Here is a 56,987-nt window from a genome sequence, read left to right as displayed (position 1 = left end):
CCCAGGCTGTCCGGGTCGGCCAGGGTCCGCGACGCGGCGGCGATGCAGAACGCCGGGTAGTCGTCGTCGGCGTCGTAGTGAAACGCCCCGCAGTCCACCGGGTCGTGGCCGGCCTTGGTCAGGTGGTCGACGACCTGCTGCTTGAGTTCGTAACCGGCGTGGTCGGCCCCGAGATAGACGCGCATGGCCGACATTGTGTCAGAGCAGCACCGGGCGGCGCCGAGGGTGAACGGCGCGACGGGCGCTCGGCGTGTCGCGTCGCCGGATTCACGCTCGCGGCGTCAGTCGAATTGCGGCGGCTCGGTGCGGGTGCGCTTGAGTTCGAAGAAGTGCGGGTAGGACGCGAACGTCACCGAGGCGTCCCACAGCTGGCCGGCCTGCTCGCCGCGCGGGATCTTCGAGAGCACCGGGCCGAAGAACGCCACCCCGTTGACGTGGATGGTGGGGGTGCCGACGTCGTCGCCGACCGCGTCCATCCCGGCGTGGTGGCTGGCGCGCAGCGCCTCATCGTAGGTGTCGGTGTCGGCGGCCTGCGCCAACTCGGCGGGCAGTCCGACCTCGGCCAACGACTGCTTGATGACGTCGGGCAGGTCCTTGTTGCCCTCGTTGTGGATGCGGGTGCCCATCGCGGTGTACAGCGGGGCCAGCACCTCGGGTCCTTTGGCCTGCTCGGCGGCGATCGCCACCCGCACCGGGCCGAACGCGTGCTTGAGCCGCTCGCGGTATTCCTCGGAGATGTCCCGGCCCTCGTTGAGCACCGCCAGGCTCATCACGTGGAAGTTGACCTCGATGTCGCGGACCGTTTCGACCTCCAGGATCCAGCGTGAGGTGATCCAGCACCACGGGCACAGCGGGTCGAACCAGAAATCGGCTCGGGATTTCTCAGGCATGCACGGTCCTCTCGTCGACGGCGATCGTCCTGCACAACCGTAGCCGCGGCGCAGCTGTTCCCGCCGACTGAAATCGGCGTCCAGATCGGCCTCTGGGCCCAAAGGCGGGTTTGGACAATTTTGGCGTCGATTTCAGCGGCCGAGTCACGCGACGGTGCCGGCGCGCCCGCCGCGCCCACTAAGTTGGACGCGTGGCACTTCCCAACCTCACAAGAGACCAAGCCGTCGAGCGCGCCGCGCTGGTGACCGTGGACAACTATCGGATCGCCCTGGACCTCACCGCCGGCGAGAGCACCTTCCGCTCCACCACCACGGTGACGTTCGACGCGCTGCCCGGCGCCGACACCGTCATCGACCTCGCCGCCGACACCGTGCGCAGCGCCACCCTCAACGGGCGGCCCCTCGACGTCTCCGGCTACGAGGAGTCGACCGGCCTCGCGTTGACCGGGCTGGCCGAACACAACGTCGTGCAGATCGACGCCGATCACCGCTACTCCAACACCGGGGAGGGCCTGCACCGCTTCGTCGATCCGGTCGACGACGAGGTGTACCTGTACTCCCAGTTCGAAACCGCCGACGCCAAGCGGATGTTCGCCTGCTTCGACCAGCCCGACCTCAAGGCCACCTTCGACATCAGTGTCACCGCGCCGGCGCACTGGCAGGTGGTGTCCAACGGCGCCACCCTCAGCGCCGAGGACGGCGTGCACACCTTTGCCACCACCCCGAAGATGAGCACCTATCTGGTGGCGCTGATCGCCGGGCCGTACGCGCGCTGGGACGACGTGTATGCCGACGAGCACGGCGAGATCGCGCTGGGCCTGTTCTGCCGGGCGTCGCTGGCCCAGCACATGGACGCCGAGCGGCTGTTCACCGAGACCAAGCAGGGATTCGGCTTCTACCACAAGCACTTCGGCACCCCGTACGTGTTCGGCAAGTACGACCAGCTGTTCGTGCCGGAGTTCAACGCCGGCGCGATGGAGAACGCCGGCGCGGTGACGTTCTTGGAGGACTACGTCTTTCGCAGCAAGGTCACCCGGGCGTCCTATGAGCGCCGGGCCGAGACGGTGCTGCACGAGATGGCGCACATGTGGTTCGGCGACCTGGTCACCATGCGGTGGTGGGATGACCTGTGGCTCAACGAATCGTTCGCGACCTTCGCTTCGGTGCTGTGCCAAAGCGAGGCCACCGAATACACCACGGCGTGGACGACGTTCGCCAACGCCGAGAAATCCTGGGCCTACCGCCAAGACCAGCTGCCCTCGACGCATCCGATCGCCGCCGACATCCCCGACCTGGCCGCCGTCGAGGTCAACTTCGACGGCATCACCTACGCCAAGGGCGCCAGCGTGCTCAAACAACTGGTCGCCTACGTGGGGCTGGAGCATTTCCTCGCCGGGCTGCGGGACTATTTCGCCGCGCACGCCTTCGACAACGCCACCTTCGACGATCTGCTGGCCGCGCTGGAGCAGGCGTCGGGCCGCGATCTGTCGCACTGGGGTCAGCAGTGGCTCAAGACCACCGGGCTGAACACGCTGCGCGCCGACTTCGACACTTCCGACGGCCGCTTCACCCGGTTCGCGATCGCCCAGAGCGGGGCCGCGCCGGGCGCCGGGGAAACCCGGGTGCACCGGCTGGCCGTGGGCATCTACGACGACGACGGCTCCGGCCGGCTGGTGCGGGTGCACCGCGAGGAACTCGACGTCGACGGCCCGAGCACCGAAGTGCCTGCGCTGGTGGGGGTTTCGCGCGGCAAGCTGATCCTGGTCAACGACGACGACCTGACCTACTGCGCGCTGCGGCTCGACCCTGCCTCGCTGGCCACCGCACTGGAGCGCATCGCCGACATCGCCGAGCCGCTGCCCCGCACCCTGGTGTGGTCGGCGGCCTGGGAGATGACCCGGGAGGCCGAGCTGCGCGCCCGCGACTTCGTGGCGCTGGTCTCCGCGGGGGTGCCGGCCGAAACCGAGGTCGGGGTGGCGCAGCGGCTGCTGCTGCAGGCCCAGACCGCGTTGAGCTCCTACGCCGAGCCGGGCTGGGCGGCCACCCAGGGCTGGCCGGCGTTCGCCGACCGGCTGCTGGAGTTGGCCCGCGGCGCGCAGGCCGGCTCGGATCACCAGCTGGCCTTCGTCAACGCGCTGTGCACCTCGGTGCTGTCCGCGCCGCACACCACCGTGTTGGCGGCGCTGCTCGACGCCGGCCCGGCCGACCAGGGGCTGGCCGGGTTGACGGTGGACACCGACCTGCGGTGGCGCATCGTCACCGCGCTGGCCCGCTCCGGCGCCGTCGACGCCGAGTTCATCGACGCCGAAGCCCAGCGCGACCCCACCGCCGCCGGTCGCCGCAACGCCGCGCAGGCCGCCGCGGCCCGGCCGCAGGCCGCGGTCAAGCAGGCGGCCTGGCAGCAGGTGATCGAGGACGACACGCTGCCCAACATCACCGGGCGATCGATCATCGCCGGCATCGTGCAGCCCGGCCAGGGTGCGCTGCTGCAGCCGTTCACCGCCCGCTACTTCTCGGCGATCGGCGGGGTGTGGCAACGCCGGTCCAGTGAGGTCGCGCAGACCGTGGTCGTCGGCCTGTACCCGGGCTGGGACATCAGCGACGACGGGATCGCCGCCGCCGACGCCTTTATGGCCGACCCCGAGGTGCCGCCGGCGCTGCGCCGGCTGGTGTCCGAGGGCCGCGCCGGGGTGGAGCGCTCCCTGCGCGCCCGCGCCTTCGACGCGAGCCAGCCTTAGTCGCGAGCGTGCGTGTCTCCGGTCGACACACCGAGCACATCACCGGGTTTACGCACGCTCGCGCCCGACGGAGCCCGCCCGTCACTCCCCCTTGACGTTGAGCACCTGGCGCAGCACCGCGACGATCTCGACTAGATCCGCGGCGTCGGCGATGACCTGCTCCACATCCTTGTAGGCATCCGGGATCTCGTCGACGAGCTTGTCGGCGCGGCCGCGACTGTATTCGATCCCGGCCATCCGGTCGGCGAGGTCGTCCACGGTGAACAGCTGCCGGGCCTTGTGGCGGCTGTACCGCCGCCCGGCGCCGTGCGGCGCCGAACACAGTCCCGACCGGTTGCCCTTGCCGCGCACGACGTAGGACCGGGTGCCCATGCTGCCGGGGATCAAGCCCATCACCCCGTCGTGGGCGTCGATCGCGCCCTTGCGGGTCAACCACACCTGGCGGCCGAAATGCTCCTCGCGGCGGGTGTAGTTGTGGTGGCACAGCACCCGCTCGACTTCGATGCCCTCGGCGTCGTCGTGCGGGTCCAGGCCCATCCAATGGGTGAACGCCCGACGGAACCGGTCCATCATCTCCGACCGGTTCTGAAGCGCGAACGCCTGCGCCCACGCCAAATCCCGCAGGTACTGCGTGAACTCGGGGGTGCCCTGCGGCAGGTAGGCGAGGTCCTCGTTGGGCAGCTCGATCCACCACCGCTTCATCAACTTCTGCGCAATCTTGATGTGGCGGTTGGCGATCCGGTTCCCGACGCCGCGGCTGCCGGAGTGCAAGAACAGCCACACCCGGTCACGGTCGTCGAGGCACAGCTCGATGAAGTGGTTGCCGCCACCGAGCGACCCCAGTTGCAGCCGCCAGTTCTTCGCGTGCGCGTCGGGGTCGACGTTGCTGGAGTCGGCCAGCGCCTCCAGGGCCTCGACCCGCGGCCGGGTGAACGGGAACCGGTCGTCGCTGCGGTTGTACCCGCCCTTGGACATCGGGATCGCGGAGTCGAGCGACGCGTGCAGCGCCGCCAGGTCGCGCCCGGCGATGTCGGCAGCGGTGAACCGGGTGCGGACAGCGCCCATGCCGCAACCGATGTCGACGCCGACCGCGGCGGGGATCACCGCGTCGACGGTGGGGATGACGGTGCCGACCGAGGAGCCCTTGCCGAAGTGCGCGTCGGGCATCAGCGCGATGTGCGGATGCACAAACGGCATCGAGGCGGTCGCCTTGGCTTGCTCCAGGGTCAGCTCGTCGACTTCGGTGGCGAAGCTCAGCAGCTTGCCGCCGATCTTGGCGGGCACGCCGGGCGGCGCGCCCTCCGGCCTGGTGCTCACGGTCGTCTCTTTCTCGGGTGGGTTGCGGGCCTGGTCGGTTGACCAGTTGCTATCAGCTAAGCAGGCTTTCAGCACCCCACCAACCGAATTTTCAGCGACCCCGACCCATCACCGGTATCCCCCATCGCCGAGACCGGCGTCGCACTCAAAACGGTTCATTCCACCGAACATTCGCGCCCGCGCCTCGGCGGCCAGGTAGGCGGCGCTCATCCGCAGCGGGCCCAGCGCGGCCCACTGCCGGCAGTGCCGCTCCTCGTGGTGCAGCAGCCGATCCAGGTCGAGGCGCCCGGGGTGGGGCTGGCCGTCGCCGCCGTGGTACCAGACCACCCCGGATTCGACGACGTCGCGCAGCAGCCGGGCGGGATCGGCGCCGGGGCCGATGTTGAGCAGGAAGACGTCGCCCCAGGTGGTGCCGCCCTGTCGACTGAACAGACCCTGAACCCGGGTGCCGCCGATGCCCATCAGGATGCCGGCGGGGGTGGCCACCAGGCTGGCCCCGGTGCGGGCGATGACCCGGTAGCTCCAACGGTTGGCCCGCTGCCGGTCGCTGATCCGCCGCGCCTCAGCAACCGCGTACGGCGTCTCGGGGAAGTCACGCACGGCCGCCTTGGCGTAGCCGGTGCCGGCGTTGAGCAGGTAGGTCAACCACACCGCGCGCCGCGCGTCGTCGCCGTCGGTGCCCGGCGGGATCACGAAGTACGACTTGCTGTCGGGGTCGGTGACGACGGCCATGCCCGCAAGGACGGCGAAGCTGTCCGGGCCGATGCGGTGCCGTCGGGCGATGTCCACGACGACGTCGGGGGCCACGCCGCGCCGCTCGGCATTGGCCAACCAGGTGCCGTAGTGGCCGCGCGGGCTCGGACCGCTGAGCAGCCGCGCCCCGCGCAGCGCCCGTTCACATGCGCTCATCGCGCTCCCCCGCGCCGGGTCGACGCCCTAGCCGGTGCGAGCGTGCGCAAACCCGGGAATCATCCCGGCGTGCCGACCGGGGACACGCACGCTCGCGGCAAGCAGAACAACAAGCTACGCCGGGGAGATGCCGGCGGACAGCACCCGCACGGCGCTGACCAACCCGTCGATCAGGTTGCCCTGGGCCAGCGCCGACGCGGCGGCGGCCACCCCCAGCGGGGCGGCCGACTCGGCGCCGCGCCCGCGGACCTCTGCGCCGTACACCACCTCGATCGCGTGCTGGTCGGGCGACACGGCGACCAACACCGCATTGTTGGGTGTCGGCACGTCAGCCAGGATCTCCCGGGCCCGGGCGGCGGTGTCCTCGCCGAGGTCACCGATGTACACCGCGAACCGCGCCTTGGCCGCCCGCGTCCCGTAGGTCAGCGCATCGTCGAGGGTGACCAGGTCCTTGATCGGGAACGGGTAGTGCACCGAAACCGTGCCGGGCTCGGTGACCCCAGAAATCCGTCCGCTGGTAGTGATCACCGACCCGAGCGGCAGCTCGGCCGGCGCCACCGTCGCGACGTCACCACTTGCCACTTGCGCCACCCCCCACGGTCAGCTCCGACGCGCCGTGACCGTGATGGGCGCCGACGACCTCATCGGTCGCCGCCCACAGGATCGGCGCATGTGTCCACGGCTCGGACATCGTGTAGGTCGCCGGGTGGGCGCCCTTACCCGACCAGATCAGCACCGCCAGCACGGCGACGATCAGCAGCGGGATGCCCAGGAAGTACAGGTGGATCTCCATCAGGCTCACGACGCAAACGGTATCCCACCGGCCAACCCGGCCAGAACTTAGGCCGCGCCTTCGCCCAGGTACCGCGCCCAGCTGGGATCGAGTTCCTTCACCGACGACAGCAGCCGCCAATGCTGCCCGGTCGGCGACGTCGGCACCCGGTGCAGCGTCCAGCCCAGTTCGCCCAGCAGCCGGTCGGCCTTGCGGTGGTTGCAGGTCGAGCAGCAGGCCACGCAGTTCTCCCAGGAGTGGTCGCCGCCGCGGCTGCGCGGCACCACATGGTCGACGGTGTCGGCCCGGCCGCCGCAGTAGGCGCAGCAGAACCGGTCGCGGTGCATCAGCGCCGACCGGGTCAGCGGGACCCGGGCCCGGTAGGGCACCCGGACGTAGCAGCGCAGCCGGATCACCGACGGCACCGCGACCGCGCGGGTGGCCGAGTGGATGACCGAGCCGGACGGATCCTCGTGCACAACGTCGGCCTTACCGCAGATCAGCATGATGATCGCCCGACGCAGAGGCAGCGCGGTCAACGGCTCGTAGGTGGAGTTCAGCAGCAGCACCCGCCGCCGGGTCCACACCGACCCGGCGTCCTGTGCTGGGCGGGTGTCGACGGCGTGCAGGCAGGCACCGGTTACGGGCCCGGTTAGGCCTGCCGCGGCACCGGAACTGTGGTGGCCGCGGCGGTGTCTGCGCTGCGCCATTGGTCCTCCGCGGACCAGTCCACCATGATTCGGGGGCGACCGCACCCCAATTTGCTGTGCGTTCGCTGGTCAATCCGGTGAACACCGGGTGGCCCACCGCCGCGTGCCGGCCGGCGCCGGCATGGCCCACAATGGAGGAGATGGAGCCGGTACAACAGCAATCCTTCTATGACGCCATCGGCGGCGCCGAGACGTTCCATGCGATCGTGTCGCGCTTCTATCAGCTGGTCGCCGAGGACGAGGTCCTGCGCCCGCTGTACCCCGAGGAGGATCTGCACGGCGCCGAGGAGCGGCTGCGGATGTTTTTGGAGCAGTACTGGGGCGGCCCGCGGACCTACTCGGAACGCCGCGGCCATCCCCGGCTGCGGATGCGTCACGTGCCGTTCCGGATCACCCCGATCGAGCGGGACGCCTGGTTGCGCAACATGGAGATCGCGATCGGCGAGATCGACGCGGACACCCTGGGCGACGAGCATCGCCGGGAACTGCTCGACTACCTGCAGAACGCCGCCAACTTCCTGGTCAACACCCCGTTTTGATGGGCCGCGCCGCTAACCGTCCCTGGTGGCGCGACGCCGTGTTCTACCAGGTGTATCCCCGCTCGTTCGCCGACAGCGACGGCGACGGGATCGGTGACCTGGACGGGGTAACCGCGCGGCTAGACCACCTGAACGCCCTGGGCGTCGACGCGCTGTGGCTCAACCCGGTCACCGTCTCGCCGATGGTCGACCACGGCTACGACGTGGCCGACCCGCGCGACGTCGACCCGCTGTTCGGCGGGCTGGACGCGCTGGACCGGCTCATCGACGCCGCCCACCGGCGCGGCATCAAGGTCACCATGGACCTGGTGCCCAACCACACCAGTTCGGCGCACCCGTGGTTTCGCGCGGCGCTGGCCGACGGGCCGGGCAGCGCCGCACGGGACTGCTACCTGTTCCGCGACGGCCGCGGCCCCGGCGGGGACCGACCGCCCAACAACTGGCCGTCGGTGTTCGGCGGGCCGGCCTGGACCCGGGTCGTCGAACCCGACGGGCAGCCCGGCCAGTGGTATCTGCACCTGTTCGACGCCGAGCAGCCGGACCTGAACTGGGACAACCCGGAGGTGTTCGCCGATTTCGAGAAGACGCTGCGGTTCTGGCTGGACCGCGGCGTCGACGGGTTCCGCCTCGACGTCGCGCACGGCATGGCCAAACCGGCGGGCCTGCCGGATATGCCGGGCACCGACATCGGCCTGCTCGCGCACCGCGACGACGACCCCCGGTTCAACCAGCCCGGGGTGCACGCCATTCACCGGGCCATCCGCGCCGTCGTCGACGACTACCCCGACGCGGTGACCATCGGGGAGATCTGGGTGCGCGACAACGACCGGTTCGCGCAGTACCTGCGACCCGACGAGCTGCATCTCGGGTTCAATTTCCGGCTGGTGCAGGCCGGCTTCGACGCGGCCGAGCTGCGCGACGCCATCGACAACTCGCTGGCCGCCGCCGCGCTGGCCGGCACCGGATCCGAGGGGCCCCTCCCGCCCTCGTCGACCGGCGCCAACCCGACGTGGACGCTGGCCAACCACGACGTCGACCGGGAGGTCAGCCGCTACGGCGGCGGCGCGGTGGGCCAAGCCCGGGCGCGGGCCATGGCGCTGGTGCTGCTGGCGTTGCCGGGGGTGGCGTTTATCTATAACGGGCAGGAGTTGGGGCTGCCCAATGTGGAACTGCCCGACGAAGCGCTGCAGGACCCGACGTGGCGGCGCTCCGGGCACACCGAACGCGGCCGCGACGGCTGCCGGGTGCCGCTGCCGTGGCGCGGCGACGCGCCCCCGTTCGGGTTCTCCAGCACCGCCGACACCTGGCTGCCGATGCCGCCGGACTGGGCGAATTTGACCGTCGACGCCCAGCTCGACGACCCCGAGTCGACGCTGTCGTTGTTCCGCCGCGCGCTGCAGCTGCGCCGGGAGCGGCCGGAATTCGCCGGTGCCGGGCTGCGCTGGCGGCGCGCGCCGGCGGGGACGCTGGTGTTCGAACGCGGCGCGCTGGTCTGCGCGCTCAACGCCGGGACGCAGCCCATGGGGCTGCCCGACGGTCGGCTGCTGCTGGCCAGCGGACCGCTGCCCGACGGCCGGCTGCCGCCCGACACCGCGGCCTGGCTGGTTTAGCGCGTCAAAACTGCACCTGCGGCGGCGCTTGCTGGCCGTCGGGGGCCTGGTAGAACGGCCGCTTGGCCACCCCGGCCGGGCCGGCGAAAAACATCCACGGGATGGTGACGACCCGCTGGTTGAGCGTGGCGGTCGCGTCGTTGTAGTACTGGCGGGCGAACGCCAACTGGTTCTCGGTGTCGGCGAGTTGGTCTTGCAGTTGCAAAAAGTTGGCCGACGCCTTCAGGTCGGGGTAGTTCTCGGCGACCGCCAGCACGTTGCCGATCGCCCGATCCAGCCGGCCCTGGGCCTGCGCCTTGTCCTCCACGGTGCCGGACTGGGCGGCCTGCGCTACCCCGGTGCGGGCGGCGGTGACATCTTCGAACACCGATTTTTCGTGCGCGGCATAGCCTTTGACCGAGTTGACCAGGTTCGGCACCAAATCGGCGCGCCGGGTCAGCTGCACGTCGATGCCGCCGAGCGCTTCTTGGGCTTTCACGTCGAGCTTGCGCAGCGAGTTGAACCCGGTGATCCCCAACGCGACCAGTGCGATCAGCCCCAGCACGACGATCACCAGCACGATGGTCGCGGTCATAGCCCTACCTCATTCCTGTCGACGATTGATTCACCACGAGCCGCCGCCGCTGCCCCCGCCGCCGCCCCAGCTGCCGCCGCTGCTGCTGAAGCTCGACCCGCCCGACCCCGACGACGAACGTTGCGCGGCCTGATACGCGGCGATCGAGGTCGCGACCGCGGCGCCGAACGCACCCAAACCCGTCGCCGAATACAGCCCGGTCGCACGGCTTTCGGTGCCCGCGACGGGAAACCAGGTCGGCGCCGGGGGCTCCTGGCCGGTGGCGGTCCGGTACTTGGCGGCCCACTTATCGGCCACCCCGAACGCCGCCGCGTACGGGATGTAGGCGATGAACAGGTCCTGGCGGGCGGCGTAGTCGAACCGGTCCTCGCTGGACGGGGTCGCCAGCAGCCGCCGGAAGCCGCCGGCCCGCGACCACAGCTGCCGGCCCGCCGCGGTGCGCCGGGTGCCGACGCCCTTGGTCCACAACCCGGCCCCGGTGATCGCGAACAGCGCGAACGGCAGCCCCCACATCGTCGGGCCGACGATAAAACCGATCAACGCCAGGATCGGGCACACACAGACCAGCACCCGGCCCACCCACTCCAGGGCCGCGTAGTCGATCAATCCCTCGGTGCGCGACCAGGTTTTGCTGGCGGACTTCAGCGCGTCCAGCGCGCCGGACAGCTGCTCCCCCGACGACCCGGTCATGACGAACTCGCTGCCGGCGGTGGCGACGCCGAGTTTTTCCGCGGCCTGCCGGGTCACCGGGTCGACGGCATCCCACTGCTCGGGCGTGCCGACGCCGGTGACGGTCCATCGCGTCGCATCGGTGCGGTCCAGCCGGACCAGCCCCCGCTCGGCCAGATGCAGCAGGGTGGCCGGCAGCGCGTGGTCGCCGACCCGCTCGGCGACGATGTAGACGGTCTGCACCGGCCCCAGCCCGTCGGGCGGGGTGTACAGCACCGGCAGGCCCGGCGGCTTCTCCCGGGACCGGCGGAACCACAGGAATCCGGCGAGCGCGGACAGCGCCGAGCTCACCGCCACGAAACCGGCGACGGGCACCGAGCGCCCCAGCACCCCGTCGGCGCGGGCGCTCCACGGCAGGCTGGCGCGGTGCGGCAGCGGCAGCGGCTGGTCGACGCGGACGGTGACCGGGTTGCGGGCCGGCAGTTCGGCGGCGGTCACCGTGACGCGGTCGGTGCCGGCACCGTCGATGGCGCACGGGATCGCCCCGGTTTTACTGGCCGCGCACTGCACCAGCCCGGAGCGGTCGGGCAGCTCGATGACGACGTGCGCGGACCGGATCGGCATCTCCCAGAACCCGACCACATTCCAGTAGAACACCGAGCCGGGCTCGGTCGGGTTCGTCCCGACGCGGGTGGTGAAATCTCCTGCCGCAGTTGATGGTTTCGCCAACACCCCGTCGACCCAGTAGTCGACGACGTAGGTGTGCACGCCGGGGCTGACCGTCGCCTCGGCGTCGCCGATCTGCGCGACGTAGATGCTGCGACCGTTGCGCCACGAGTGGCTGACCGGCACCGCGTGGTCATCCATGGTGATCGCGGTCACGGTGGGCTCGATCCGCAGGTGCGGGTCGGTCGGGTCGGCCACCGGGAAGAACCAGAAGATGCCGTGCCGGTCGGTCGGCAGGTTCACGGTCAGCCGCTCGGTGGCCTCCAGGTGCCCGTCGGCGCCGATCCGGTAGGTGGCGTCGTAGTTGGTGATCGTCGCCGGATCGGTGGCCGGTTCCACCGCGCCCGGGTCGTCCGGCAACAGCGGCCACAGCAGACCCAGCCCGGAGAGCGCCACGACCAGGAGCCACACGCCCACCAGGACCGGTGTCTTCATGTAGCGATTCCCCCCGTAGCGGCCCGTGGCAACTGTGTCTCAGCGAATCCTAAACCGAATACCGGGACCCCCGACACGCGTTTTGCCGCGCCACCCCCGCGGCTAGCGCTGCCAGCGCTGCAGGTACTCCCGGTGCTGCGGGGACAGCCGCACCAGCTTCTGCTCGTCGATGTCGAACGCCGCCAGCTGCGATTCGGCGAGCACCGCCGGCTTGGAGTCCGGGTCGGCGTTGACCGAGCGCACCTCGTAGCCCAGGGTGAAGTCCACCGCGCGCAGCCGCTGCACCCAGATCGTCACCTGCAGCGGCGAATCCATCAGCCGCAGTTGCCCTTTGTAGGCGACCCGCACCTCGGCGATCAGCAGGCCGGTGGTGATGATCTCGCCACCGAAAACCGGTGCCAAAAACGGCACCCGGGCCTCTTCGAGGATGGTGACCATGGTGGCGTGGTTGACGTGCTGGTACATGTCGATGTCCGACCAGCGCACCGGGACCGGGGTGACAAACCCGACCGAGCTCACCGGCCGGATCCCCGGCCGCTGGTCCGCGTCATGCTGCGGATCTGCCGGGCCGCCACCGACAGCGCGGCCAGGTCCCGCTCGTCGGACGCGTAGATTTCGGTGAGCGTGCGGCGCGCCCGCTCCACCCGGGACCCGTTGATGTGCTCCCACTCGGCGATCTTTTGCACCCCATCCTCATCGGGCTCGCCGACGGCGAGCACGTCCAAACACAGCGACCGCAGCGAGCCGTAGATGTCGTCGCGAATCGCCAACCGCGCCAACGCATGCCAGCGGTCGTCGCGGGGCAGCGCGGACACCGCGGTGAGCAGCCCGTCGGTGCCGAGCCGATCCATCAGCGCGAAGTAAGTGTCGGCGACCTCGGCTTCGTCGCGGTCGATGATGTCGGCGATGTCGATGATGTCGAGCAGGCTGTACTGGTACAGGCCGGTGGCCACCCGCAGCGCCAAATCCTCTGGGGCGCCGCGCGACACGAACTCGGCCGTCTGTTTGGCGACGATGGCCTTGTCGTCGCCGCGCAACCATTCCGACATCCGCGGGGTCAGCGCCTTGACCTTCTTGGCGAACCGGTTGATCTCGGCGCCGACGGCCAACGGCTGCGGACGGTAGTTGAGCAGCCACCGCCCGGCCCGGTCGATCAGCCGGCGCAGGTCCAGCGTCATCCGGTCCGAGGCCGCCACCGGCATCCCGTCGGCGGCCGCCCGGATCCGCCGCCACACCTCGCCGACCCCGAAGATCTCGTCGGTGGCGACGTAGGTGCGCACCGCGTCGACCAGCCCGACACCGACATCCTCGGTGATCCGGTAGGCGTAGGTGATGCCGGCGGTGTCGACCAGGTCGTTGATCAACATGGTGGTCACGATCTCGCGGCGCAGCTGATGGGAACGGATCTCCGGGCCGAACCGCTCGGCCAGCACCGTCGGGAAGTACCGCGGCAGCCGGGCGGCGAACACGTCCTGATCGGGCAGGTCGGTGGCCAGCACGTCGGCTTTGAGCCCCAGCTTGACGTGCGCCATCAGCGTGGCCAGCTCCGGGGAGGTCAAACCCAGCCCGGCCTCGGCGCGCCGCTCGATCTCTTTTTCCGACGGCAGCGCCTCCAGCTCGCGGTTCAGGCCGCGGTCGGCCACCAGATGTTTGATCTGCATGGCGTGCACGGTCAGCAGGCTGGGCGCGTTGGCCCGGCTGGTGCCCAGCAGATCGTTCTGGTCGGCGTTGTCGACCAGCACCAGCCGGCCCACCTCGTCGGTCATCGACAGCAGCAGCGCGGTGCGGTCGGCGGGATCGACCTTGCCGGCGGTGACCAGCGCGTCGATGAGGATCTTGATGTTGACCTCGTGGTCGGAGCAGTCCACCCCGGCGGAGTTGTCCAGCGCGTCGGTGTTGATCCGGCCGCCGCACAGGTCGAACTCGACCCGGCCCCGCGAGGTGACGCCCAGGTTGCCACCCTCGCCGATCACCTTGGCACGCACCTGGTTTGCGTTGACCCGCACGATGTCGTTAGCCCGGTCGCCGACGTCGGCGTCGGATTCGGTTTCAGCCTTGATGTAGGTGCCGATGCCGCCGTTCCACAGCAGGTCCACCGGTGCCCGCAGGATCGCCCGGATCAGGTTGGGCGGGGTCATCTCGGTGACGTCGTCGTCGATGCCCAACGCGGCCCGCACCTGCGGGCTGACCGCGATGGACTTCTGGCCGCGGGCGAACACCCCGCCGCCCGCGCTGATCAACGACTTGTCGTAGTCGTCCCAGCTGGATCGCGGCAGCTCGAACATCCGCTGCCGCTCGGTGAAGGACCGCGCGGCGTCCGGGTCGGGGTCTAAGAAGATGTGCCGGTGGTCGAAGGCGGCGATCAGCCGGATGTGCTCCGAGAGCAGCATCCCGTTGCCGAACACGTCCCCGCTCATATCGCCGATGCCGACCACGGTGAAGTCCTCGGTCTGGGTGTCGACGCCCATCTCCCGGAAGTGCCGCTTGACCGCCTCCCAGCCGCCCTTGGCGGTGATCCCCATCGCCTTGTGGTCGTAGCCCACCGAACCACCCGAGGCGAACGCGTCACCCAGCCAAAACCCGTAGGACTGGGCGACGTCGTTGGCGATGTCGGAGAAGCTGGCGGTGCCCTTGTCGGCGGCCACCACCAGGTAGGCGTCGTCGCCGTCGCGACGCACCACCTGCGGCGGCGGGTTCACCGCGCCGGTGGCGTGGTCGACGTTGTCGGTGACGTCGAGCAGCCCGGAGATGAACAGCCGGTAGCAGGCGACGCCCTCGGCGCGGGTGGCGTCGCGGTCGGCGGCGGGGTCCCCGGTGGGCAGCGGCGGGGTTTTGACCACGAACCCGCCCTTGGCGCCGACCGGGACGATGACGGCGTTTTTGACCTCCTGCGCCTTGACCAGACCCAGGATTTCGGTGCGGTAGTCCTCCCGGCGGTCCGACCAGCGCAGCCCGCCGCGCGACACATAGCCGAACCGCAGGTGCACCCCTTCCACCCGCGGCGAGTAGACGAAGATCTCGAACTCGGGCCGCGGCAGCGGCAGCTCCTCGATCAGCTGCGAGCGGAGCTTGAACGCCAAAATATTCTGGCTGCGTGCCGAGTTTTCGCGGGTGACAAAGTAGTTGGTCCGCAGCGTGGCCTGGATCAGCGACGCGAACGCCCGCAGCACCCGGTCGGTGTCCAGGCTCACCAGCGCGTCGATGTCCGCGGTCACCGCGGCGGCGGCGGCTTGCGCATTGCGGCTCTTGGCTTCACCCGATGGCCGCGGGTCGAACAGCGCCTCGAACAACGCCACCAAGGATCGCGCGGTGTGCGGATAGTCGTTGAGCACCGAGGCGATGTGGGTCTGGCTGTACGGAAACCGGGCTTGCCGCAGGTATTTCGCGTAGCCGCGCAGGATCACCACCTGCTGCCAGGTCAGTTCGGCCCGCAGCACCAGTTCGTTGAACCGGTCGATCTCGTTGCGGCCCTGCCAGATCGCGGTGACGGCGTCGGCGAACCGCCGCGCGATGACGTCGCGCTCCGGGCCGGCCGACGGGATCTCGATGGTCGGATGCGGTGAGACCTTGAACTGGTAGATCCACACCGCGAGCCCGTCCGGCCGGGTGACGGTGAACGGCCGCTCCTCGAGCACCACCACACCCATGCTCTGCAGCATCGGCAGCAGCTGGCTCAGCGAGGCCCCGTGCCCGCCCAGATACCAGGTCAGCTTGGCGATGCGGTCCTCGTCACGGTCGGCCAGCACCAGCCTCACCGAATCATCGGTCAGCTCTTCGATGATGGCGATGTCGTCGATCGCCTCGGCGGGGGTGACGGCCTGTTTGTAGACCTCGGGGAAGGCGGCCGCGTAGTGTTCGGCGTCGCGCGGCGGGACCGCAGTCGCCGCCACCGCGCCCAGCAGCCGGTCGGCCCAGGTGCGGGCGGCTTCGGTCAGCAGCCCCTGGATCCGCACCCGGTTGTTCTCCGAGGTGTCCACCGCCGACGCGCCGGCGCCGTCCGGCAGCCGGACCACGAAATACAGCAGCGCCCACGGTGCTTCACTGACCCGCGCGGTGTATTCCAGGCTGGTGCCGCCGAATTCGCGGACCAGGATGTCTTGCATCGCCAACCGGACCGCGGTGGTGTAGCGGTCGCGGGGCAGATACACCAGGCACGACACGAAGCGTCCCAGGCGGTCGGCGCGCGGAAACAGCAGCGCCCGTCGCCGCGACCCCAGGTCGGCCACCGCCATCGCCATGGTCAGCAGCCGTTCGGCGCTCATCGCGAACAGCTCGGGGCGCGGCACGGTTTGGATGATGTCGAGCAGCAGCTGCCCGGGATGGCTGGGGTCGCGCTCGGACAACGCCAGCGCCTGCTGCACGGTGCGCGAGATCATCGGGATCTCCTGCACATTGGCGTTCATGGCGGCCACGGTGAACAGCCCGACGAAGCGGTGCTCGATGAGGCTGGTGGGCGTGTTTTCCCGGAGCACCACGATGTAGGTGTAGGAACCGAACCGCATGTAGCTGGGCACGGTGGCCTGGGCCAACACCAGCAGCCCGTTGCGGTCGGTGAGCCGGGAGTGCGACGCCTTACGCAGCCGCATCACCCCCAGCCGGGCCGCTTCGTCCACCGCCACCTGCCCGTCGTGCACCGGCCCGCGTTGGTAGCCCAGCAGCACGAAATGCCCGTCGGCCAGCCAGCGCAGCAGCGCCGCGGCGTCGCCGCGGTCCGGGCTGGTGAAGTGCCCGGCCGGGTCGCGGTCGACGGTGTCGGCCAGTTGCCGCAGGGTGGCGGTCATCGCGGTGGTGTCGGCGGCCACCTGCCGGACGTCGGCCATCACATCGGGCAGCAGCCGCCCGGCCTCGGCCAGGGCGTTGTGGTCGACCGACGGCGCCAGCCGGATGTGGATCCAGGTCTCGGCAACGCCGCCCGGCGCGGCGCCGTCGGTTTTCGGGGCGACGCCGAGCAGCTCCCCGGCCGGGTCGCGGCGCACCGTGAACACCGGGTTCATGATGCCCACATAGGCCACCCCCAGCCGGTGCAGCAGCACCGCCAGGGAATCCATCAGCGGCGCACCGTAGTCGGTGATCACCTGCAGCGCCGGGCCGAAACCCTCCGGGTCGTCGGCGGCGTAGACCGCGACCTTGCTGTCCCCGGCGGGGCGGTGCGCCGCCAGCCGGCAGTGCGCGCGCAGCATCGCCGGTGTCACCGCCGTGACGGCGCTGCGCTGGATGGCGACGGTGTCGTCCGGTTGGGTGTCGGCTTCGGGCGCCTCGCTGTGCGGGCCCCGGTAGGTGGCGGTGTAGGCCAGCGTGACCCAGCGCGGGATGTCCTCGGCCGGGGTGGATGGTGTCCACTGTGCCTCAACCGTCACGCTGACCGTCCCTCCCGCGCACCAGCCCTGTCACCGCGGACCAGATTAGTCCCGGGTCAGCCGCCGGTGGGTGACCCGGTGCGGGCGGGCGGCTTCCACACCCAGACGCTCCACCTTGTTCTCCTCATAGGAGCCGAAGTTGCCCTCGAACCAGAACCACTTCGCCTCGTTGTCGTCGTCACCCTCCCAGGCCAGGATGTGGGTGCAGGTGCGGTCCAAGAACCAGCGGTCGTGGGAGATCACCACCGCGCAGCCGGGGAATTTCTCCAGCGCGTTCTCCAGCGAGCTCAGCGTCTCGACGTCCAGGTCGTTGGTGGGCTCGTCGAGCAGGATCAGGTTGCCGCCCTCCTTGAGGGTCAGCGCCAGGTTGAGCCGGTTGCGTTCCCCACCGGAGAGCACCCCGGCCGGCTTTTGCTGATCGGGGCCCTTGAACCCGAACGCCGACACGTAGGCCCGCGACGGGATCTCGTTCTGGCCGACCTGAATGTGGTCGAGCCCGTCGGAGACCACCTCCCAGACCGTCTTCTTCGGGTCGATGCCGGCCCGGCTCTGGTCGACGTAGCTGAGCTTGACGGTCTCGCCGACCTTGACGGTGCCGCTGTCCGGCTGCTCGAGCCCGACGATGGTCTTGAACAGCGTGGTCTTGCCGACCCCGTTGGGGCCGATCACGCCGACGATGCCGTTACGCGGCAGGGTGAAGGACAGATCCTTGATCAGGGTGCGGCCGCCGAAACCCTTGTCGAGGTGCTCGACCTCCACCACCTGGTTGCCCAGCCGCGGCCCGGTCGGGATCTGGATCTCCTCGAAGTCGAGTTTGCGGGTCTTCTCGGCCTCGGCGGCCATCTCCTCGTAGCGCTGCAACCGGGCCTTGTTCTTGGCTTGCCGGGCCTTAGCGCCCGACCGCACCCAGGCCAGCTCCTCTTGCAGCCGCTTTTGCAGCTTGGCGTCCTTGCGGCCCTGCACGGCCAACCGATCGGCCTTCTTCTCCAGGTAGGTGGAGTAGTTGCCCTCATACGGGTAGGCGCGGCCCCGGTCGAGCTCCAAAATCCACTCGGCCACGTTGTCGAGGAAGTACCGGTCGTGGGTGACCGCCAGGATCGCCCCCGGGTAGGCGGCCAGGTGCGCCTCCAGCCACTGCACGCTCTCGGCGTCGAGGTGGTTGGTGGGTTCGTCCAGCAACAACAGGTCGGGCTTGCTCAACAGCAGCTTGCACAGCGCCACCCGGCGGCGCTCCCCGCCGGACAGGTTGGTGACCGGTTCGTCGGGCGGCGGGCAGCGCAGCGCGTCCATCGCCTGCTCGAGCTGGGAGTCGATGTCCCAGGCGTTGGCGTGGTCGAGCTGCTCCTGCAGCCGCCCCATTTCCTCCATCAGCTCGTCGGTGTAGTCGGTGGCCATCAGCTCGGCGACCTCGTTGAACCGGTCCAGCTTGACCTTGATGTCGCCCAGGCCCTCCTCGACGTTGCCGCGGACGGTCTTGTCCTCGTTCAGCGGCGGCTCCTGCTGCAGGATGCCCACGGTGGCGTCGTTGGCCAAAAACGCGTCGCCGTTATTGGCCTTGTCCAGGCCGGCCATGATCCGCAAGACGCTCGACTTGCCGGCCCCGTTGGGGCCCACCACGCCGATCTTGGCTCCAGGCAGGAAGCTCAGCGTGACGTCGTCAAGGATGACCTTGTCGCCGTGCGCCTTGCGGACCTTCCGCATCGTGTAGATGTATTCAGCCATTGCCGCGGTGTTGCCTTCCCGATGGTCGATTGCTCCCGAACCATCCTAGGGGCTCGGCCCGGCACGGCTGCCCGGCGCTACGCCGTCAGCGACAGGCCCGTCTCGGAGTCGTCGCTCACGGCGTGATCCGCCTCACCGGTGTCGCCGTCCTCGGTGCTGGCGACCGGTTCGGCGGGGCCCGCCGGCACGCCGTCGGGTCCCGCGGCGACCATCTTCTGCACCCGGGCGATGCAGCGCGACAGGTCGGGGCCCACGCAGCTGGCCCGCAGTTCCATCGTGGAGCGGCGGATGCCCTCGCGGTCCTCGTATTCGCTGGTGTAGACGTGGCCGACCACCACCACCGGCGAGCCCTTGCGCAGCGACGCGCCCACCCCGGTAACCAGGCGGCCCCAGCAGTTGACGGTGACGAACAGCGAGTTGCCCGGCTCCCAGGTCCCGTCGGCGCCGCGGCGCCGCGAATTGCTGGCGACCCGGAACTTCATCACTTCCTGATCCCCCACCCCACGGCGAATGGGGTCGTTGACAATGTTGCCGACCACGGCAATCGGAGTTTCGAACATGGCTCAATTCCTTCCTGGGTGCGGCGGGCGGTCCCGCCGGTGCTGCCCTCATTGAGCCCCGAACTCCCGACACCGCGGTCGGGGCGGCCGCCCGAACCGGCCGCCGCTGTGGAAGAAATGTCGACTGGGGATAACCCGAGCGGTGATTACATCCGGTCGACAATGTCGAGGGCGATGCGGGTGGCGGCGGTGTTGCTGGCGTGGTCGTCGAGATCGAGGTCGCCCATCATCGACAGACTCCAGCTGATCGCCAAAAGTGCCTGGCGGGCGTGGAAGACGCTCAGCGGTGTTCGATCGGGCGCGGCCATCAAGTCGGCGAGCACGCGGAACTGGTAGCGCAAGCTGGTGCCGATCCCCAAATCACGGAACGCCGGTTGGTTCTCGGCCCAAAACCGGACCATGTCCTTGCCCAGTCCGTGCAGCAGCGTGCCGTACCGGGTGACGATCTGTTGGGCGCGGTCTCGACCCGGCGGTGTTGATTCTGCCCAGCCGACGATGTCGTCGATGCCACGCCGCAGGTCTTCCGACAGGCTCGCGACGATGTCTTCCTTGGTGCGGAAGTGGTAGTACAGCGCCGCCTTGGTGACACCCAGCTGCTCGGCGATGTCCCGCAGGGAGGTGGTTGCATAGCCGCGCTCGGTGAACAGTTCCATCGCCACCGAGCGAATCCGTTCCCTGGTGTCGGTGCGGCGCCGATCCTCGGCACGACGTTCCTCCATCACGTTCCCCATCTTGCTTGACGACCGGCTAGTAAAAGCCTAACTTGACATCGAAGATACCTAGCCGGTCGACAAGCTAAATAAGGAGCCAGGATGCCCGAAGACATCCCGAACGTGCCCATCGACGGGGTTGCCATCACCGCGATCGGTGTCGCCGTCATCCGCGCCCGCGAAACGAACCGCGATGACCGGCTCTATGCCGACCCGCTCGCCCAGGCATTCGTCGACGCGGCGCGCACCGGCTTTACCGCAGAGCGGTGGGCGCACCTGGACGCGCTGGCGGACCGGTTTTTCGACGGCCGCACCCTCGGAGTGCGGTTGGTCGATGACCGCGTGCGCGACGCACTTGAGGCCGGCATCGCTCAGATCGTGCTGCTCGGGGCGGGGCTGGACACCCGGGCGTTTCGGATGGGGTTGCCGCCGCATGTCGCGGTGTTTGAGATCGACCTACCCGAACTGTTCGCGTTCAAGGAAGCGGTCCTGAACCGGGGCACAGCGGAGCCGAGCTGCCAACGGCACGTGGTGGCCGCCGACCTGCGCGATGACTGGGTCACCCCGCTGCACGCCAGTGGGTTCTGCGACGACGAACCGACCTACTGGGTCGACGAAGGCACGCTCGGTTTCCTGACCCAGGAGTGGAACCAGCACGTCGTGCGGACCCTGACCCAACTGTCCGCCCGGGGCAGCCTGTTCGGCGCGGGCCGGTTCATCAGCGACCCCGACGACACCCGGTATCGGGACCTGCGGACGCTGGTCGGCACCGACATGCAAACCCACCCCGGGTCACCGGTGGTCGGAGCCGACTTCGACGTCGAACAATGGCTCAACGATCTCGGGTGGGACACCGAATTCCGCAGCTGGAACGACCAGATCGCCCCGTTCGGCCGAGACGTCAGCGTTGCCGACCCCCGCGTCGGCAACATTGCGGCACGGCGACGTTGACGCGGGTCAGCGGGTCACGGTCCGGTGGGCGGTTTGTCGACGCTGACCGGCGCGTTCCAGTTGGACAGCACCATCTCGATCGCCTTGTCCTTGCTGGGCTCCAGCTTGACCTTGACCAGCTGATGGTCACCGCTCTCCTGGATCCACACCGTCGTCGACATCTTTTTGCTGGCGTCCAGCGGCACGATCTTGTTCACCGCGTCGGCCGTGACCTTGCCGCTGACCCGAATGGTCTCCTGGCCGTCGACGGTTTCGCGGGCCTCGGCCTTGGGGTCGATGAAATCGGAGAGCAGGTTGGCCAACCCGGTGTCCGGGTTCAGGATCGCGGCCACGTCGTAGACCGTGGAGGTGGGCCCGTAATCACGCCACGGACCCCCGGGCAGCGACGCGTACATGCGGCGGTCGAACTCGACGAATTTGATGCCGACGTCGGCGCCCATGATGGTGATCTTGGCGTCGCCCTGGGCCGCGGCGCTGGGCTGGGTGGTCAGGTCGCCATTGAGCGTTTTGACTGGCATCTCCGCGATCGTGCCGGTCACCGACAGCGCCAGGTGTGCGCTCTTGAGGTCTTTGGTGCTCTTGCTGGCCTCCTTGAGCAAGGCCGCCGGGTCCGGCAGTGGGTCGTCGGCCTGCTTCGACGACGACGACGGGGAGGATGACGACGAGGTCGTCGCCGACGGCGAGGATGCGGACGACGGCGCCGCGGACGACGTGGACGAGGACCGCGACGACGATGACGGCGGCGGCGAGGAGGTCGAGGAGCAACCGGCGATGACGGCGACGACGACGCCCACCACAGCGGGGACGGCCATAAGCCTGCGCATCCCGACATCGTAGAGGGCGCCGCCACACCGCGCGGAGGCCGATGTGCTCGATGCGGTATTCGGCTGCCACGTCGAGGAATTGGGGCCAGCGGTTCGCCGCAGCGTCAGCACCGCAAAAATGACGTGCCGAGGACGGCTGTGGGCAATTGGTACCGTCGAGCGGTGGCTACCACAAGCCGACGGGACAGCGATGACCCCACTCACCGACGGATGTGGACCCGCGACGAGATCCGGGTTTCTGATCCGGCGGCCATGCGTCGCTCGATCGCGGGCACCGCGATCGGCAACTTCATGGAGTGGTACGACTTCGGCATCTACGGCTTTTTGGCCACCACGATCGCCCAGGTCTTCTACCCGTCGGACAGTTCCAGCGCCGTCGGCTTGATCGCCACCTTCGGCACGCTGGCGGCGGCGTTCGCGGTGCGGCCGTTCGGCGGAATCGTCTTCGGTTCGCTCGGCGACCGCATCGGCCGCAAAAAGGTGTTGGTCATGACGGTCACCCTGATGGCGATCGGCACCACGGTGACCGGGTTGCTGCCCGGCTACGAGAGCATCGGCCTCTGGGCGCCGGTTCTGCTCATCGTCACCCGCGTCCTGCAGGGCTTCTCCACCGGCGGGGAGTACGTCGGCGCGATGACCTACGTCAGCGAACACGCCCCCGACCGCAGCCGCGGCGCCATGGCCGGGTTTTTGCCGCTGGGCACGCTCAGCGGCTATGTGGTGGGTGCGGCGGTGGTGACCGGGCTGCAGACCCAGGTGCCCATCGCCGACATGCTCAGCTGGGGTTGGCGGATCCCGTACCTGCTGGGGGTCCCGCTGGCCTTGATCGCGCTGTATATGCGGCTGCGGATCGAGGAATCGCCGGCCTACGAGCAAATGAGCGAGAGCGAGCAGGAGCCCAGTCACGGCGGCTGGCGGCAGTTCGAGCAGACGATTGTGCGGCAGCGCACGGCCCTGCTGATCACCATGGGCTTGGTGCTGGCCGAAAACGTCACCAACTACATGCTCACCGGGTATCTGCCGACGTACTTCAAACAAGTCGGTCGCATCAGCGGCAGCACCGGCTTGCTGATGATCGTGGTGGTGCTGGCCCTGATGTTGGTGACGGTGGTGTGGCTGGCGAAGTTGTCCGACCACATCGGCCGCAAACCGATCCTGTGGACCGGTTGTGCGCTGCTCGTCGCCGGCTCGGTGCCAGCGTTCCTGCTGATCCGCCACGGCGCCGGCCACTCGGCGAAGTTCGCCGGGGTGCTGCTGATCGGGGCGACGCTGCTGTGCTTCAACTGCACGACGCCGTCCACGCTGCCGGCGCTGTTCCCCACCAACGTGCGCAACTTCGCGGTGGCCATCGGGTTCAACATCTCGGTGTCGGCGTTCGGCGGGACCACCCCGCTGATCGCCGAGGCGCTGGTGTCGGGCACCGGCAACGTGATGGTGCCGGCCTACATCCTGATGGCCGCCGGCCTGGTTGGTGCGGTCACGGTGTGGTTCACCCCCGAGGTGGCCGGCAAGCGGCTGCCCGGTTCGGGGCCGTCGGTGGCCACCGAGGAGGAAGCCCGCGAGATCGTCGAAGCCGGGCAGTCCGTCTAGCGCTGGCTGGGGTCCTCTACCAGCTCGAAGATCGGGATGGTGCGCGTGGTTTTTGACTGGTAATTCGCGTAGGCGAACGCAGGCACGGTGGCGTTGATCTTGGGAATGACCGCCTGGCGTTCGGACGGGCTGAGCTCGCGCGCGACGACATCGAACGAGCCGGTGGCGACCTCAACGTGCGCCCGCGGGGTGGCTCGCAGGTTGTGCACCCACGCCGGATTGACCTCGGCCCCGCCGAAACCGGCGACGATCAGCAGCTTGCCGTCGATGCGAAACACCACCAGCGGCGCGACGCGCGGCTCGCCGGATTTCGCGCCCGTCGTAGTAAGTAGCAACAGCTCATTGCCTGCGAATCGCCCCCCGACCTTGCCGGCGTTGGCGCGAAACTCGTCGACGATATCGCCGTTCAGCGCCCTTAGCGTCTCGGGATCGGGTTTCTGAGCCACTCCAAACAGAGCTACCCGGTAGCGCGGACTATTCCCAATTGGCGGCAGTTGTTGTGTCCAGCTTCGCTGTCGTCTCGACATCGGTGGCGACATCGCGGTTTCAGGGACCATGTTGACGCTGCTTACTTGACCTTCTACGCTGGCGTGAGCACTGCTAACATTTCCCCCCGGAGGTCCCGATGCCCGTCACAGTCTTCAGCCCGTTGACCCTGCCGAACGGGGCGGTCATCGGAAACCGGCTGGCCAAGGCCGCGATGGAGGAGAACATGGCCGGTGCCGGGCAACTCCCCGATGAGCCGCTGTTTCGGCTGTATCGGCGATGGAGCGCGGGCGGGGCCGGGCTGATCATCACCGGCAACGTGATGGTGCACGCCGAGGCCCTGACCGGGCCGGCGGGCGTCGTGCTCGACGCGCACTCGCCGCTGGAGCCGTTCCGGCAATGGGCGGCCGCCGCGCACAGCGGCGGCGCGCGGGTGTGGATGCAGATCAACCACCCGGGCCGGCAGGTGATGGCGAACATGCCCGGCGTCGCGTGGGGCCCCTCGGCGATCCGCGTCGACATCGGTCGCAACAGCAAGCGGCTGGCGCAGCCGGTCGAGATGACCGCCGAGCAGATCGCGGCGACCGTGGCGCGCTTCGCCGAGACCGCGCGGCGCGCCGAGCTGGCCGGGTTCGACGGCGTGGAAATCCACGCCGCGCACGGCTATTTGCTGTCGCAGTTCCTGTCCCCGCTGTCCAACCGGCGCACCGACCGGTGGGGCGGCACCCTCGAGAACCGGGCACGCCTGCTGCTTGACATCGTCGGCGCCGTTAGGGCCGCGGTGGCGCCGGGGTTCACCGTGGCCGTCAAGCTCAACTCGGCCGACTTCCAGCGCGGGGGCTTCGACGCCGACGACGCCCGGCGGGTGATCGGGCTGCTGGCGCCGCTCGGGGTCGACCTGGTCGAGCTCTCCGGCGGCAGCTACGAAAGCCCCGCTATGACCGGCCACTCCCCCGTCGACGGACGGACCCGGGCCCGCGAGGCGTACTTCCTCACCCTGGCCGAGGAACTGGCCGCGTCCAGTCCGCTGCCGCTGATGCTGACCGGCGGCATCGTGCGCCGACCGGTCGCCGAAGACGTCCTGGCCGGCGGCATCGACCTGGTCGGCATGGGCACCGCGCTGGCCGTCGATCCCGATCTGCCGAACAAATGGCGCGACGGAGCCGACGCCGCGGTCACGCTCGCGCCGGTCGCGATCAAGGACAAGGCCGCCGCGTCGGCGGTCGGCATGGCCCGCGTCCGCTATCAGCTGCGCCGCCTGGGCAGGGGCCGACGCACCCGCCCCGGGGTTCCGCCGCTGGCCGCCTACGCCCAGGAAGCCCTGCTGCGACGCCGCGCCCTGCGCCGCTACCAGACCTGGCTGCAAGCTCGCAGCGCCCGACCCGCCGTGCCGTTCGGCTCAGTCCAGGCCGACCAGATCGGCGGAGACCGCCCATAACCCGTCGATGAGCCGGGGATCGTGGGCTTGCCGGTTCTCCGGGCCATGGGCGCGGTGCCGGGAGAAGTAGACGCCGTTGATCGCGGGGTCGGCGCCGCGCCGGGCCAGTTCGATCAGCGGCGCGGCCCCCTGTTCCGGGGTGATCGCTGCCAGGTGGCGCAACGGGGTGCGGTACAGCAGGCCGACGAAGCGGGAGTCCCGACCGAAGCTCGTCGCGACCGGACCGGGATGCACCGCGGCCGAGACGATCCCGTCGTCAGCCCACCGTTGGGCGATGCCGCGGGTGAACAGAATGTTCATCAGCTTGCTGGACCCGTAGGCGCGCATCTCGAACGGGTGCCGCCGCCGATAGTCCAGATCGTCCAGGTCGATACGCCCAAACAGGTTGCCGATGCTGGAGGTGTTCAGCACCAAGGCGCGGTCGGCGGCGACCAGCCGGTCCCGCAGCAGGTTGGTGAGCAAAAACGGCGCCAGGTGGTTGATCTGGAAATTGGGTTCGTGACCGTCGACGGTCCGCAGCCGCGGCGCGAACGTGCCGCCCGCGTTGTTCATCAAGGTGTCGATCGTGCCGACCCGCTCGCGGATCTGTTGGGCCAGCGCACGAACCTCGTCGAGGCGTGCGAAGTCCGCGGTCAGCGCGGTGGCCCCGGTGTCGGCGGCAACCGGGGCGAGTTTCTGAGCTGAGCGGCCGACGACAACGAGGTCGACCTCCGGTCCGGCCAGGGCGCGTGCGGCCACGGCGCCGATGCCGTCACTGGCACCGGTGATCACGATCGTTCGGGCTGAGGTCATGGATGGTCTCCTTGCCGTTCGAGATGTTAGCGCCGCTCACTCGTAGCTGCTGCTAACATTAGGGGTCCATGTAAGCAGCGTCAACACAAGGCTGTCCCACGATGTCCACGTCGACCGCGCCGTATCACCACGGCGACCTGCCCGGTGCGCTGGTGCGGGCCGCGGTGGAGTTGCTCGAAGAGGGCGGGGCGACCGAATTGTCGGTGCGTGCCGCCGCCCGGCGCGCCGGCGTGTCCACCGCCGCACCCTACCGCCATTTCGCCGACCGCACCGCCCTGCTGTCGGCCGTCGCCGCGGTGGGCTATCGGGAGTTGGCCACCGATCTGGTTGCGGCGCACCCGCAGCCGAGCACCGCAGACGACCTCGCGGCCGTCGCGGTCGCCTACGTCGAGTTCGCGCTGCGGCGCCCGGGCCTGTTCCGGGTGATGTTCACCGAGCGGTGTGATCCGGCCAGCACCGAGCGGGCGGCGGCGGTGGAGACGATCCACGGCTACCTCAAAGCCACCGTGCAGCGGGTGTTCCCGGCCGCCAATCCGGAACCGATGGCGACCGCGGCGTGGGGCCTGGTGCACGGCTTGGCGTTCCTGCACCTGGACGGGAAGCTCGACGCCTCGTCCGCCCCGGCGGTCGCCGACCGGGTGCGCGCGGCGGTGCGCGCGCTGCTCGCTCCGAGCGGCTAGCGCGGCCCGGTGGCGTCGCGGCGGGCCAGTTCGGCCAGCATCGCGTTGTAGGCGGCCAGCTCGGCGTCGTCGTCGCGGTCGGCGGCGCGGTCCAGCCGGGTGGCGGTGCGTTGATCGCTGCGCCGCCACTGCACCAGCAGCGCCACCATCACGATCACCAGCGGGATTTCGCCGGCCGCCCACGCGATTCCGCCACCGAGCCGCTGATCCCCCATCAGGTCGGTGTGCCAGCTCAGCTGCAGTGAGCGGTAAAAGTTCTCGGCGAGCACGCTTTTCGTGCCCATCAGCACCACCCCGAAGAAGGCGTGCAGCGGCAGCGACGCGAACACCACCCCCACCTTGGCCACCGGCGGGATGGGCCGCGGGGTGGGGTCCACCCCGATCACCACCCAGTAGAACAGGTAGCCGCTGAGCAAGAAGTGCACGTTCATCGCGAGGTGCCCGACGTGGCTGCCGGCGGCCGCGTCGAACAGCCCGCTGAAATACAGGCCGTAGAACCCGGCGACGAACAGCACCGTGGCGATCACCGGGTTGGTGAAGAACTTCGAGACCCGGCTGTGCAGCGCGGCCAGCAGCCACTCCCGCATCCCCGGGGGCTGCCCGCGCCCGGCCGCCGGCAGCGCCCGCAGCGCCAGGGTGACCGGGGCGCCGAGCACCAGCAGGATCGGCACCAGCATCGACAGCAGCATGTGGGCGCTCATGTGGATGCTGAACATGGCCGGCATGTACCGGCCCAGCCCCGAGGAGGTGGCGAACAGCAGGCTCGCGCAGCCCAGCAGCCAGGCCACCGTGCGTCCCGGCGGCCAGTGATCGCCGCGGCGGCGCAGCCGCCACACCCCGGCGGCGTACACCGCGGCGAACACCAGCGCGGCGGTGCCGAAGACCAGGTCGAACCGCCAGTCGAACAGGATCCGCGCCACCGTCGGCGGGCCGGCGAAGTCGTAGCCGATCTTCACCTCCGGGATCGACGGGCGCAGGATCGGCGGGGGCGGCGGCGGGGTGCGGCCCAGCGCGACGGCCACCCCGAAGGTGACGCCGAACACCGCGGCCTCGGTCAGCGCCAACCGGATCAGCGCGCCGCGGGCATCCGGATCGGCTTGCAGCGCCGCCACGCCGCGGCGCCGCTGCCGCCAGCCCAGCACCCCCAGCACGGCCAACGCGACGATCTTGCCCAGCACCAGCCGGCCGTAGGCGGTGGTCAGGATGTCCGACGGCAGCACCCGGACCAGGGCGTTGATGACGCCGCTGTATCCCATCGCCACGAAACACCACAGCGCCAGCAGGGAGAACCGCCGCGCGGCCAGATCGGCGTGCCGCCCGCCGCGCACCGCGTGCACCAGCAGCGCCAGCAGCCCGCCGGCCCACAGACCCGCGGTGAACAGGTGGATCAGCAAGCTGTTGGTGGCCAGGTCGTGCGCGCCGCCGGCCGACGAGTGACCGGTCAAACCCAGCGGGACCAGGGTGCCCAGCGCGGCGGCCAGCAGCGCCGGGGTCCACGCCCAGCGCAGCACCGCCAGGCTGGCCAGCATCACCGCCGCGGCCAGCAGGGCGGTCCACCGCCACGCGGTGGCGATGTCGATCAGGCTGGCCAGCGACCACACCGTCACCGGGTTGAGGTGGTTGACCAGCGGCTGGCCGGATACGTCGGAGATGGTCAGCGGCACCAGCAGCGCCGCGCACACCGCCCACACCCCGGAGGCGACGCTGCCCAGCCGCAGCGCCCGGTAGCCGGCGACATCGAGCACCCCGTTGTCCTGCGGCGGCACCAGAAACGCGGCGAACAAAAACGATCCGACCGCCAGCACCGCCGCGACCTCGCCGGCCGCCCGGATAAACGGCAGCCCCAGCGTGGTGGCCGGCCCCGGGTCGGGCAGGCCGGTGGCGGTCAGCGCATCGGCCAGCGACAACGCGGCCAGCCCGGCCGCCACACACCCGGCCAGCACCGCGACGCCGACCAGCATCGGCCATACCGTCGCGTGTTTGCCGGAAGTCATGGGGCGCCGTTCCTCCTCATCGCCGCGCGCTGCATCGTCGCCGCCGCGGGTCATCCCCCCAGCGTATGGGCCTAGACGCGCGGCGCCGGAGCCGGGCCGCGCGGTTCAGGAGCCGCGCTGGCGCCGCTCGGCTTCGCGGGCGACGAACTGCGCCCGGCCGATCTTGTCGACGTGGTTGATTTCGCGCAGGATGTCCCGCAGCTCGCGCCGAAACGCCGCCCGTCGCTGCATCAGGTCGGCCAGATCGTCGGCGGGCTGCAGCAGCTCCTGGTCGGCGGCCACCTGTCGTGCGGTCGCGAACAGCAGGGTGGACACCGACTCGCTGCTGCGCACCCGGCCCTGCGCGACGTACTGGCGGCCGACCCCGAGCGCGACCTGGGTCAGGTCGTGGTCGCCGATCTCGGCCGGGGCGCTGCGCAGCACGTCGGCGACGATCTCGTAGGCCTCGAAGAACACCCGCAGCATCGAGCCCGCCATCAGCGGCCGCTTGGCGTACAGCATGGCGTCGATCTCGTCGCCGCCGGCGGCGACCCGGGTTTCCCAGTCGCCGTGCCAGGCCATCTCTTCGGCGATGTTGTCCCGAAACGCCGCCGAGTCGGCGAAGTAGAAATCGAACTTCAGCAGGTCACGCAGCCGCATCGCCTGGTCCCAGAACGCCTGCAGCCGGTCGGCGTCGACCCGCCGGACGTGCGCCAGCGCCAGCTCGACGATGGAGGTTTCCAAGAAGGCGTGGATCACCGAATTGCGGTAGAACGCCGCGGCGTGCTCGTTTTCGGGGGCGATGCGCCACACCGGTTCTCGGCCGCCGTCCACCCGGGTGATGGGATGGCCGTTGGACAGCGCGTCGACGGCCGCGCGCACCCCCTCGGGGGTGCGCAGCCGCAGCGCACTGGTGGACACCGGGGTTTGCTTGCGGTCCAGGTAGTCCAGCGAATCCTGCAGGGTGTGGTGCAGCTGGTCGAGGGTCAGCGCCAGCCCGCGGGTGGTCAGCAGCAGCGCCGACACCAGCCCGGTGGCGGTGATCGGGGTGGCCCGCAGGATCCGCCAGGCCACCTCGAACGCCATCTTCTGCAGCGCCAGCCGCCGGGCGGCGTCGTCGGTGGCGACCTCCCCGCCGGGGTCACCCAGGTGCTGGCGCATGGACACCGCTTCGGGGAAGCGGACGTAGATCTTGCCGTAGTTGCGTTCGCCCTGGGCCTTGATGAAGTTGTACAGCCAGCCGAAGCTCTCCGGGGTCTTCTCCCCGCCGCGCGCGTAGGCGGCGTACTCGGCGATCTCGTGCAGCTGGTCGAAGCTGATCGACACCGGTTGCAGCAGAATGTCGTCGGCGCGCCCGTCCAGGTAGGCGTTGGCGACATAGCTCATCAGGCCCAGCTTGGGCGGCAACATTTTCCCGGTCCGCGACCGGGTGCCCTCGATGGACCAGCTCAGGTTGAACCGTTTCTCGACGACGTAGCCGACGTACTCCTTGAGCACGTATTTGTACAGCGCGGTGTCGATGCTGCGCCGGATGAAGATGACCCCGGAGCGCCGCATCAGCGGGCCCATCACCCCGAACGCCAGGTTGATCCCGGCGAACACGTGCACCGGCGGCAGCCGGTTCTCCTGCATCGCCACCGGCACCACCGCGCCGTCGATGTAGGACCGGTGGCTGAACAGCAGCACCGCGGGGTGGGCTTCCAGCGCGGCGCGCATCGCCGCGATCTGATATTCGTCGTAGTCGAGGTCGGGGTCGAAGCCGCGGCTGAGCAGCCGGCCCAGCACCGACACCAGGTCGATCGACACCCGACTCCAGCCGGTGGCCAGTTCGTCGAGCATCTTGCCGGCTTCGTCCAGGGTGGCGCCCGGGATCTTCTCCAGGCCGGCGCGGAATCGGCTGGACGCCAAGATCTCCGGCTTGACCAGCCGCGGCGACTTGTATTGCGGCCCGAGGATCCGGTACTCGGCGCGTTCCATCGCCAACAGTGCCCGCCGGGTGACGAAGTGGGCGAAATCGCGGGGGCTGTCCCCCACCGTCTGGTCGCGCCACTGTTGGCGCAGCTCGGACACCTTCGCCGATTCACCGGCCACCACCCGGACCCGGGAGGGCTCGGTGTGCACGATCCGCCGCTGCTGACGCTCGTTGGGGTGGTAGGGATCCCGGCCCGGCAGCACCGCCGCCAGCCGGGATGCCGCCGACGCGCCGGCCCGCGGCATCCAGAACACCCGCACCGGAACCACCGAGCGGTCCTCGTCGGCTTCGAGTTGCTCCACCAGCTGAGCCAGTGCCGCCGGGGCGGCGTCGCGGGCCGGCAGCTCCACCACGTCGATCTTGGTCTGCGGGTGCTCGGCCCGGTGCCGCCGCAGCCAGCTCTTCACCAGGTCGGCCTCCACCGCCGAGCTCACCGAGGCCAACACCAGCGCGTCCTCGGTGGTGGTGAAGCTGACCGGATCCGCTGTCGTCATGACCGCCCCCTCGGTTTGGGGTTGGCCGCTTTGGGCGCGGCTTTTTTGGCGGCCGCCTTTTTGGCCGCCTTGCGCGGCGCGGCCTTCTTGGCGGCCTTCCGGGTGACCGGTTTGCGATACAGCCCCGGCTCGGGCAGCTCGCCGTCCGGCCAGCTGGCCAGGGTATCCAGATACAGTTGGCGCACCGCGGCGATCCGGTCGTCCAGGTTGTCCACCGTCCAGTCGTCGACGGAAATCGGCGGAAACACAGCGATATCCACCGTGCCGGGGTTGATGCTGACCGAATCCCGGGCAGCGACGACCTCGGCGTTGCGGATCACGATCGGCACGATCGGGATCCCGGCCGCCATCGCGATCCGAAACGGCCCCTTCTTGAACGGCCCCACCCCGGTGGTGTCCACCCGGGTGCCTTCCGGGGCGATCATCACCGACAAGCCCTTCTTGGCGCGCTCCTCGACTTGCTGCAGCGTCTCCACCGCGGCGGTGGGATTGTCTCGGTCGATGAACGCGGTGTCGGTCAGCCGGCCCAGGGTGCCCGCGATGGGGTCGCGTTCAAGTTCCTTCTTGCCCACGCTGATCCAGTTGTCCCGCACCAGCGCGGCGGCGATGACCGGGTCCACCTGGTTGCGGTGGTTGAAGATGAACACCGCCGGCCGCTGCGCGGTCAGGTTCTCCTTGCCGAGCACGTGCAGCCGCACCCCGTTGATCCCCAACAGCAGCTGCGGAAAGTTCGCGGTGAAGAAGTTCACCCCGCGGCGCCGGCTGCGGGTCAGCAGCCCCCAGCCCACCGCGCCGGCGCCGACCGGGACCAGCGACCCCAGGCCGGCGACCGTCCGCAACTGCCCGAACAACCCGCCGCTGCCGCGGCTGGAAAATTTCAGGATCGGCCAGCCGCGTCGGCGCGCGACCGCGGCCATCTTGCCTTCGGGGTTGGTCGGTCGCGGGTTGCCGACCAGGTACATCAACGCCACGTCCTCGTCGCCGTCGGCGTAGAAGTAGCTGTCGGCCAAGTCGATATCGTGTTCGGCGGCGAACCGTTGCACGGCGGCGGCCTTACCCGGTCCCCATAGGATCGGGTTCACCACCGCGCCGGTGAGCACCCCGTTCTCGTCGGTCTCGAACCGGTTGGTCAAGGTGTTGGTGATGCCGAGAAAGCGGGCCACCGGTTCGACCTGGATGGTCAACGCCGAGGAGCTGAGCACCACCGTGTGGCCGCGGGCCAGATGCGCGCGGACCAACTCCCGCATCTCCGGGTAGATCCGCGACGCGATCTTCTGCACGAACAGCCGCTCGCCGATCTCCTCCAGGTCACTCAGCGAGCGTCCGCGCAGCGCCGACGACGCGGTGGTGATGAGTTGCTCGAATTCGATGCGGCCCAACTGGTGGTTGAGGCCGGCCTGCACCATGGTGATCAGCTCGCCCACGCCCATGTCGCGGCGCCGGAACCGCTCCTGGGTGAGGATGACCGCGGTGAAGCCCGCCACCAACGTGCCGTCCAGGTCGAAGAACGCGCCGATCTTCGGCCCCGGTGGGCTGGCGGCGATCTCGGCGACCGACCCGGGCAGCCGCAAGTCGCGCGGCGAGGGTGCTTGGGTGTCGGTCATGAGCCCACCGCCGACGGCGACGACGCCAGCGTGCAGTGCGGGGCGGGGTCACCGGCCAGGGCCAGCACCTCGTCGAACCCCTCCACCAGGCAGCGGGTGAACAGCGACGCGTCGCGGACCGCGGCCCGGTCGTAGCGCACCGTGATCGTGCAGCACCCGCCCCGGGAGATCAGCACCACCATCATCGCCACCCCCGGCAACGGACCAAGACCGTAGTGCCGCAACACTTTTGTCCCGGCGATGTAGGTGTCACCCGGATAGAACGGCACATTGCTGGCCTGCACGTCGGAGGCGACGACCGAGCCGGTCACCATCTCCAGCACCGATGTCGGCAGCACGCTGAGCACCGGGGCCACCGAGCCGATCATGTCCAGGGCGGGTTCCTCGCGGCGCTGCGTCATCTGCGCGCGGATCCGCTTCATCCGCTCCACCGGGTCGGCGACGCCGACCGGGGCGGCCAGGTTCACGCCGGTGAAGCGGTTGCCGCCGGCGGGGTCGGCTTCGGCGCGCAGGTTGACCGGCACCGCCATCGGCAGCGTGGCGATCGGCACGCCCAGGGCCTCGTGGTAGCGGCCCAGCGCACCGGACAGCCCGGCCAGGTAGGCGTCGTTGACCGAACCGCCCCCACCCTTGGCGGCCCGGTACAGGTCGGACAGCGGGACGTCGAGGGCGATGCTGCGGGTCGCCAGGCTGCGGCGCCGCAGCAGCGGCGACGGCTCGGCGGCTTGGCTGATCACCCGCGCGCCCGAGCGGGCGTACCCGAGCACGCCGGCCACCGCCGAACCCGGGTTGCGCACCGTCCGGCCCACCACCGACAGCGCGCCGACCAGCACGTCGCGGGCACCGCCCACCACGGCGCCGGGCAGCTGGTTAATGCCTTCGCGCATCAGGTCGTTGGGGGATAGATCCTGCGGCACCGGCTGCGGCGGCGTCGGCCGCTCGGGCGGGTTGCGCTCCAGATCGTAGATCTGGCCGAACATTTCGGCGCCGCCCACCCCGTCGGTGACGGCGTGGCTGATGTGCAGCATGGTCGCGGCCCGCCCGTCGGCCAGGCCTTCGACCAGCGTCACCGTCCACAGCGGCCGGGAGATGTCCAACGGCGATTGCAGGATCACTTCGGCGAGATCGAGCACCTCGCGCAGGGTGCCGGGTTCCGGGGCCCGCACCCGCCGCACATGGAAGTCCAGGTTGAAGTCGGGATCGACCACCCAGCGCGGCGCCGCCGTCGGCAGGGTCGGGACGACCACCTTCTGCCGCAGCCGCAGCACCCGCCGGGACACGTTTTCGAAGCGGGCCCGGAATCGGTCCCAGTCGGGGGTGGCGTCCAGCAGCTCCACCCCCATGATCCCCGACCGGGTCCGTGGGTTGGCTTCGCCGCGGTGCAGCAGATAGTCGACCGCCCCCAGCTCGACCGGTAATCCGGCGGTATCGACGAAATCAGCCACGGCCGCCTCCCAACCCCTTCGCCCGGTTCTACATATCAACCCAACGCTAACCCGGTGAACGCGGCAGCGAGAGCCGATTGTACGGATCGGTGCACGCCGCCGCCGATCGCGAACGAAATCACATGCCAATCTGTCGATTTGAAATTTTCGCCGGCGCCGGCGACCCGTTGACCGCGGCGTGAGACGGTGCGGCGCAGCCGGTTCGGGGCGGCGCGCCTCCACCCATCCCGCCGCCGCGTCACGCTGTTCTCCAAAACCGGCAGCAAGATTTCCGACGGGTGCGGCAGCACCCGGCTGCCCGGTTCCCCGTTGGATAGACTGACCAGCGCATTGCCCCCGTAGCTCAGCTGGATAGAGCACATGATTTCTAATCTTGGGGTCGCAGGTTCGAGTCCTGCCGGGGGCGCCCACCGAGACTGTGTAGCACTCGTCCCGTAGCGTTGTTCGCGCTCATTCGCCGACTCCCGCCGGAGGTGCCCGATGACCCAAGCCGACCTGGTCCGCTACCACGCGGCCGATCGCGTCGCGCTGATCACCGTCAACGACCCGGAGCGGCGCAACGCGGTCACCGCCGCGATGTCGGCGCAGCTGCGTGCCGCCGTGCAGCGGGCCGAGGCCGACCCGGCGGTGCACGCCGTCGTGGTCACCGGGGCGGGCAAGGCGTTTTGCGCTGGCGCGGACCTGAGCGCGCTGGGGGTGGCCGCCGAGCAGGGGCTGCTGGAGCTCTACGACGGTTTCATGGCGGTGGGCGCCTGCTCGCTGCCGACGATCGCGGCGGTCAACGGCGCCGCCGTGGGCGCCGGGCTGAACCTGGCGCTGGCCGCCGACGTGCGCATCGCCGGGCCGGCCGCGCTGTTCGACGCCCGGTTCCAGAAGTTGGGGCTGCACCCCGGCGGCGGCGCCACCTGGATGCTGCAGCGGGCGGTCGGACCGCAGGCCGCCCGGGCCGCGCTGTTGTTCGGTCTGCGGTTTGACGCCGAGGCCGCGGTCCGGCACGGGCTGGCCCTGGCCGCCGCCGACGACCCGGTCGCCGCCGCCCTGGAGCTGGCCGCCGGCCCGGCGGCGGCGCCGCGCGAGGTGGTGCTGGCCACCAAGGCCACCATGCGCGCCACCGCCAGCCCGGGCGCGCTGGACACCGACCAGCACGAGGCGGCGATGCGCACCGAACTCGGCCCGCAGGCCACCTCGGCGCAATCCCCGGAGTTCGCCGCCCGGCTGGCCGCCGCGCGGCGCAAGTAACCGACCCCCTCCCGGCCCCGTCGCCGAGATCGACGCCAGCGCGGAAAAGTCCGAGTAAACACCGCGGTGGTGTCGATCTCGACGCGAAACCCCGCGCTAGCTCGACGCAATAACCCCGCGCTACAGGTCCAGCAGCGCGATCTCGGGCGATTCGATGAGCCCCCGCAGCTCGCTCAGGAAGCCGGCCACCTGCGCGCCGTCGGCGATCCGGTGATCAAACGCGCAGGTCAGCGTCATCTGGGGGCGGATGACGACCGCGTCGTCGACGACCACCGGCCGCGGTTTGAGCGAGCCGATCCCCACGATGGCGGCCTCTGGGGGGTTGATCACCGGCACCCCCTCGTCCATCCCGAGGGCACCGAAATTGGACACGGTGAACGTCGAGCCGCGCAGGTCGGCGGGGGTCAGGGTGCCGGCGTGGGCGTCGCGGATCAGCCGGTCCACGCACGCGGCGAGTTCGCGGGTGGTCTTGGTGTGCGCGTCGGGGACCACCGGCACCAGCAGCCCGCGGGGTGCGGCCACCGCGACACCCAGGTGCACCCCGTGATGGCGGTGCACCCGGGGGCCATCGGCGGTCTCCACCCAGCTGGAGTTGAGGACCTTGTGATGGGTCAGCGCGATGACCAGTAGCCGCAGCGTGAGCACGAACGGGGTGATCGCGGCGTCACCGGCGGCCGCGCCCAGCCGATCCCGCAGCGCCAGCAGTTGGGCGCCGTCGACCTGCACACTGGCGTGCGCGTCCGGGATCTGGCGGCGCGACGCCGTCATCCGCTCGGCCATCGCCGCCTGCACCGCGCCGACCGCCACAATGTCGTAGCCGGCGTCGGGCGCTGCGCCCTGGGCGGCACCGAGCACGGCGTCGCGGGTGATCACCCCGTCCGGGCCGGGCGCCACATCGGCCAGGTCGACACCCAATTCGGCGGCCAGTTTCCGCACCGGGGGCTTGGCCTTGGGCCGCCCGGCCCGGGTGCGGCGGCTGGTGTCGACCGCATCGTCGGCGCCGTAGCCCACCAGCACCGGTCGACGGGTCGGGGTCTTGCCGTTGGGCGCCGCGGGCTGCGGTCCGGTGTCGATGCGGGCCAGCAGGGCGCCGACCGGCAGCACCGCGCCTTCGCCGCCGCCGAGTTCGACGATTCGGCCCGCGTGCGGGCTGGGGATCTCCACGGCGGCTTTCGCGGTCTCCACGGTGCACAGCGTCTGGTTGAGCTGCACCTCATCGCCGACGGCGACGTTCCAGCTCGACACGGTCACCTCGTCGAGGCCCTCACCCAGGTCGGGCACCAAAAATGGTTTGACCCGGTCGGTCTCGGGGGTCACGGCAACTCCAGCGCGCGTTGCACACAGTCCAGCAGCCGATCCGGGCCCGGCAGCCACAGCCGCTCCAGCCGCGCCGGCGGGTACGGGGTGTCAAATCCGCAGGCCCGCAACACCGGTGCCTCCAGCTCGTAGAACAGCTCCTCTTGGATGCGGGCGGCCAGCTCGGCGCCGTAGCCCAGGCTGCGGGGGCCTTCATGCAGCACCACGCACCGGCCGGTGCGCCGGATCGACGCGGCGACGGTGTCAAAGTCCAGCGGCACCAGCGATCTCAGGTCGACGACCTCCAGGTTCCACCCGTGCTGTTCGGCAGCGAGTTCGGCCGCCGACAGGGCGGTGCCGACCAGCGCACCGTAGGTCAACACGGTGACGTCGGCGCCGGCCCGGCGCACCGCCGCCCGCCCGATCGGCGGCGCCGGCCGGCTGAAGTCGACGACGTCGCGGGCCCAGTAGCGGCGCTTGGGCTCCAAAAACATCACCGGGTCCGGGCAGGCGATGGCATGCTGCAACAGCCAGTAGGCGTCCGACGGGGTCGCCGGCACCACCACCTTCAACCCGGCGGTGTGCGTCCAATACGACTCGGTGGACTCCGAATGATGCTCGGCGGCACCGATTCCCCCGAATGACGGGACACGGACCGTGATCGGCATGTCGATCTGGCCGCGGGTGCGGGTCCGGTATTTGGCCACGTGGCTGACCAGCTGGTCGAACGCCGGATAGGTGAATCCGTCGAACTGGATTTCGGGCACCGGCACCAGGCCGCGCAGCGCCATTCCGACCGCGATGCCGATCAGCGCGGACTCCGCCAGTGGGGTGTCGAAACAGCGCTGCTCGCCGAAGGTTTCGGCCAACCCCTCGGTGACCCGGAACACCCCGCCCTGGGCGGCGACGTCGGTGCCGAAGACCAGCACCTTTTCGTCGCCGGCCATCGCGTCGTGCAGCGCCCGGTTCAGCGCCGCCACCATGGTCACCGACTCGGTCGGCGCGCGCACCGTCGTTGCCCGGGTGGGGGGTTCGGCGATCTGGGTCATGCGCGCACCTCCCTCAATCCGCCTGCGCCAGTTCGGCGCGCAGCGCTCGCCGCTGTTCCTCGAGCGCGGGGGTGGTCTCGGCGAACACCGTGGTGAACAGTTCGTCGACGTCGATATCGGGTCCCTCCACCACCGCCGTTCGCAGCTCGGTGCGCAGCCGGTTCACCCGGGCCGCAACGCGGTCCTCCAGCCGCTGGGTCCACAGCCCCTGGCCCTGCAAGTAGGTGCGGTAGCGCGGGATCGGGTCCAGCGCCGTCCAGCGGTCGAATTCGTCCTGGGGGCGGTACCGGGTGGGGTCGTCGGAGGTGGTGTGCGGGCCGAGCCGGTAGGTGACCGCCTCGATCAAGGTGGGTCCGCCGCCGGCCCGGGCCCGCTCGGCGGCCTCGGCCATCACCGCGTAGCAGGCCAGCGGATCGTTGCCGTCGACCCGAATGCCGGGCATGCCATAGCCGATGGCCTTGTGCGCGATCGAGGGGGCGGCGGTCTGGTGGGCGACCGGCACCGAGATCGCCCACTGGTTGTTTTGCACGTAGAACACGCACGGCGCACCGAACACCGCCGCGAAGTTCAGCGCCTCGTGCGCGTCGCCCTCGCTGGTGCCGCCGTCGCCGAGGAAGGCCACCGTGACCGAGTCCTCGCCGAGGCGTTGCGCGGCCATCGCGGCGCCGACCGCGTGCAAGGTCTGGGTGCCCACCGGAACCGAGATCGGGGCGCAGTACTTGTCGGTGAAGCCCAGCCCACCGTTCCAGGTGCCCCGCCAGGCGGCGGCCACGTGGGCGGCCGGGATGCCGCGCACCAAAAACACGCCCAACTCCCGGTACTGGGGGAACAGCCAGTCCGTTTTCCGCAGGCAGGCCGCGGCACCGATCTGGGCGGCCTCCTGTCCGCGGCTGGACGCGAACAGCGCCAGCTCGCCCTGGCGCTGCAGGTTGATCAGTTCGGTGTCCAGCTCGCGGGTGACCACCATCATCTCGTAGAGCCAGCACAGCGTCTCGGGGGGCAGCTCCCGGCGGTAGCGGTCGTCGGTGGTGGGGCGCCCGTCCGCGTCGATCAGCGCCACCGGGTCGAGGTCGATGGCCATCGGTGTCTGACGATTCTCGGCCATACCCGCCTCCTTGGGGCGCTTCTGTCAATTATGCCAGCGAATCCCGAGGGACCGTGCGCACGTTGCGCCGGGCTGTGGACGTGTCGCGGCAGCTCTTGCCAGGCACGCCCAGCAAGCATATGGTTGGACAATCCAAGTGATTGATTGGACGGGCGTCGGATGGCCGACAGTACGCGGGACCGCATCCTCAACGAAGCACTGCGCCTGTTCGCCGACCACGGATATGCCGGCACGTCGGTCGCATCGATCGAAGAGGCCGCCGGGCTGTCACCGCGCTCGGGAGCGCTGTACACCCATTTCGGATCAAAGGAACAGGTGTTGGCCGCCGCCGTCGAGCGCGCCATCCAGACCGCCGACATCAGCTTCACCCTCGCGCCGATGCTGTCGCTGGGTAATTTGGCGGCCGAGCTGACCCTGGTGGCGCGCGGCTCACTGGTGCTGATGACGAACTGGCGTGACCTGATCCGGGTGATGGCCAAAGAGGGCGACCGCTTCCCGGCGGTGATGGCCGAAGCCCGGGACCGGCTGTTCGCCCGGTCGCGTCAGTTCCTGGCTAAGTGGCTCGAAGATAAAGCGCCGCAAGACGGTTCAGTCGAGCGTGACTTTGAGGCCATTACCGCCATTTGGCTCGGGGCGATCGAAAACTATTGGATCGCCGCGTATCTGCACGATGACCGCCCGTTCGGGATCGATGAGGACCGCTTCGTTCGGCAATGGGTCCACACCCTGATGACCGCGATCGGAGCACCGACATGACACCAATCCCCTTCGATTTGAACGACCCAACGGTCATTGCGGACCCCTACCCGCACTATGCACGGCTACGGGACGCGCATCCGGTGTATCACTGCCCGGATCCGGATCTGTGGATCCTCAGCCGCTACGACGACGTGGCGGTCGCGGTCCGCGACGCGACGCGGTTCTCCTCCGACCTGTGCAACGCATCGCGCTTCGCCGACAACCCGTTCAACCCCACTATGAAGGTCCCCGGCCTGCTCGCCCGACTCCTCGGCCGCGTGGCGCCGATCCGCACCCTGCTGACCAGCGATCCGCCGCAGCACACCGAGTTGCGCCGCAAAGTAAGCCGCGCGTTCACCCCGCGACGAATCGCCGCCTGGGAACCCCGGATCCAAGACATCGCCGACCGCCTGGTCGGCGACATCGCCGCCAAGCCCGACGGCGCCCCGATCGATCTCGTCACCGACCTGGCCTCCCCGCTGCCGACGATCGTCATCGCCGAGATGATGGGCATTCCCGCCGAGCGCCACGACGACTTCAAACGCTGGTCGGACAATCTGGTCAACGGGCTGCTCACCGACGGCAGCAAGACCAAGATGGTGGCCAGCGCGGTCGCAATCGCATGGTTTTTCGCCCGCACGGTGCGCACCCGCCGCCGCAACCCGGGCGACGACCTGGTCAGCTTGCTGGTCACCGGCGATCGCGACACCGAGGCGCTGAGCCTGGCCGAACTGATCAATTTCTGTGTGCTGCTGTTGGTCGCCGGCAACGAGACGACCACCAACCTGATCTCCAACGCGATGCTGGCGCTCTTGGACCGGCCGACTGTATGGCAGCAGCTCAGCGCCGAACCATCCTTGGCCGCGGCCGCGGTGGAAGAGACGCTGCGCTTTGACGGGCCCGGGCAAGGCCTGCTCCGCATCGCCACCGCCGACATCATGATCGCCGGCACCACCATCCCCGCCGGCGCCCGGGTGCTGCCCCTGATCGGGTCCGCGAACCGCGACCCCCGCCGTTGGGACAACCCGGACGAGTTCCGCCTCGACCGAAAACCCGGCGAGCACATCGCGTTTGGTTCCGGCATCCACTTTTGCCTCGGCAATGCGCTGGCTCGCATGGAAAGCCGCGCAGCGATCGAGACGCTGGCGCGACGGCTGCCGCACCTGGCCCGCGCCGGCGTGCCGACCCGGATCGGCAGCCCCGTGCTGCGCGGACACCGGTCACTGCCGGTCGCCGTCGAACACCGCTCGCAGGCCGCGGTCACGCGGAGCGGCGGTTAGGCGTCGAACTCAACATCAGCTTCGAGGTCGCTGATTTTTCGCACCATGCGCATCGAAGCCTGGGCCGGTACGCGACTAAAGCCGTAGTGTTCGTAGAAGCCAACGGCCGCATCGTCGATGGCGTCGACCACGAGGTAGCGCGCGGCGACGATGCGCGTCGCGGCCAGCACGCGAAGGTAGGCGTCGAACAGTAACTGCCCGCCCAGCCCCTGGCCGTGCAATCGCCGGTCCAACGCCAGCTTGCCAAGCAGCACCGCGGGCATCCGCTCCGGCATACCCCGGGACAGCCGCCGTAGTAGGTCGGTCGCGACGATCTCGTGCGCTGACAGCGTGAAGTAGCCCAGCACTACGGGGTCGCCAGACTCCGTCCATACGAACACTTGCGTGGTGCGTTTGGCTTGTGCGGTTCTCGCATGCCGGGTCAACCACGCACTGAGCACCGTGTTCCCGCAGTCGAACTCCTCAGTGGCGAATCGTTCGTCGTACCTCGAGCAGACGAACACCGGGCCGGCTCACTCGTGCTGGGAGACCCGCGCCGAGCGGGCGATTCGTCGCATCGCCGCATTAGGGCGTGGCGGCTCAGACAGCGCATCGAACATCGCATCGAAGAAGTCGGCCGGGACAGTCGTCTGCCGGGACAGGACCGCGTCCGCTCGTTCCTCGGCGGCAGAGAGCACAAACTCGGTCAGCGTTTCGCGCTCTAGTTCCGCTGCCGAGCGCAGCCGCGCCTGCGTGTCGGCGCGAACCCTGAAATGGAGCCGTTCGGTGCTTGTCATGTCAGTTCGCCTCTGTACGCCAACTGTACATACAACATGGCTGAACTCGCTACCGCCGTTGCCGGACCAAGACCTGCGCTACTCCGCACGGCGCAGGATCGCCTCGGCGTGCCGCAGCACCGGGGAGTCCACCATCTGGCCTTCGAACGCGAACACGCCGCGCTCGTGCTGGGCGGCGGCCAGCACCCGACGCGCCCAGTCGACCTTGTCCGGCGCCGGGCGGTAAGCGTTGCGCACCACCGGGATCTGGCTGGGGTGGATGCACACGGTGGCGTCGAACCCCACCGCCGCACCGTCAAGTGCCTCGGCCTCCAAACCGGCCAGATCCGCGATGTCCAGGTGCACGGCGTCCAACGCCATCCGCCCGAACGCCGAGGCGGCCAGCAGCGCCGTGGAGCGCACGTGGCGGGCCACATCCCGGTAGCCGCCGTCGGCGCGCCGGCTGGACCCGCCGCCCAGCGCGGCCACCAGGTCTTCGGCGCCCCACATCAACGCCACGGTGGCCTCGGCGGCGGCGATTTCGGTGGCGAACACCGCCGCGCGCGGGGTCTCGATCAACGCGATCACCGCGCGCGGCGCCAGCGCGGTGACCTGGGCGCCAGATTCGGTTTTGGCCAGCATCACCGTGGTGTAGCCGGTGTGCGCCAGCGCCTCCAGGTCGCGGGCCTGATCCTCGGTGCCGGCCGGGTTGACCCGCACCACGGTGCGCGCCGGGTCCAGCGGGGTGTCGAGCAGCGCCTTGCGGGCGGCGGGCCGGTCGGCGGCCGCAACCCCGTCTTCGAGGTCAAGGATCACCACGTCGGCGGCCGCGGCGGCCTTGGCGAACCGCTCCGGACGGTCGGCCGGGCAAAACAACCACGCCGGGCCGGCCGCACGCAGGCTACTCATGCCGGGACCTCGGCGGGCCGCTTGCGCACCAGGGTGGTGCGCACCGCGCGCGCCACCACCTCACCGTCCTGGTTGCGTCCGATGTGCTCGAGGGTGACGATGCCCTCCCCGGGGCGGCTTTTGGATTCCCGCTTGTCGGTGCACACGGTCTCGGCGTACAGGGTGTCGCCGTGGAACACCGGTTTGGGGAAGGACACCTCGGTGAAACCCAGGTTCGCCACGATGGTGCCCAACGTCAGCTGCGCCACCGACAGTCCCACCAGCGTGGACAGCGTCAGCATCGAATTCACCAGCCGCTCCCCCCGAAAACCGGGCTGCTGCCCGGCCCACGCCGCATCCAGGTGCAGCGACTGGGTGTTCATCGTCAACGTGGTGAACAACACGTTGTCGGCTTCGGTCAGCGTGCGCCCGGGCCGATGCGCGTAGGTGGTGCCGATCTCGTATTCCTCGAACCACAGCCCACGCTGCTCGACGGTTTTTCCCGCGCCGAGTGGCATTCCTGCGACGCGACGCGCCGACGAACCGTCGTCAGATTGGCGCTCGCGGGCGGTCACGCGAGCCCCAATGATCGCGCGATAAGCATGAGTTGCACCTCCGTTGTGCCCTCTCCGATCTCAAGGATCTTGGAATCCCGGTAGTGCCGCGCCACCGGGTACTCGTTCATGAAACCGTAGCCGCCGTGAATCTGGGTGGCGTCGCGGGCGTTGTCCATCGCCGCCTCCGAGCTCACCATCTTGGCGATCGCCGCCTCCTTCTTGAACGGCTGGCCCGCCAGCATCTTGGCCGCCGCATCGTAGTAGGCGGTGCGCGCGACGTGGGCCCGCGCCTCCATCCGGGCGATCTTGAAGCTGATCGCTTGATACGACCCGATCGGCTGGCCGAACGATTCCCGTTCGCCGGCGTACTTCACGCTTTCGTCGACGCAGCCCTGCGCCACCCCGGTGGCCAGCGCCGCGATCGCGATGCGGCCCTCGTCGAGGATGGACAGGAAGTTCGCATACCCGGTGCCGCGGGCGCCCAGCAGGTTCTCCTCGGGCACCCGGGCGTCGGCGAACGTCAACGGGTGGGTGTCCGAGGCGTTCCAGCCGACCTTGTTGTAGGTCGGCTCCACGGTGAATCCCGGTGTGCCGGACGGGACGATGATCGTGGAGATCTCTTTCTTGCCGTCGGCGCGGGTTCCGGTGACCGCGGTGACGGTGACCGCGGAGGTGATGTCGGTGCCCGAGTTGGTGATGAACTGCTTGGACCCGTTGATCACCCACTCCCCGCCGTCCAGCCGGGCGGTGGTGCGGGTACCGCCGGCGTCGGAGCCCGCCCCCGGTTCGGTGAGCCCGAACGCCGCCAGCGCGGTGCCGGCGGTCAGCGCCGGCAGCCACTGCTGTTTTTGCCGCTCGGTGCCGAACCGGTAGATCGGCATCGCGCCCAGGCTGACCCCGGCTTCCAGCGTGATCGCCACCGACTGGTCGACCTTGCCGAGTTCCTCCAGCGCCAGCGCCAGCGCGAAGTAGTCGCCGCCCATGCCGCCGTACTGTTCGGGGAACGGCAGGCCGAACAGCCCCATCTCCCCCATCTTGGCGATGACCTGGTACGGGAAGCTGTGCTCCTCATCGTGTTTGGCCGCCACCGGCGCGACCACGGTGCGCGCGAAGTCGGCCACCGTGTCGCGTAGTTCCTGGTATTCGTTGGGCAGTGTGGCCGTGGTGATGCTCGTCGTCATGGCTTCTCGTCCTCTTCCGCGTTCTCCGGGATCAGTCGCGCCAACACCTGGTCCACCGTGACCTGGTCGCCGACCGACACCAGCACGTCGACCCGGCCGGCGATCGGCGCGGTCAGCGTGTGTTCCATCTTCATCGCCTCGACCACCACCACCGCGGCCCCGTCGGGGATCTCGGCGCCCGAGGTGACGTGCACGGCGATCACGCTGCCGGGCATCGGGCTGACGATCTCGGCCTGCCGCGGGCCAACGGACCGGACCACGGTGCTCTCCTCGGCCTCCCGCAGCTGCCAGGTGCCCCGCTCGTCGGCGATCCACAGGTGCCGGTCCGCCTCGGCCACCGCGAAGCACCGGCGCACCCCGTCCAGCGTGACACTCAGCTGACCGTCGCGCAGTTGCGCGCTGGCGCAGCCGATCTCACCGTCGCCGACCTGTACCCGCGCCGACTCCGGCAGCCCCCACACCGAGACCGTCTCGGTGCGCAGCGGAGTCTGCATGGCGGTGCGCACCGGTGCGGCGTCGCCGACCCGCCACCCGCTGGGCGCCGCCCACAGGTTTCCGCCCGCCCGGCGCGCCAGCGCGCACTGGCGATACAGGCCGCCGGCGGCCAGCACGTCGTCGGGCGCCGGCGTCGGCGCGAAGTCGGCCAGCCGCTGATCCAGCAATCCGGTGTCCAGGTCCCCGGCGGTCACCCGCGCGTCGGCCAGCAGGAAACGCAGAAACTCGATGTTGGTCTGCACCCCGAGCACCGCGGTCTGGGCCAGCGCCGCATCCAGCCGTGCCAGCGCTTCGGCGCGGTCGGCGCCGTGCGCGATCACCTTGGCCAGCATCGGGTCGTAGTCGCTGCCCACCACGGTGCCCGGCTGCAGCGACGAGTCCACCCGCACCCCGGGCCCGCCGGGGTCGACGACGTCGAGCACCCGCCCGCCGGTGGGCAGGAATTCGCGCGCCGGGTCCTCGGCGTAGACCCGGGCTTCGATGGCGTGGCCGCGCAGCTCGATGTCGTCCTGGGTGAACGGCAGCTTCTCCCCGGCCGCCACCCGCAGCTGCCACTCCACCAGGTCCAGGCCGGTGACGGCCTCGGTGACCGGATGCTCGACCTGCAGCCGGGTGTTCATCTCCATGAAGAAAAACTCGTCGGGGCGGTCAGCGGAGACGATGAACTCCACCGTGCCGGCGCCCAGGTAGTCGACGCTGCGGGCGGTGTTGCAGGCCGCCGCGCCGATCCGCGCCCGGGTGCCCGGGTCCAGCAGCGGCGACGGCGCCTCTTCGATGACCTTCTGGTGGCGGCGCTGCAGGCTGCATTCGCGCTCCCCCAGGTGCACCACATTGCCCTGGGCGTCGGCGAGCACCTGCACCTCGATATGCCTGGGGCGCAGCACGAACCGCTCCACAAACAGCGTGTCGTCGCCGAACGACGACGCCGCCTCCCGCCGCGCCCCGACCAGGGCCGGCCGCAGCTGCGCGGGGTCCTCGACCAGCCGCATGCCCTTGCCGCCGCCGCCGGCCGACGGTTTGACCAGCACCGGATAACCCACCTGCTCGGCCGCGGCGACCAGGTCGTCGTCGGTCAGGCCGGGCCGCGCCACCCCGGGCACCACCGGCACATCGAAGGCCGCGACGGCGTTCTTGGCGGCGATCTTGTCGCCCATCACCTCGATGGCGCGCGCCGACGGGCCCAAAAAGACCACCCCGGCGCGCTCGCAGGCCGCGGCGAAATCCGCGTTCTCCGAGAGGAACCCGTAGCCGGGGTGGATGGCCTGCGCGCCGGCTCGCGCGGCGGCGTCGAGCACCTTGTCGATGTGCAGGTAGCTTTCGCGGGCCGGGGCCGGCCCCAGCCGCACCGCGGTGTCGGCCTCGCACACGTGCCGGGCGCCGGCGTCGGCGTCGCTGTAGACCGCCACCGACCTGATGCCCAGTCGCCGCAACGTGGCGATCACCCGCACCGCGATCTCGCCGCGGTTGGCCACCAACACCGTATTGAACATGCCGCTCACATCCGGAAAACGCCGTAGGAAACCGGGTCCAGCGGCGCGTTCGCGCACACCGAAAGCGCAAGGCCCACCACGGTTCTGGTCTGGGCCGGGTCGATGATGCCGTCGTCCCACAGCCGCGCGGTCGAATAGTACGGGTTGCCTTGGGCTTCATATTGGTCGCGGATGGGCGCCTTGAACTGCTCTTGCTGCTCGGCGGTCCACGGGGTGCCGGCCGCGTCGAGCTGGTCGCCGCGCACCGTGGCCAGCACCGACGCGGCCTGCTCACCGCCCATCACCGAGATCCGGGCGTTGGGCCACATCCACAGAAACCGCGGCGAATACGCCCGCCCGCACATCGAGTAGTTGCCCGCGCCGTAGGAGCCGCCGATCACCACGGTCAGCTTCGGCACCCGGGCGCAGGCCACCGCGGTGACCATCTTGGCGCCGTGTTTGGCGATGCCGCCGGCCTCGTAGTCGCGGCCCACCATGAACCCGGCGATGTTCTGCAGGAACAGCAGCGGGGTGCGGCGTTTGTCGCACAGCTGGATGAAATGCGCGCCCTTGACGGCGGATTCGCCGAACAGCACCCCGTTGTTGGCGATGATGCCGACCGGATGACCGTGGATGCGGGCGAAGCCGGTCACCAGCGTCTTGCCGTATTCGGCCTTGAACTCGGCGAATTCGCTGCCGTCGACCAGCCGGGTGATCACCTCGTGCACGTCGTAGGGCACCCGCGGGTCCGGCGGCACCACGTCGTACAGCTCGGTCGCCGGGTGCTGCGGTTCTCGCGTGCGGGTCACCTCCCAGGGGGTGGGTTCGCGCGGCCCGAAGGTGTTCACGATCCGGCGCACGATGCGCAGCGCGTGCTCGTCGTCGTCGGCCAGGTGGTCGGTGACCCCGGAGACCCGGGAGTGCAACTCGCCGCCGCCGAGTTCTTCGGCGGTGACGATCTCGCCGGTGGCGGCCTTGACCAGCGGCGGGCCGCCCAAAAAGATCGTGCCCTGCTCGCGGACGATGACGGCTTCGTCGCTCATCGCCGGCACGTAGGCGCCGCCGGCGGTGCACGAGCCGAGCACCGCGGCCACCTGCGGGATGCCCCGGGCGCTCATCGTGGCCTGGTTGTAGAAGATCCGCCCGAAGTGCTCGCGGTCCGGGAACACCTCGTCTTGGCGGGGCAAAAACGCGCCGCCGGAGTCCACCAAATACAGGCACGGCAGCCGGTTGCCCAGCGCCACCTCCTGGGCGCGCAGGTGCTTTTTGACGGTCATCGGGTAGTAGGTGCCGCCCTTGACCGTCGCGTCATTGGCGACGATCACGCATTCCCGCCCCGACACCCGCCCGATGCCGGTGATGATGCCGGCACCGGGGCATTCGTCGTCGTACATGCCGCCGGCGGCCAGCGGCGCCAGCTCCAGAAACGGGCTGCCCGCATCCAGCAGCCGGTCCACCCGGTCGCGGGGCAACAACTTGCCGCGCGCGACGTGACGCGCCCGGGCCTTCTCGCTGCCGCCGCGGGCCGCGGACGCGAGCTTGGCGTTTAGCTCGGCCACCAGCCGACGGTGCTCGTCGGCGAACGACTCGACTGCCACCGTTGTCATGGTGTGGCCGGAAGCGTCAGCGGCGGTTCGGTTTTGGCGATGACCTCGTCGACGGACACCCCGGGCGCGGTCTCCACCAGGTGCAGACCGTGGTCGCCGACGTCGATGACGGCCAGGTCGGTGATGATGCGGTTCACGCAGCGCGCCCCGGTCAGCGGCAGGCTGCAGTGTTCGACGATCTTGGGGTTGCCGTCATTCGTGTGCTCCATCATCACGATCACCCGCCGCGCCCCGTGCACCAGGTCCATCGCCCCGCCCATGCCCTTGATCATCTTGCCCGGGATCATCCAGTTGGCCAGGTCGCCGACGGCCGAGACCTGCATGGCGCCCAGCACCGCGACGTCGAGGTGCCCGCCGCGGATGATCCCGAACGAGGCCGACGACGAGAAGAACGACGCGCCGGGCCGGGTCGTCACCGTTTCCTTGCCGGCGTTGATCAGGTCCGCGTCCAAATCTTCGCGGCGCGGATACGGCCCCACACCCAGGATGCCGTTCTCCGAATGCAAGACGACGGTCACCCCGGCCGGAATGTGGTTGGGGATCAGCGTGGGCAGGCCGATGCCAAGGTTGACGTACTGCCCGTCGCGCAGCTCGGCGGCCACCCGCGCGGCCAGCTCATCACGGCTCCAACCCGTCATGATCGCACCGTCTCCTTTTCGATTCGCTTCACCGGGTTGGGCACATGCACCACCCGGTGCACGTGAATACCCGGGGTGTGCACCTGCGCGGGGTCGATCTCGCCGGGCTCGACGAGGTGCTCGACCTCGGCGATGGTGATCCGGCCCGCCGCCGCACAGTCCGGGTTGAAGTTGGCCGCCGCTTCGCGGTAGACCAGGTTGCCGTGCCGGTCGCCCTGGAAGGCGTGCACCAGGGCGAAGTCGGTGCGGATCGCGTGCTCCAGAACGTAAGTGCGCCCGTCGAATTCCCGGGTCTCCTTGGCGGGCGAGGGCACCGCCACCGCACCGGAGGAATCGTAACGCCACGGCAAGCCGCCGTCGGCGACCTGCGTGCCGACCCCGCTGGGGGTATAGAACGCCGGGATGCCGACCCCACCGGCGCGCAGCCGCTCGGCCAGCGTGCCCTGCGGGGTCAACTCCACCTCGAGCTCACCGGACAAAAACTGCCGGGCGAATTCCTTGTTCTCACCGACATAGGAGCTGACCGTGCGCCGGATCCGTTTGTGCTCCAACAGCAGGCCCAGGCCGATCCCGTCGACACCGCAGTTGTTCGACACCGTCTCCAGATCGCGGACGCCCAACTCCAGCAGCGCCGCGATCAGCGCCTCGGGGACGCCGCACAGCCCGAACCCGCCGACGGCCAGCGACGACCCGTCGGTCACATCGGCGACGGCCTCCGCCGCCGTGGCCACGACCTTGTCCATCGCCACCCGCCTCTCGATTTCAGTTAATAATCATTAACTGACAGTGACAATAGCATTCCCGCGCCCCGCTGTCAGCCGCTCAGGTACTCGACGGCCTGGGCGCGCATCAGGTCTTTGCGGATTTTCCCGGTGACCGTCATCGGGAACTCGTCGACCACGCGCAGGTAGCGCGGGATCTTGAAGTGCGCGAGCCGCCCGGTGCAGAACGCGCGCAGCCCCTCGACCGTCAGCTCCGGGGCCCCGTCCCGCAGTGTGACCACCGCCATCAGCTCCTCCCCGTACACCGCGTCGGGCACCCCGATGACCTGGGCGTCCACCACGTCGGGATGGGTGTAGAGGAACTCCTCGATCTCGCGGGGGTAGATGTTCTCCCCGCCCCGGATCACCATGTCCTTGATCCGGCCGGTGATCTGCACATAGCCGTCGTCATCCATGGTCGCCAGATCCCCGCTGTGCATCCAGCCGTCGGCGTCGATGACCTGCGCGGTCTTGTCCGGCTCGTTCCAATAGCCGGTCATCACCGAATAGCCGCGGGTGCAGAACTCGCCCACCGCTCCGCGCGGCACCCTCGCCCCGGTGTCCGGGTCGATCACCTTGATCTCCAGGTGTGGGCACACCCGCCCGACGGTGCTCACCCGCCGCGCCAGCGAGTCATCGGCCCGGGTTTGGGTGGACACCGGCGCGGTTTCGGTCATGCCGTAACAGATGGCCACCTCGGCCATGTGCATGCGTTCGATCACGGTGCGCATCACCGTCTCCGGGCACGGCGAGCCGGCCATGATCCCGGTGCGCAAGCTGGTCAGGTCGTAGCCGGCGAAATCCGGCGCGCCCAGCTCGGCGATGAACATCGTCGGCACCCCGTACAGGCTGGTGCACCGCTCGTCGTGCACCGCGCGCAACGTGGCGACCGGATCGAAACCCGGTCCCGGAATCACCATGGCCGCACCGTGACTGGTGGCCGCCAGATTGCCCAGCACCATCCCGAAGCAGTGATAGAACGGCACCGGGATGCACACCCGGTCGGCCTCGGTGTAGCCCAGCAGCTCCCCCACCAAATAACCGTTGTTGAGGATGTTGCGGTGGCTCAGCGTCGCGCCCTTCGGGTATCCCGTTGTGCCCGAGGTGTACTGGATGTTGATCGGATCGCGCGCAGCCAGCCGTGACGCGATCTGCGCCAACATCGGCGGGTCGGCTTGGGCACCGGATAGCTCATCCCAGCGGCGGCTGTCGAAAAACACCACCTCCCCCAGCTCCGGGCACCGCGGCGCCACCTCGGCCAGCATCGCAACGTAGTCGGAGCCCTTGAAGCCGGGGGCCGCGATCACCATCGCCGGACCGGACTGGCGCAGCGCGTATTCCAGCTCATGACCCCGGTAGGCCGGGTTGATCGTCACCAGCAGCGCGCCGATCTCGGCGGTCGCGTACTGCACCAGCACCCATTCCCACCGGTTCGGCGCCCAGATCCCCACCCGGTCACCGGGTCCGATCCCGGCGTGCACCAGCCCGGTGGCCAACCGGCGCACCTCGGCGAGCAGCTCGGCGTAACTCCACCGGCGCCCGGCCGCCACGTCGACCAGCGCCGCCCGCTGCGGGAACCGCGCCGCGGTGGCCGCCAGGTTGGCGCCGATCGTCGTCTCCAGCAACGCCGGGTGGGTCTGCCCGCGGGCGTAGGAATCCGCCGCCACGTCGTCCTCCACCGGATCGCGAAGGTCAAGGTCACCAGGACTAACGCGTGTTACGTTAGTGACGATTAACCGAAGTGTCTAGGAGCCGTGATGGCAGCGTCCGCCCCCACCGGCCGCGGTAGCGACGCGGAGGTACCCAGTCGCCGAAGCCAGCTGAAATCCGATCGGCGCGGCCAGTTGTTGTCGGCCGCCGAGCGGCTGTTCGCCGAGCGCGGGTTCCAGGCGGTGCGGCTGGAGGACATCGGTGCCGCCGCCGGCGTCAGCGGCCCGGCCATCTACCGCCACTTCCCCAATAAGGAGTCGCTGCTGGTGGAGTTGCTGGCGGGGATCAGTACCCGGCTGTTGACCGGTGCCCAGCGGATCCGGGCGCAGGGATCCGGTGCGGCGACAACGATGGGCCAGCTGATCGACTTCCACCTGGACTTCGTCTTCGGGGAGCCGGATCTCATCCGCATTCAGGACCGTGACCTCGCGTATCTGCCTGCGCCCGCCGAACGGCAGGTGCGGCACGCCCAACGCCGATACGTGGAGATCTGGGTCGAGGTGCTGCGCGAGGGCGATCCCACGCTGGCCGAGTCCGACGCCCGGCTGATGGCGCACGCCGCGTTCGGCCTGCTGAACTCGACGCCGCACAGCATCAAGCCCGCCGGCGGCCGGCCGACGCCGTCGGCGCGTTCGCGGGCGCTGATGCGGGCGATGACCCTGGCCGCGCTGCACGTGACCGGTGACGATGAGCACCGGATCGGCGCGCAGGTACCCTGCAAGCCATGAGGTGTGCATGAGCGATCCGTATCGACCCGGGCAGTCGGGCTGGCAGGGAGCTGACCCGACGGACCCGGCCACCTACCGCTATCCGTCGTACACCGATCCGGCCTACGCGGGTCAAACCCCGACGTATGGCCCCGGCTACGAATCCGCCTACCCGCCGGGCCCGACCGAGCCGGCCGCCCAGCAGTGGGGGCAGGCCGAACCGCAGCCGACCGGCAGTGAGCCCCCGCCGCCGGAGCCGCCGAAATCACCGAAGTGGTTGTGGCTGGCCGCCGGCGCGGCGGTGCTGCTGGTGGTGGGGCTGGTCATCGCGCTGGTGATCGCCAACGGGTCGGCCAACAAGTCCGCCACGGTCACGCCGTTTCCCGGCACGCCCAGCACCAAGGCCGGCACCCGCAGCCCGGTCCCGACCACCAGCGGCCGGTCCCCGGCCACCACGACCACCGAGCCGGGCACCGGCGGCACCCCGCCCACCACGACGTCCGGCTCGGGCGCACCCCAGACCGTGGTCTACAGCGTCACCGGGTCGGGGCGGGCGATGAGCATCATCTACACCGACGCCGACGGCGTGGTGCAAAACGAGTTCAACGTGCCGCTGCCGTGGAGCAAGGAAGTCACCCTGGACTCCTCGACGCCGGCCAGCGTGACCGTGGCCAACATCGGTGAGGAAGTCACCTGCACGATCACCGTCGATGGCTCGCAGGTGTCCCAGCGCACCGGGTCGGTGCTGACGGTCTGCCTGTCCAACGGCGGCTAACCGGCTTTACGCGGTGGAGTGCAGCAGCTCGTCGATTTTCGCGAGCCGCTGCGCGGCCAGCGCCTGATTGTCGATGGAGCGATCCGGCGAGCAGGTGACCAGCTCGGCGATCACGTTGGCCTTGGCGATCACCGAAAATTCGCAGATCCACTGCTCGCCAGCCAGATTCGTTGACCAGTGCGCGATCTCGGGTGCGCTTTCGGTCAACGGCGTCGGGTCCACCGTCCACCGCTTCTCGTCGTCGCCCCACGCGCTGACCGGGTGTTGGCATCGGGTGACCGTGTCGCGCACCGATGTCAGGAATCCCGTCGCATCGAAGTCGCTGGGGTAGGTCGCCGACGCTTCCAGCAGTTGGTGCTGGTCGGCGGAGTTGTCGACCTGGGTGCGGGCCTCGCGGCCGGTGTAGTCGGTCGGGAACAGCGGGAATCGACCGAACCCCACCACCCCGTGGCAGTCCGCCGGGTCGGCGGCGATGAAGATCGCCGCCTGCATGTTGGTCTCGAACAGCGGGCTGCCCGGGACCACCGCCAGCGAATCCGACGGGGTCAGCAATTGGTCGAGTTGGGCCGGTTGGATGGGGCCGCCGGGCGCGGCACCACCCCGGTCGGCGGCGTGCGGGCTGCCGGCGACGACGCTGCTGCACGCGGCGGGGGTCAGGCACAGCGCCAGCGCCAGCCATCGGAGGCGGTTCACGGTGCTAAACGCTACCGGCTGCGGCGCGGGTGACGATGCGGCGGAACGCGCACCGCCAGCATCGCCGCCAGCCCCAGGACCAGCACCGTGCACAGCCCGCCCATGCCGGCGCGGTCGGCGTGAAATGCATCGACGAACACCGAGAACAGCCACGGCGCCAGGAACGACACGGCGCGGCCGGTCATCGTGTACAGGCCGAAGGCCACCCCCTCCTTGCCGTCGGACACCATCTGCAGCAGCAGGGTCCGCGCCGAGGACTGCGCCGGGCCGATGAACAGCGACAGCGCCAGCCCGCAGACCCAGAAGGCCAGCGGACCCGACAACGCCATCAGGGCCAGACCCGCCCCGATGATGGCGGCCAGCGATCCGACGATCACCGCCTTGGATCCGAGGCGGCCGTCGAGGAATCCGCCCACCACCGCCCCGAGCGCGGCCACCACGCAGGCCGCCATCCCGAAGATCAGCACGTCGGCCTTCGACACCTGGTAGACGCTGACCCCGAGCACCGCGCCGAAGGTGAACACCCCTGTCAGGCCGTCCCGGAAGACGGCGCTGGCCAGCAGGTAGTAGGCCAGGTTGCGGTCGCGGCGCCACTCCGCGGTGATGTCCGACCACAGCTGGCGGTAGCCGTCCAGCAGGCCGGCCACCGGGCGCGGCGGTTCGGCCGGGGCGGGCAGCCGGTGCGCGGTGCGCAGCAGCGGCAGCGCGAACAGCGCCATCCACGCCGCGGTCAGCAGCATCGCGGCCCGCACGTTGACGCCGTCGTCGACCGGCAACCCCAGCCAGCCCCGGGTGTCGCCGTCGCCGACCATGAACCCCAGGTAGACCACCAGCAGCAGCGCCACGTCCCCGGTGTAGCCGGCCGCATAGCCCAGCCCGGAGATCCGACCGGAGGTGGCCGGGGTGGACAGCTGCCGCAGCATCGCGTTGTAGGGGACGGTGGCCAAATCGCCGCAGGCCGCGGTCGCCGCCAGCAACGCCAGCCCCGGCCACAGGTAGCCCGGCTGGTCCCGGATCAGGATCATCGCGCAGGTCAGCGCCACCGCGAGTCCGGTGAAGGTGGCCAGCGCCAGCCGCCGCCGGCGCGGGGCCGCCACCCACACCCCGATCACCGGCGCCAGCACCGCGACGGTCAACCCGGCCACCGCGAGGGATCGGCCCAGCCAGCTGGCCGGCGAGGCGCCGCCGGGCATGTCCTCGCCCACGCTGCTGGTCAGGTACACCGAGAACACGAAGGTCACCACGACCGCGCCCAGGCCGCTGGAGCCGCAGTCCCACAGCACCCACGCCACTACCGGGGATCGCCGCAAACCCCATGCACGTACGGCCCACGCCGGCACCCGGGATCGCTCGGATGTGCGCGAACCCGATCCCGGGTCACCCATGCTTGGCACTCTACGATTGGCGCATGCCGGTCCCCGCCCCCAGCCCCGATGCTCGTGCCGTCGTCACCGGCGCCTCCCAAAACATCGGTGAGGCCCTGGCCACCGAGCTGGCCGCCCGCGGCCACCACCTGATCATCACCGCCCGCCGCGAAGACGTGCTCAACGAGGTGGCCGCCCGGCTGACCGAGAAGTACGGCGTGGCCGTCGAAGTGCGGCCGGTCGATCTCGCCGACCCGCCGGCGCGGGCCAAGCTGTGCGAGGAGTTGGCTGGCCGCAATATCTCGATCCTGTGCGCCAACGCGGGCACCGCCACGTTCGGCCCGGTGTCGGGCCTGGACCCGGCCGGCGAGCAGGCCCAGGTGCAGCTCAACGCCGTGGCCGTGCACGACCTCACGTTGGCGGTGCTGCCGGGCATGATCGAGCGCAAGGCCGGCGGCATCCTGATTTCCGGTTCGGCCGCGGGGAATTCACCGATCCCCAACAACGCCACCTATGCCGCCACCAAGGCGTTCGCCAACACCTTCAGCGAGTCGCTGCGCGGCGAGCTACGCGGCGCTGGCGTGCACGTCACCCTGCTGGCGCCGGGCCCGGTGCGTGGCGAGGCGCCCGATCCGGCCGAGGCGTCGCTGGTGGACAAGCTGATCCCGGATTTCCTGTGGATCTCCACCGAGCACACCGCGCGGATGTCGTTGGATGCGTTGGCGCGCAACAAGATGCGGGTGGTGCCGGGGGTGACCTCCAAAGCGATGTCGGTGGCCAGCCAGTACGCGCCGCGCGCCATCGTCACGCCGATCACCGGCCTCATCTACAAGAAGCTGGGCGGCGGGTAACCGTTTACCGGCGCCGCCGCCCGGTGCCCATCATGCCGCGGGTGATTTCGCGGCCCATCGCGGTGCCGGCCGAGCGCGCGAAACTCTTCGCGGCCGGGCTGGCGAACAGGCCCTTGAACCAGCGCCCGAACCGCCGCCACCAGCTCAGCTTCTGCTCCGGCTCCGGGGGCGTCTCTTTTCCCTCACCCGGCTCCGATTCCGCGTCGGCCGGCGCGTACTTGGCGGCCAAGATTTCGTAGGCCGACTCCCGGTCAATGGTCTCGCCGTAGCGGGCCTGCAGCGGGCTGGCCTTCGCGGCGGCGCTAATCGCGTCGGCGCCGATCGCGCCCATCAGCGACCGCGGCGCCCGCAGCCGGGTCCACGCCACCGGCGTCGGGGCCCCCTTCTCGGAGAGCACGGTGACGATGGCTTCCCCGATGCCCAGCGAGGTCAGCGCCGACTCCAGGTCGTAGACCTGGGTTTTCGGGTAGGTGCGCACCGTTTTGGTGAGCGCTTTTTGGTCGTCGGGGGTAAACGCGCGCAACGCGTGCTGGATCCGGGCGCCCAGCTGGGACAGCACCGCGTTGGGCACGTCGGTGGGCAACTGGGTGCAAAAGAACACGCCGACGCCCTTGGAGCGGATCAGCTTGACGGTCTGTTCGACCTGGTCCAGGAACGCCTTGGAGGCGTCGGTGAACAGCAGGTGGGCTTCGTCGAAGAAGAACACCAGCTTGGGCTTGTCCACGTCGCCGACCTCGGGCAGCAGGGTGAACAGGTCGGCCAGCACCCACATCAAGAAGGTGGAGAACAGCACCGGGCGGGCCGCTTGATCGCCCAGCTCCAGCAGCGAAATGACCCCGCGGCCTTGCGAATCGACGTTCAGCAGATCCTTGGGGTCCAGTTCGGGCTCGCCGAAGAAGGTGTCGCCGCCCTCGGCTTCCAAATTCACCAGGGCGCGCAAGATGACGCCGGCCGTCGCCGCCGACACCCCGCCGATCGACTTGAGTTCGGCCTTGCCCTCGTCGCTGGTGAGCCGGCTGATCACCGAGCGCAGGTCCTTCAGGTCCAGCAGCGGCAGCGCCTGCTGGTCGGCCCAGTGGAAAATCAGTCCCAGCGTCGACTCCTGGGTAGCGTTGAGCCCCAGCACCTTTGACAGCAGGACCGGCCCGAAGCTGGAGATGGTGGCCCGCACCGGCACCCCGATTCCGCCGGTGCCCAGGGACAGGAACTCGACCGGGAACGCGGTCGGTGTCCAGTCGTCGCCGGTGTCCTTGGCGCGTTCGGCGGTCTTGTCGTTGGCTTCGCCGGCGCGGGCGAGGCCGGACAGGTCGCCCTTGACGTCGGCCATCAGCACCGGCACGCC

General features: G+C 69.8%; 51 protein-coding genes and 1 tRNA gene (2 of these 52 running past the window's edge). 15 read left to right on the top strand and 37 right to left on the bottom strand.

The window, feature by feature from the left end; genetic code table 11:
- Window positions 1-185, bottom strand: partial view of a ribose-5-phosphate isomerase gene (locus tag ACAG26_RS11660; RefSeq protein ID WP_370482328.1) — the 5' portion only. The gene continues 295 nt to the left of window position 1, outside the view; the window shows 185 of its 480 coding nt (coding positions 1-185); the start codon lies at window positions 183-185; its stop codon lies beyond the left edge, outside the window.
- Between the two features lie 96 nt (window positions 186-281).
- Window positions 282-890 carry a DsbA family protein gene (locus ACAG26_RS11655; RefSeq protein ID WP_370482327.1) on the bottom strand — a complete coding sequence of 203 codons (609 nt, stop codon included), beginning with the start codon at window positions 888-890 and terminating at the stop codon, window positions 282-284.
- 191 nt (window positions 891-1,081) lie between these two features.
- On the opposite strand from ACAG26_RS11655, the gene pepN reads away from it, so the two are divergent.
- The gene (pepN, locus tag ACAG26_RS11650) at window positions 1,082-3,628 is read left to right on the top strand and encodes an aminopeptidase N (RefSeq protein ID WP_370482326.1); all 2,547 of its coding nucleotides are present in this window, start codon (window positions 1,082-1,084) and stop codon (window positions 3,626-3,628) included.
- 81 nt (window positions 3,629-3,709) lie between these two features.
- Here pepN and ACAG26_RS11645 read toward each other — a convergent pair whose 3' ends face one another.
- The 5 genes from ACAG26_RS11645 to ACAG26_RS11625 form a co-directional block, all read right to left on the bottom strand.
- The gene (locus tag ACAG26_RS11645) at window positions 3,710-4,912 is read right to left on the bottom strand and encodes an RtcB family protein (RefSeq protein ID WP_370482413.1); all 1,203 of its coding nucleotides are present in this window, start codon (window positions 4,910-4,912) and stop codon (window positions 3,710-3,712) included.
- Window positions 4,913-5,053: 141 nt separating this feature from the next.
- On the bottom strand, window positions 5,054-5,854 hold the full coding sequence (locus ACAG26_RS11640) for a hypothetical protein (RefSeq protein ID WP_370482324.1): 801 nt from the start codon (window positions 5,852-5,854) through the stop codon (window positions 5,054-5,056).
- A 114-nt stretch (window positions 5,855-5,968) separates the two neighbouring features.
- The gene (locus tag ACAG26_RS11635; RefSeq protein ID WP_370482322.1) at window positions 5,969-6,436 is read right to left on the bottom strand and encodes a DUF5130 domain-containing protein; all 468 of its coding nucleotides are present in this window, start codon (window positions 6,434-6,436) and stop codon (window positions 5,969-5,971) included.
- Entirely contained in the window at window positions 6,423-6,647 is a 225-nt protein-coding gene (locus ACAG26_RS11630) for a hypothetical protein (RefSeq protein WP_370482412.1), read from the bottom strand. The genes ACAG26_RS11635 and ACAG26_RS11630 overlap by 14 nt, the downstream gene beginning before the upstream one ends.
- Window positions 6,648-6,694: 47 nt before the next feature.
- Window positions 6,695-7,336 (bottom strand): HNH endonuclease, encoded by a 642-nt coding sequence (locus ACAG26_RS11625; protein WP_370482321.1) that lies wholly within the window; start codon window positions 7,334-7,336, stop codon window positions 6,695-6,697.
- 140 nt (window positions 7,337-7,476) lie between these two features.
- Between ACAG26_RS11625 and ACAG26_RS11620 the strand changes: the two genes are divergently transcribed.
- Together ACAG26_RS11620 and ACAG26_RS11615 are read left to right on the top strand one after the other, a co-directional pair.
- Window positions 7,477-7,875 (top strand): globin, encoded by a 399-nt coding sequence (locus ACAG26_RS11620; protein ID WP_370482319.1) that lies wholly within the window; start codon window positions 7,477-7,479, stop codon window positions 7,873-7,875.
- On the top strand, window positions 7,875-9,485 hold the full coding sequence (locus ACAG26_RS11615; RefSeq protein WP_370482317.1) for a glycoside hydrolase family 13 protein: 1,611 nt from the start codon (window positions 7,875-7,877) through the stop codon (window positions 9,483-9,485). Before ACAG26_RS11620 ends, ACAG26_RS11615 begins: the two co-directional genes overlap by 1 nt.
- A 4-nt stretch (window positions 9,486-9,489) precedes the next feature.
- Here the strand turns inward: ACAG26_RS11615 and ACAG26_RS11610 are convergent, their stop codons facing one another.
- The 7 genes from ACAG26_RS11610 to ACAG26_RS11580 all read right to left on the bottom strand — a co-directional run bounded on the left by ACAG26_RS11610 (window position 9,490) and on the right by ACAG26_RS11580 (window position 20,247).
- Window positions 9,490-10,059 carry a LemA family protein gene (locus ACAG26_RS11610; protein ID WP_370482315.1) on the bottom strand — a complete coding sequence of 190 codons (570 nt, stop codon included), beginning with the start codon at window positions 10,057-10,059 and terminating at the stop codon, window positions 9,490-9,492.
- A gap of 30 nt (window positions 10,060-10,089) precedes the next feature.
- On the bottom strand, window positions 10,090-11,889 hold the full coding sequence (locus ACAG26_RS11605; RefSeq protein WP_370482313.1) for a DUF2207 domain-containing protein: 1,800 nt from the start codon (window positions 11,887-11,889) through the stop codon (window positions 10,090-10,092).
- A gap of 102 nt (window positions 11,890-11,991) precedes the next feature.
- Window positions 11,992-12,408: an acyl-CoA thioesterase gene (locus ACAG26_RS11600; protein ID WP_370482310.1), complete on the bottom strand. Its 417-nt coding sequence runs from the start codon at window positions 12,406-12,408 to the stop codon at window positions 11,992-11,994.
- Complete coding sequence (locus ACAG26_RS11595) at window positions 12,405-17,246, bottom strand: NAD-glutamate dehydrogenase (protein ID WP_370482306.1); 4,842 nt, start codon at window positions 17,244-17,246, stop codon at window positions 12,405-12,407. Before ACAG26_RS11595 ends, ACAG26_RS11600 begins: the two co-directional genes overlap by 4 nt.
- Before the next feature lie 45 nt (window positions 17,247-17,291).
- Window positions 17,292-18,968 carry an energy-dependent translational throttle protein EttA gene (gene ettA, locus ACAG26_RS11590; RefSeq protein ID WP_370482304.1) on the bottom strand — a complete coding sequence of 559 codons (1,677 nt, stop codon included), beginning with the start codon at window positions 18,966-18,968 and terminating at the stop codon, window positions 17,292-17,294.
- Between the two features lie 77 nt (window positions 18,969-19,045).
- Window positions 19,046-19,528: a single-stranded DNA-binding protein gene (gene ssb / locus ACAG26_RS11585; protein WP_370482303.1), complete on the bottom strand. Its 483-nt coding sequence runs from the start codon at window positions 19,526-19,528 to the stop codon at window positions 19,046-19,048.
- Window positions 19,529-19,674: 146 nt separating this feature from the next.
- Complete coding sequence (locus ACAG26_RS11580) at window positions 19,675-20,247, bottom strand: TetR/AcrR family transcriptional regulator (protein WP_370482302.1); 573 nt, start codon at window positions 20,245-20,247, stop codon at window positions 19,675-19,677.
- 93 nt (window positions 20,248-20,340) lie between these two features.
- On the opposite strand from ACAG26_RS11580, the gene ACAG26_RS11575 reads away from it, so the two are divergent.
- A complete protein-coding gene (locus ACAG26_RS11575; protein ID WP_370482301.1) occupies window positions 20,341-21,189 on the top strand; it encodes an SAM-dependent methyltransferase in 849 nt (282 codons plus the stop codon).
- Between the two features lie 14 nt (window positions 21,190-21,203).
- Here ACAG26_RS11575 and ACAG26_RS11570 read toward each other — a convergent pair whose 3' ends face one another.
- Window positions 21,204-21,788, bottom strand: a complete 585-nt coding sequence (locus ACAG26_RS11570) for an LppX_LprAFG lipoprotein (protein ID WP_370482300.1) — start codon at window positions 21,786-21,788, stop codon at window positions 21,204-21,206.
- Between ACAG26_RS11570 and ACAG26_RS11565 the strand changes: the two genes are divergently transcribed.
- A complete protein-coding gene (locus ACAG26_RS11565; RefSeq protein WP_370482419.1) occupies window positions 21,718-22,026 on the top strand; it encodes a hypothetical protein in 309 nt (102 codons plus the stop codon). The genes ACAG26_RS11570 and ACAG26_RS11565 overlap by 71 nt on opposite strands.
- 239 nt (window positions 22,027-22,265) lie before the next feature.
- On the top strand, window positions 22,266-23,603 hold the full coding sequence (locus tag ACAG26_RS11560) for an MFS transporter (RefSeq protein ID WP_370482411.1): 1,338 nt from the start codon (window positions 22,266-22,268) through the stop codon (window positions 23,601-23,603).
- Here the strand turns inward: ACAG26_RS11560 and ACAG26_RS11555 are convergent.
- Window positions 23,600-24,049 carry a nitroreductase family deazaflavin-dependent oxidoreductase gene (locus tag ACAG26_RS11555; protein WP_370482299.1) on the bottom strand — a complete coding sequence of 150 codons (450 nt, stop codon included), beginning with the start codon at window positions 24,047-24,049 and terminating at the stop codon, window positions 23,600-23,602. The genes ACAG26_RS11560 and ACAG26_RS11555 overlap by 4 nt on opposite strands.
- Before the next feature lie 179 nt (window positions 24,050-24,228).
- Here ACAG26_RS11555 and ACAG26_RS11550 point away from each other — a divergent pair, with 179 nt between their 5' ends.
- The gene (locus ACAG26_RS11550) at window positions 24,229-25,527 is read left to right on the top strand and encodes an NADH:flavin oxidoreductase/NADH oxidase family protein (RefSeq protein WP_370482298.1); all 1,299 of its coding nucleotides are present in this window, start codon (window positions 24,229-24,231) and stop codon (window positions 25,525-25,527) included.
- On the opposite strand, the gene ACAG26_RS11545 is transcribed toward ACAG26_RS11550, so the two are convergent.
- Entirely contained in the window at window positions 25,489-26,319 is an 831-nt protein-coding gene (locus tag ACAG26_RS11545) for an SDR family NAD(P)-dependent oxidoreductase (RefSeq protein WP_370482296.1), read from the bottom strand. The two genes, ACAG26_RS11550 and ACAG26_RS11545, sit on opposite strands and share 39 nt — an antisense overlap.
- 101 nt (window positions 26,320-26,420) lie before the next feature.
- Between ACAG26_RS11545 and ACAG26_RS11540 the strand changes: the two genes are divergently transcribed.
- Window positions 26,421-26,999, top strand: a complete 579-nt coding sequence (locus ACAG26_RS11540; RefSeq protein WP_370482295.1) for a TetR/AcrR family transcriptional regulator — start codon at window positions 26,421-26,423, stop codon at window positions 26,997-26,999.
- On the opposite strand, the gene ACAG26_RS11535 is transcribed toward ACAG26_RS11540, so the two are convergent.
- From ACAG26_RS11535 to ACAG26_RS11520, 4 genes are all read right to left on the bottom strand, one after another.
- Window positions 26,996-28,993, bottom strand: a complete 1,998-nt coding sequence (locus tag ACAG26_RS11535) for a cytochrome c oxidase assembly protein (protein ID WP_370482410.1) — start codon at window positions 28,991-28,993, stop codon at window positions 26,996-26,998. The two genes, ACAG26_RS11540 and ACAG26_RS11535, sit on opposite strands and share 4 nt — an antisense overlap.
- Before the next feature lie 105 nt (window positions 28,994-29,098).
- Window positions 29,099-31,438: a glycerol-3-phosphate 1-O-acyltransferase gene (locus ACAG26_RS11530; RefSeq protein ID WP_370482292.1), complete on the bottom strand. Its 2,340-nt coding sequence runs from the start codon at window positions 31,436-31,438 to the stop codon at window positions 29,099-29,101.
- Window positions 31,435-33,042: an HAD-IB family hydrolase gene (locus ACAG26_RS11525; protein ID WP_370482291.1), complete on the bottom strand. Its 1,608-nt coding sequence runs from the start codon at window positions 33,040-33,042 to the stop codon at window positions 31,435-31,437. The genes ACAG26_RS11530 and ACAG26_RS11525 overlap by 4 nt, the downstream gene beginning before the upstream one ends.
- Window positions 33,039-34,487 carry a wax ester/triacylglycerol synthase family O-acyltransferase gene (locus ACAG26_RS11520; RefSeq protein ID WP_370482289.1) on the bottom strand — a complete coding sequence of 483 codons (1,449 nt, stop codon included), beginning with the start codon at window positions 34,485-34,487 and terminating at the stop codon, window positions 33,039-33,041. The genes ACAG26_RS11525 and ACAG26_RS11520 overlap by 4 nt, the downstream gene beginning before the upstream one ends.
- A 332-nt stretch (window positions 34,488-34,819) precedes the next feature.
- Here ACAG26_RS11520 and ACAG26_RS11515 point away from each other — a divergent pair.
- A tRNA-Arg gene (locus ACAG26_RS11515) sits at window positions 34,820-34,893 on the top strand.
- Window positions 34,894-34,967: 74 nt separating this feature from the next.
- Entirely contained in the window at window positions 34,968-35,726 is a 759-nt protein-coding gene (locus ACAG26_RS11510; protein ID WP_370482288.1) for an enoyl-CoA hydratase, read from the top strand.
- Between the two features lie 120 nt (window positions 35,727-35,846).
- Here the strand turns inward: ACAG26_RS11510 and ACAG26_RS11505 are convergent, their stop codons facing one another.
- From ACAG26_RS11505 to pdhA, 3 genes are read right to left on the bottom strand one after another with little or no spacing between them, the layout of a single operon-like run.
- A complete protein-coding gene (locus tag ACAG26_RS11505) occupies window positions 35,847-37,043 on the bottom strand; it encodes a dihydrolipoamide acetyltransferase family protein (protein WP_370482286.1) in 1,197 nt (398 codons plus the stop codon).
- On the bottom strand, window positions 37,040-38,071 hold the full coding sequence (locus ACAG26_RS11500; protein WP_370482284.1) for an alpha-ketoacid dehydrogenase subunit beta: 1,032 nt from the start codon (window positions 38,069-38,071) through the stop codon (window positions 37,040-37,042). Before ACAG26_RS11500 ends, ACAG26_RS11505 begins: the two co-directional genes overlap by 4 nt.
- Window positions 38,072-38,084: 13 nt before the next feature.
- A complete protein-coding gene (gene pdhA / locus ACAG26_RS11495) occupies window positions 38,085-39,176 on the bottom strand; it encodes a pyruvate dehydrogenase (acetyl-transferring) E1 component subunit alpha (protein ID WP_370482283.1) in 1,092 nt (363 codons plus the stop codon).
- Between the two features lie 159 nt (window positions 39,177-39,335).
- On the opposite strand from pdhA, the gene ACAG26_RS11490 reads away from it, so the two are divergent.
- A complete protein-coding gene (locus ACAG26_RS11490; RefSeq protein WP_370482282.1) occupies window positions 39,336-39,932 on the top strand; it encodes a TetR/AcrR family transcriptional regulator in 597 nt (198 codons plus the stop codon).
- Window positions 39,929-41,194 carry a cytochrome P450 gene (locus ACAG26_RS11485; RefSeq protein WP_370482280.1) on the top strand — a complete coding sequence of 422 codons (1,266 nt, stop codon included), beginning with the start codon at window positions 39,929-39,931 and terminating at the stop codon, window positions 41,192-41,194. Before ACAG26_RS11490 ends, ACAG26_RS11485 begins: the two co-directional genes overlap by 4 nt.
- Here the strand turns inward: ACAG26_RS11485 and ACAG26_RS11480 are convergent.
- From ACAG26_RS11480 to ACAG26_RS11435, 10 genes are all read right to left on the bottom strand, one after another.
- Window positions 41,191-41,541: a GNAT family N-acetyltransferase gene (locus tag ACAG26_RS11480; RefSeq protein WP_370482279.1), complete on the bottom strand. Its 351-nt coding sequence runs from the start codon at window positions 41,539-41,541 to the stop codon at window positions 41,191-41,193. The genes ACAG26_RS11485 and ACAG26_RS11480 overlap by 4 nt on opposite strands.
- A gap of 165 nt (window positions 41,542-41,706) precedes the next feature.
- A complete protein-coding gene (locus ACAG26_RS11475) occupies window positions 41,707-41,970 on the bottom strand; it encodes a DUF1778 domain-containing protein (RefSeq protein ID WP_370482278.1) in 264 nt (87 codons plus the stop codon).
- 78 nt (window positions 41,971-42,048) lie between these two features.
- Entirely contained in the window at window positions 42,049-42,858 is an 810-nt protein-coding gene (locus ACAG26_RS11470) for a CoA ester lyase (RefSeq protein ID WP_370482277.1), read from the bottom strand.
- Complete coding sequence (locus tag ACAG26_RS11465) at window positions 42,855-43,355, bottom strand: MaoC family dehydratase (RefSeq protein WP_370482276.1); 501 nt, start codon at window positions 43,353-43,355, stop codon at window positions 42,855-42,857. The genes ACAG26_RS11470 and ACAG26_RS11465 overlap by 4 nt, the downstream gene beginning before the upstream one ends.
- Window positions 43,356-43,408: 53 nt before the next feature.
- Window positions 43,409-44,575, bottom strand: a complete 1,167-nt coding sequence (locus tag ACAG26_RS11460) for an acyl-CoA dehydrogenase family protein (protein ID WP_370482274.1) — start codon at window positions 44,573-44,575, stop codon at window positions 43,409-43,411.
- Entirely contained in the window at window positions 44,572-46,560 is a 1,989-nt protein-coding gene (locus tag ACAG26_RS11455) for a biotin carboxylase N-terminal domain-containing protein (RefSeq protein ID WP_370482272.1), read from the bottom strand. Before ACAG26_RS11455 ends, ACAG26_RS11460 begins: the two co-directional genes overlap by 4 nt.
- Before the next feature lie 5 nt (window positions 46,561-46,565).
- Entirely contained in the window at window positions 46,566-48,146 is a 1,581-nt protein-coding gene (locus ACAG26_RS11450; protein ID WP_370482270.1) for a carboxyl transferase domain-containing protein, read from the bottom strand.
- Entirely contained in the window at window positions 48,143-48,784 is a 642-nt protein-coding gene (locus ACAG26_RS11445) for a 3-oxoacid CoA-transferase subunit B (RefSeq protein ID WP_370482268.1), read from the bottom strand. The genes ACAG26_RS11450 and ACAG26_RS11445 overlap by 4 nt, the downstream gene beginning before the upstream one ends.
- Window positions 48,781-49,527 (bottom strand): CoA transferase subunit A, encoded by a 747-nt coding sequence (locus ACAG26_RS11440; RefSeq protein WP_370482266.1) that lies wholly within the window; start codon window positions 49,525-49,527, stop codon window positions 48,781-48,783. Before ACAG26_RS11440 ends, ACAG26_RS11445 begins: the two co-directional genes overlap by 4 nt.
- A gap of 71 nt (window positions 49,528-49,598) precedes the next feature.
- The gene (locus tag ACAG26_RS11435) at window positions 49,599-51,224 is read right to left on the bottom strand and encodes an AMP-binding protein (protein WP_370482264.1); all 1,626 of its coding nucleotides are present in this window, start codon (window positions 51,222-51,224) and stop codon (window positions 49,599-49,601) included.
- Between the two features lie 78 nt (window positions 51,225-51,302).
- Between ACAG26_RS11435 and ACAG26_RS11430 the strand changes: the two genes are divergently transcribed.
- Window positions 51,303-51,983 (top strand): TetR/AcrR family transcriptional regulator, encoded by a 681-nt coding sequence (locus ACAG26_RS11430; protein ID WP_370482262.1) that lies wholly within the window; start codon window positions 51,303-51,305, stop codon window positions 51,981-51,983.
- 7 nt (window positions 51,984-51,990) lie between these two features.
- Window positions 51,991-52,737, top strand: coding sequence for an MmpS family transport accessory protein (locus tag ACAG26_RS11425; RefSeq protein WP_370482260.1), 747 nt, complete (start codon window positions 51,991-51,993; stop codon window positions 52,735-52,737).
- A 6-nt stretch (window positions 52,738-52,743) separates the two neighbouring features.
- Here ACAG26_RS11425 and ACAG26_RS11420 read toward each other — a convergent pair whose 3' ends face one another.
- Together ACAG26_RS11420 and ACAG26_RS11415 are read right to left on the bottom strand one after the other, a co-directional pair.
- Window positions 52,744-53,430, bottom strand: a complete 687-nt coding sequence (locus ACAG26_RS11420; protein WP_370482258.1) for a sensor domain-containing protein — start codon at window positions 53,428-53,430, stop codon at window positions 52,744-52,746.
- A gap of 11 nt (window positions 53,431-53,441) precedes the next feature.
- Window positions 53,442-54,824, bottom strand: coding sequence for an MFS transporter (locus ACAG26_RS11415; protein ID WP_370482256.1), 1,383 nt, complete (start codon window positions 54,822-54,824; stop codon window positions 53,442-53,444).
- Between the two features lie 14 nt (window positions 54,825-54,838).
- On the opposite strand from ACAG26_RS11415, the gene cmrA reads away from it, so the two are divergent.
- Entirely contained in the window at window positions 54,839-55,645 is an 807-nt protein-coding gene (gene cmrA / locus ACAG26_RS11410) for a mycolate reductase CmrA (protein WP_370482254.1), read from the top strand.
- 4 nt (window positions 55,646-55,649) lie between these two features.
- On the opposite strand, the gene ACAG26_RS11405 is transcribed toward cmrA, so the two are convergent.
- Window positions 55,650-56,987 carry the 3' portion of a helicase HerA-like domain-containing protein gene (locus tag ACAG26_RS11405; protein ID WP_370482253.1) on the bottom strand. The gene runs 228 nt beyond the window's last position, so the window shows 1,338 of its 1,566 coding nt (coding positions 229-1,566); its start codon lies off the right edge, out of view; the stop codon is at window positions 55,650-55,652.

This window comes from Mycobacterium sp. pUA109 (assembly GCF_041287095.1).
Lineage (GTDB): Bacteria > Actinomycetota > Actinomycetes > Mycobacteriales > Mycobacteriaceae > Mycobacterium.
The sequence above is the reverse complement of the archived record's forward strand: the minus strand, read 5'-3'. Positions and strand labels throughout refer to the sequence as shown.

Coding starts and splice junctions, on each gene's coding strand:
- ACAG26_RS11655 (WP_370482327.1), bottom strand. CDS start 890: ATGCCTGAGAAATCCCGAGCCGATTTCTGGTTCGACCCGCTGTGCCCG.
- ACAG26_RS11640 (WP_370482324.1), bottom strand. CDS start 5,854: ATGAGCGCATGTGAACGGGCGCTGCGCGGGGCGCGGCTGCTCAGCGGT.
- ACAG26_RS11630 (WP_370482412.1), bottom strand. CDS start 6,647: ATGGAGATCCACCTGTACTTCCTGGGCATCCCGCTGCTGATCGTCGCC.
- ACAG26_RS11625 (WP_370482321.1), bottom strand. CDS start 7,336: ATGGCGCAGCGCAGACACCGCCGCGGCCACCACAGTTCCGGTGCCGCG.
- ACAG26_RS11620 (WP_370482319.1), top strand. CDS start 7,477: ATGGAGCCGGTACAACAGCAATCCTTCTATGACGCCATCGGCGGCGCC.
- ACAG26_RS11615 (WP_370482317.1), top strand. CDS start 7,875: ATGGGCCGCGCCGCTAACCGTCCCTGGTGGCGCGACGCCGTGTTCTAC.
- ACAG26_RS11610 (WP_370482315.1), bottom strand. CDS start 10,059: ATGACCGCGACCATCGTGCTGGTGATCGTCGTGCTGGGGCTGATCGCA.
- ACAG26_RS11605 (WP_370482313.1), bottom strand. CDS start 11,889: ATGAAGACACCGGTCCTGGTGGGCGTGTGGCTCCTGGTCGTGGCGCTC.
- ettA (WP_370482304.1), bottom strand. CDS start 18,968: ATGGCTGAATACATCTACACGATGCGGAAGGTCCGCAAGGCGCACGGC.
- ssb (WP_370482303.1), bottom strand. CDS start 19,528: ATGTTCGAAACTCCGATTGCCGTGGTCGGCAACATTGTCAACGACCCC.
- ACAG26_RS11580 (WP_370482302.1), bottom strand. CDS start 20,247: ATGGAGGAACGTCGTGCCGAGGATCGGCGCCGCACCGACACCAGGGAA.
- ACAG26_RS11575 (WP_370482301.1), top strand. CDS start 20,341: ATGCCCGAAGACATCCCGAACGTGCCCATCGACGGGGTTGCCATCACC.
- ACAG26_RS11560 (WP_370482411.1), top strand. CDS start 22,266: ATGCGTCGCTCGATCGCGGGCACCGCGATCGGCAACTTCATGGAGTGG.
- ACAG26_RS11550 (WP_370482298.1), top strand. CDS start 24,229: ATGCCCGTCACAGTCTTCAGCCCGTTGACCCTGCCGAACGGGGCGGTC.
- ACAG26_RS11545 (WP_370482296.1), bottom strand. CDS start 26,319: ATGACCTCAGCCCGAACGATCGTGATCACCGGTGCCAGTGACGGCATC.
- ACAG26_RS11540 (WP_370482295.1), top strand. CDS start 26,421: ATGTCCACGTCGACCGCGCCGTATCACCACGGCGACCTGCCCGGTGCG.
- ACAG26_RS11535 (WP_370482410.1), bottom strand. CDS start 28,993: ATGACTTCCGGCAAACACGCGACGGTATGGCCGATGCTGGTCGGCGTC.
- ACAG26_RS11530 (WP_370482292.1), bottom strand. CDS start 31,438: ATGACGACAGCGGATCCGGTCAGCTTCACCACCACCGAGGACGCGCTG.
- ACAG26_RS11525 (WP_370482291.1), bottom strand. CDS start 33,042: ATGACCGACACCCAAGCACCCTCGCCGCGCGACTTGCGGCTGCCCGGG.
- ACAG26_RS11510 (WP_370482288.1), top strand. CDS start 34,968: ATGACCCAAGCCGACCTGGTCCGCTACCACGCGGCCGATCGCGTCGCG.
- ACAG26_RS11500 (WP_370482284.1), bottom strand. CDS start 38,071: ATGACCCAGATCGCCGAACCCCCCACCCGGGCAACGACGGTGCGCGCG.
- pdhA (WP_370482283.1), bottom strand. CDS start 39,176: ATGGCCGAGAATCGTCAGACACCGATGGCCATCGACCTCGACCCGGTG.
- ACAG26_RS11490 (WP_370482282.1), top strand. CDS start 39,336: ATGGCCGACAGTACGCGGGACCGCATCCTCAACGAAGCACTGCGCCTG.
- ACAG26_RS11485 (WP_370482280.1), top strand. CDS start 39,929: ATGACACCAATCCCCTTCGATTTGAACGACCCAACGGTCATTGCGGAC.
- ACAG26_RS11475 (WP_370482278.1), bottom strand. CDS start 41,970: ATGACAAGCACCGAACGGCTCCATTTCAGGGTTCGCGCCGACACGCAG.
- ACAG26_RS11470 (WP_370482277.1), bottom strand. CDS start 42,858: ATGAGTAGCCTGCGTGCGGCCGGCCCGGCGTGGTTGTTTTGCCCGGCC.
- ACAG26_RS11465 (WP_370482276.1), bottom strand. CDS start 43,355: ATGCCACTCGGCGCGGGAAAAACCGTCGAGCAGCGTGGGCTGTGGTTC.
- ACAG26_RS11460 (WP_370482274.1), bottom strand. CDS start 44,575: ATGACGACGAGCATCACCACGGCCACACTGCCCAACGAATACCAGGAA.
- ACAG26_RS11455 (WP_370482272.1), bottom strand. CDS start 46,560: ATGTTCAATACGGTGTTGGTGGCCAACCGCGGCGAGATCGCGGTGCGG.
- ACAG26_RS11450 (WP_370482270.1), bottom strand. CDS start 48,146: ATGACAACGGTGGCAGTCGAGTCGTTCGCCGACGAGCACCGTCGGCTG.
- ACAG26_RS11445 (WP_370482268.1), bottom strand. CDS start 48,784: ATGACGGGTTGGAGCCGTGATGAGCTGGCCGCGCGGGTGGCCGCCGAG.
- ACAG26_RS11440 (WP_370482266.1), bottom strand. CDS start 49,527: ATGGACAAGGTCGTGGCCACGGCGGCGGAGGCCGTCGCCGATGTGACC.
- ACAG26_RS11430 (WP_370482262.1), top strand. CDS start 51,303: ATGGCAGCGTCCGCCCCCACCGGCCGCGGTAGCGACGCGGAGGTACCC.
- ACAG26_RS11425 (WP_370482260.1), top strand. CDS start 51,991: ATGAGCGATCCGTATCGACCCGGGCAGTCGGGCTGGCAGGGAGCTGAC.
- cmrA (WP_370482254.1), top strand. CDS start 54,839: ATGCCGGTCCCCGCCCCCAGCCCCGATGCTCGTGCCGTCGTCACCGGC.